At 58.5% G+C, this 48,114-nt stretch carries 36 protein-coding genes and 6 pseudogenes (1 of these 42 cut by a window edge); 22 read left to right on the top strand and 20 right to left on the bottom strand.

What is annotated here, in order from left to right; all coding sequences use genetic code 11:
* Positions 1–1,075: 1,075 nt before the first annotated feature.
* The 5 genes and pseudogenes from IVB50_RS00800 to IVB50_RS00780 all read left to right on the top strand — a co-directional run.
* Positions 1,076–1,216 carry a hypothetical protein gene (locus tag IVB50_RS00800; RefSeq protein WP_247284137.1) on the top strand — a complete coding sequence of 47 codons (141 nt, stop codon included), beginning with the start codon at positions 1,076–1,078 and terminating at the stop codon, positions 1,214–1,216.
* Positions 1,217–1,771: 555 nt separating this feature from the next.
* Complete coding sequence (locus IVB50_RS00795; RefSeq protein WP_247293785.1) at positions 1,772–1,990, top strand: hypothetical protein; 219 nt, start codon at positions 1,772–1,774, stop codon at positions 1,988–1,990.
* A gap of 1,065 nt (positions 1,991–3,055) precedes the next feature.
* Positions 3,056–3,364, top strand: a complete 309-nt coding sequence (locus IVB50_RS00790; protein ID WP_247293783.1) for a hypothetical protein — start codon at positions 3,056–3,058, stop codon at positions 3,362–3,364.
* A gap of 200 nt (positions 3,365–3,564) precedes the next feature.
* Entirely contained in the window at positions 3,565–3,825 is a 261-nt protein-coding gene (locus IVB50_RS00785) for a hypothetical protein (protein ID WP_247293782.1), read from the top strand.
* 384 nt (positions 3,826–4,209) lie between these two features.
* Positions 4,210–4,398, top strand: a pseudogene (locus IVB50_RS00780) (transposase); the annotation flags it as partial.
* Positions 4,399–4,427: 29 nt separating this feature from the next.
* On the opposite strand, the gene IVB50_RS00775 reads toward IVB50_RS00780, so the two are convergent.
* Positions 4,428–4,613: a hypothetical protein gene (locus IVB50_RS00775; RefSeq protein ID WP_247293803.1), complete on the bottom strand. Its 186-nt coding sequence runs from the start codon at positions 4,611–4,613 to the stop codon at positions 4,428–4,430.
* Between the two features lie 3 nt (positions 4,614–4,616).
* On the opposite strand from IVB50_RS00775, the gene tnpB reads away from it, so the two are divergent.
* Both tnpB and IVB50_RS00765 read left to right on the top strand, forming a co-directional pair.
* Entirely contained in the window at positions 4,617–4,964 is a 348-nt protein-coding gene (gene tnpB, locus IVB50_RS00770; RefSeq protein ID WP_247293780.1) for an IS66 family insertion sequence element accessory protein TnpB, read from the top strand.
* A gap of 73 nt (positions 4,965–5,037) precedes the next feature.
* Positions 5,038–6,609 carry an IS66 family transposase gene (locus IVB50_RS00765; RefSeq protein WP_247293778.1) on the top strand — a complete coding sequence of 524 codons (1,572 nt, stop codon included), beginning with the start codon at positions 5,038–5,040 and terminating at the stop codon, positions 6,607–6,609.
* A gap of 26 nt (positions 6,610–6,635) precedes the next feature.
* Here the strand turns inward: IVB50_RS00765 and IVB50_RS00760 are convergent, their stop codons facing one another.
* Genes IVB50_RS00760 through IVB50_RS00750 form a run of 3 tightly spaced genes read right to left on the bottom strand, consistent with a single transcriptional unit; the run spans position 6,636 to position 7,890 of the window.
* Entirely contained in the window at positions 6,636–6,791 is a 156-nt protein-coding gene (locus tag IVB50_RS00760) for a hypothetical protein (RefSeq protein WP_247293768.1), read from the bottom strand.
* 2 nt (positions 6,792–6,793) lie between these two features.
* Entirely contained in the window at positions 6,794–7,657 is an 864-nt protein-coding gene (locus IVB50_RS00755; RefSeq protein ID WP_247293766.1) for a hypothetical protein, read from the bottom strand.
* A gap of 32 nt (positions 7,658–7,689) precedes the next feature.
* The gene (locus IVB50_RS00750; protein WP_247293756.1) at positions 7,690–7,890 is read right to left on the bottom strand and encodes a hypothetical protein; all 201 of its coding nucleotides are present in this window, start codon (positions 7,888–7,890) and stop codon (positions 7,690–7,692) included.
* A gap of 1,291 nt (positions 7,891–9,181) precedes the next feature.
* Here IVB50_RS00750 and IVB50_RS00745 point away from each other — a divergent pair.
* On the top strand, positions 9,182–10,423 hold the full coding sequence (locus IVB50_RS00745; RefSeq protein ID WP_247284194.1) for a cytochrome P450: 1,242 nt from the start codon (positions 9,182–9,184) through the stop codon (positions 10,421–10,423).
* 636 nt (positions 10,424–11,059) lie between these two features.
* Here IVB50_RS00745 and IVB50_RS00740 read toward each other — a convergent pair.
* Entirely contained in the window at positions 11,060–13,528 is a 2,469-nt protein-coding gene (locus tag IVB50_RS00740; RefSeq protein ID WP_247293754.1) for an ATP-binding protein, read from the bottom strand.
* Complete coding sequence (locus IVB50_RS00735) at positions 13,515–13,715, bottom strand: hypothetical protein (RefSeq protein ID WP_247293751.1); 201 nt, start codon at positions 13,713–13,715, stop codon at positions 13,515–13,517. The genes IVB50_RS00740 and IVB50_RS00735 overlap by 14 nt, the downstream gene beginning before the upstream one ends.
* A 772-nt stretch (positions 13,716–14,487) precedes the next feature.
* Here IVB50_RS00735 and IVB50_RS00730 point away from each other — a divergent pair.
* Together IVB50_RS00730 and IVB50_RS00725 are read left to right on the top strand one after the other, a co-directional pair.
* Positions 14,488–14,685 (top strand): hypothetical protein, encoded by a 198-nt coding sequence (locus IVB50_RS00730; RefSeq protein WP_247293749.1) that lies wholly within the window; start codon positions 14,488–14,490, stop codon positions 14,683–14,685.
* A 24-nt stretch (positions 14,686–14,709) separates the two neighbouring features.
* The gene (locus IVB50_RS00725) at positions 14,710–15,303 is read left to right on the top strand and encodes a hypothetical protein (protein ID WP_247293748.1); all 594 of its coding nucleotides are present in this window, start codon (positions 14,710–14,712) and stop codon (positions 15,301–15,303) included.
* 1,680 nt (positions 15,304–16,983) lie between these two features.
* On the opposite strand, the gene IVB50_RS00720 is transcribed toward IVB50_RS00725, so the two are convergent.
* On the bottom strand, positions 16,984–18,396 hold the full coding sequence (locus IVB50_RS00720) for an MATE family efflux transporter (RefSeq protein ID WP_247293746.1): 1,413 nt from the start codon (positions 18,394–18,396) through the stop codon (positions 16,984–16,986).
* A gap of 948 nt (positions 18,397–19,344) precedes the next feature.
* On the opposite strand from IVB50_RS00720, the gene IVB50_RS00715 reads away from it, so the two are divergent.
* Both IVB50_RS00715 and IVB50_RS00710 read left to right on the top strand, forming a co-directional pair.
* Entirely contained in the window at positions 19,345–19,737 is a 393-nt protein-coding gene (locus IVB50_RS00715; protein WP_247293744.1) for a hypothetical protein, read from the top strand.
* A 98-nt stretch (positions 19,738–19,835) separates the two neighbouring features.
* Positions 19,836–20,042: a cold-shock protein gene (locus tag IVB50_RS00710; RefSeq protein ID WP_247293733.1), complete on the top strand. Its 207-nt coding sequence runs from the start codon at positions 19,836–19,838 to the stop codon at positions 20,040–20,042.
* A gap of 169 nt (positions 20,043–20,211) precedes the next feature.
* Here IVB50_RS00710 and IVB50_RS00705 read toward each other — a convergent pair whose 3' ends face one another.
* From IVB50_RS00705 to IVB50_RS00680, 6 genes and pseudogenes are all read right to left on the bottom strand, one after another.
* Entirely contained in the window at positions 20,212–21,300 is a 1,089-nt protein-coding gene (locus IVB50_RS00705; protein ID WP_247293731.1) for a DUF4236 domain-containing protein, read from the bottom strand.
* A 2,043-nt stretch (positions 21,301–23,343) separates the two neighbouring features.
* Positions 23,344–24,181 (bottom strand): annotated as a pseudogene (locus tag IVB50_RS00700) (ABC transporter permease).
* Positions 24,182–24,223: 42 nt separating this feature from the next.
* Positions 24,224–25,156 carry an ABC transporter permease gene (locus tag IVB50_RS00695; protein WP_247293729.1) on the bottom strand — a complete coding sequence of 311 codons (933 nt, stop codon included), beginning with the start codon at positions 25,154–25,156 and terminating at the stop codon, positions 24,224–24,226.
* Positions 25,156–26,154, bottom strand: a complete 999-nt coding sequence (locus IVB50_RS00690) for an oligopeptide/dipeptide ABC transporter ATP-binding protein (protein ID WP_247293727.1) — start codon at positions 26,152–26,154, stop codon at positions 25,156–25,158. The genes IVB50_RS00695 and IVB50_RS00690 overlap by 1 nt, the downstream gene beginning before the upstream one ends.
* Positions 26,151–27,132 (bottom strand): annotated as a pseudogene (locus tag IVB50_RS00685) (ABC transporter ATP-binding protein). Before IVB50_RS00685 ends, IVB50_RS00690 begins: the two are co-directional and overlap by 4 nt.
* A 74-nt stretch (positions 27,133–27,206) precedes the next feature.
* A complete protein-coding gene (locus IVB50_RS00680; protein ID WP_247293725.1) occupies positions 27,207–28,805 on the bottom strand; it encodes an ABC transporter substrate-binding protein in 1,599 nt (532 codons plus the stop codon).
* Positions 28,806–29,171: 366 nt separating this feature from the next.
* Between IVB50_RS00680 and IVB50_RS42245 the strand changes: the two genes are divergently transcribed.
* From IVB50_RS42245 to IVB50_RS00665, 5 genes and pseudogenes are all read left to right on the top strand, one after another.
* Positions 29,172–29,861, top strand: a complete 690-nt coding sequence (locus tag IVB50_RS42245; RefSeq protein ID WP_253076212.1) for an aminotransferase class I/II-fold pyridoxal phosphate-dependent enzyme — start codon at positions 29,172–29,174, stop codon at positions 29,859–29,861.
* Positions 29,822–29,965: pseudogene (locus IVB50_RS42610) on the top strand (aspartate aminotransferase); the annotation flags it as partial. The gene IVB50_RS42245 and the pseudogene IVB50_RS42610, both read left to right, overlap by 40 nt.
* Positions 29,966–29,996: 31 nt before the next feature.
* The gene (locus IVB50_RS42240) at positions 29,997–30,359 is read left to right on the top strand and encodes an aminotransferase class I/II-fold pyridoxal phosphate-dependent enzyme (RefSeq protein WP_253076211.1); all 363 of its coding nucleotides are present in this window, start codon (positions 29,997–29,999) and stop codon (positions 30,357–30,359) included.
* Between the two features lie 127 nt (positions 30,360–30,486).
* Entirely contained in the window at positions 30,487–31,242 is a 756-nt protein-coding gene (locus IVB50_RS00670; protein ID WP_247293722.1) for an isocitrate lyase/phosphoenolpyruvate mutase family protein, read from the top strand.
* 363 nt (positions 31,243–31,605) lie between these two features.
* The gene (locus tag IVB50_RS00665) at positions 31,606–32,514 is read left to right on the top strand and encodes a LysR family transcriptional regulator (protein ID WP_247293801.1); all 909 of its coding nucleotides are present in this window, start codon (positions 31,606–31,608) and stop codon (positions 32,512–32,514) included.
* Positions 32,515–32,738: 224 nt separating this feature from the next.
* On the opposite strand, the gene IVB50_RS00660 is transcribed toward IVB50_RS00665, so the two are convergent.
* Together IVB50_RS00660 and IVB50_RS00655 are read right to left on the bottom strand one after the other, a co-directional pair.
* A complete protein-coding gene (locus tag IVB50_RS00660) occupies positions 32,739–33,278 on the bottom strand; it encodes a DUF2285 domain-containing protein (RefSeq protein ID WP_247293719.1) in 540 nt (179 codons plus the stop codon).
* A gap of 414 nt (positions 33,279–33,692) precedes the next feature.
* Positions 33,693–33,971, bottom strand: a complete 279-nt coding sequence (locus IVB50_RS00655; RefSeq protein ID WP_247293717.1) for a DUF2285 domain-containing protein — start codon at positions 33,969–33,971, stop codon at positions 33,693–33,695.
* Between the two features lie 434 nt (positions 33,972–34,405).
* Here IVB50_RS00655 and IVB50_RS00650 point away from each other — a divergent pair, with 434 nt between their 5' ends.
* A complete protein-coding gene (locus IVB50_RS00650) occupies positions 34,406–34,687 on the top strand; it encodes a helix-turn-helix transcriptional regulator (protein WP_247293715.1) in 282 nt (93 codons plus the stop codon).
* 1,472 nt (positions 34,688–36,159) lie between these two features.
* On the opposite strand, the gene IVB50_RS00645 is transcribed toward IVB50_RS00650, so the two are convergent.
* The 3 genes from IVB50_RS00645 to IVB50_RS00630 all read right to left on the bottom strand — a co-directional run bounded on the left by IVB50_RS00645 (position 36,160) and on the right by IVB50_RS00630 (position 41,362).
* Positions 36,160–36,906 (bottom strand): hypothetical protein, encoded by a 747-nt coding sequence (locus IVB50_RS00645; RefSeq protein WP_247293706.1) that lies wholly within the window; start codon positions 36,904–36,906, stop codon positions 36,160–36,162.
* 2,354 nt (positions 36,907–39,260) lie between these two features.
* On the bottom strand, positions 39,261–39,470 hold the full coding sequence (locus IVB50_RS00640) for a helix-turn-helix transcriptional regulator (protein ID WP_247293705.1): 210 nt from the start codon (positions 39,468–39,470) through the stop codon (positions 39,261–39,263).
* Between the two features lie 1,742 nt (positions 39,471–41,212).
* Positions 41,213–41,362: a hypothetical protein gene (locus IVB50_RS00630; protein WP_247293703.1), complete on the bottom strand. Its 150-nt coding sequence runs from the start codon at positions 41,360–41,362 to the stop codon at positions 41,213–41,215.
* A gap of 424 nt (positions 41,363–41,786) precedes the next feature.
* Here IVB50_RS00630 and IVB50_RS00625 point away from each other — a divergent pair, with 424 nt between their 5' ends.
* The 4 genes and pseudogenes from IVB50_RS00625 to IVB50_RS00610 form a co-directional block, all read left to right on the top strand.
* On the top strand, positions 41,787–42,443 hold the full coding sequence (locus IVB50_RS00625; protein ID WP_247293701.1) for a TOPRIM nucleotidyl transferase/hydrolase domain-containing protein: 657 nt from the start codon (positions 41,787–41,789) through the stop codon (positions 42,441–42,443).
* A 417-nt stretch (positions 42,444–42,860) separates the two neighbouring features.
* Complete coding sequence (locus IVB50_RS00620; RefSeq protein WP_247293699.1) at positions 42,861–43,076, top strand: hypothetical protein; 216 nt, start codon at positions 42,861–42,863, stop codon at positions 43,074–43,076.
* Between the two features lie 167 nt (positions 43,077–43,243).
* Positions 43,244–43,663, top strand: a pseudogene (locus IVB50_RS00615) (ATP-binding protein); the annotation flags it as partial.
* A 363-nt stretch (positions 43,664–44,026) separates the two neighbouring features.
* A pseudogene (locus IVB50_RS00610) lies at positions 44,027–44,297 on the top strand (isocitrate lyase/phosphoenolpyruvate mutase family protein); the annotation flags it as partial.
* Between the two features lie 45 nt (positions 44,298–44,342).
* Here the strand turns inward: IVB50_RS00610 and IVB50_RS00605 are convergent.
* Positions 44,343–46,772, bottom strand: coding sequence for a CoA transferase (locus IVB50_RS00605; RefSeq protein ID WP_256465337.1), 2,430 nt, complete (start codon positions 46,770–46,772; stop codon positions 44,343–44,345).
* Between the two features lie 287 nt (positions 46,773–47,059).
* Positions 47,060–48,114, bottom strand: the 3' portion of a protein-coding gene (locus IVB50_RS00600; RefSeq protein WP_247293687.1) for an aminotransferase class I/II-fold pyridoxal phosphate-dependent enzyme. Its footprint extends 229 nt past the window's final position; 1,055 of the gene's 1,284 nt are visible here — the last part of the coding sequence; the start codon falls outside the window, past its right edge; it ends in the stop codon at positions 47,060–47,062.

Below are 48,114 nucleotides of genomic sequence, written 5' to 3'. Positions count from 1 at the left end.
CAGTCGGGCCGCAGCAGTCGGCCGGCGCTCTGTGCCGCCGCTCTCTGTTCTGTACTGCGACTATGGTTGTATTTTGGCCTACTCTCCCCTGAGGGAGTGAACGCTAGACCTGCCGCCCGTATGGGCAGGTAGCCTCAACTTTCGGCGAACGATGATATTCGCGCCGTGCTAGCTTTCGGCATTCCCGCACGGTTGGCGGAGGAAGCGGACCGGCACCTGACAAAGTGCAAAGTTCAATGCGGCTAAAAATGTGCGCTGTTTCACAAAAGTGCACAGACTGCCGGGCTAAAGTCATACACGCTTACTTTCCCTCGTACGTTGCGCCTGCACCATTTTTTGGCTTTCTTTGTTTTGTGTTGGAGGCATTGATGAAGAGCTCTCGCGGTCTCCTTTTTGCCCAGCGGTTGAACGAACTCAATTCTCGGCTCTCAGAATTGGAAGAACTTCGAGAGCGGATCAAAGAAGCGGAGCGACGCGCCTGCGGTGCACCGTCACTACAATCGACACCAAAACTCCGAAGTCTCGCGAATATCGATATCTGTCCTGACACTCGTAACCGGGCACGCGCCGCTGCTATGCGACGGACTTCCCGAAGGGCGCGACCGGCGCCCTAATGGAGTGGCCGGATTCACCTATGAAAATGCTGGAACTGGAGAGGACTGCGACGCTGCGGCCATTCCAATCGTCCAAGTATTGCGGGTCGCTCCACGGTTTCAGCCGATCAGTCGAACGAGAACACCGTTGTCGCTACGCAGTTGCCGATCGCGGGCAATTGGCGCCTTTTCGAGTGGATTTGGGGAGTGAGCTTTTTCCTCAGCATCATGCTGGCGATGGCGGGATGGCTCTACGTGCTGGGCACGCTTTCCATCAAAGTTGTCTATTGGCTAGCTTCCTAGCAGCTTCGCGCGATGCGCCCATTGCCGTGAAGATTACCATTAAAATTTGACCGAGATTTTAGTACCGTCCTTCAGCGGTCTTCCGGTACGCTGTTTGAGCATTCATCAGTGGAGGCACTCATGAGATATCTACCTGACCATGGCCTGCCCCTTGTTCAACTCAAAGGGCGTCGCCGCGAATGGTCGTGGCGCTGCAGAGCCGCATTGGCCCGATCAGCGATGACGAACTGCAGAAGATTGCAGCCATACAGCAGACCAGCTCAGCTTTCGAGGATGTCATCGCAGATCTCGACACGGAATGCCTTGATCGGGCGGCTTGAGACGAGCCAATCAGGCTTGCGCACGCCCCGGATCTGGATAAGGATCATGCCGCTACCGGCTCGCGTATTGGGTGGCCGCCCCACCTTTTATTAGGACCATTGGCAGGCCGCCGTCATCCCCAGGATGACGGCGGTATGATTCAGGGGCGGCGAGCTAGCCTAGTAGCGCGAGCACTCTCAATGCCGCGCAGCCGATGATTCCCCAAATCGCAAGGCTAATCAGCAGCGCATCGCTCATCGCGTCCATCCTGCGTATCCCCTGGTGCAGAGTGGCGGTGGTTCGAAGAAGTGACCAGAAATTCCCGTCGTGCGCCGCAAGGCCAGCACGTACTCGCCTCCCAACGAGAGAGCCAATACCCTGAGAGAGTGGAAGGACTGCCATCTGCGCGAACCAGATCGCATCGACAGTCGCGCAGATGACGACAATCTTACGCAATAACCTTTACGAACAAACTATGCGTCTACTTACCGAGGAGAGCGAACCGCATGTTGCTAGCCAACATAGATTCAGCCAAAGACTAACACTGGCTGGAGGCAAGGCCGAGGGAACGGCTGATGCCAAGAACTATCCAGGAACAACTGGACCAGGTGGAACGTGATATCAAACTTTACACTGAATTCGATAAAGCCGAAAAAGCTCGCTTCGATCGCGAGTGTTACCTCTGGACCGCGGAAGACCGCATCGAGTGGCAGGAGACGCAGCTTTTCAATGCTCAATATCTTCGCGAACTAAACGACGAGCGCGTTGCGTTGCTTAAGCGGCTAAAGGGGTGAGCGGCTGTTGGCGCAGCGCGGTGCCCTGAAGGGAGTGGACCGCCTGTCCTGAGGGAGTGGACGGTTGGCGAGGGGAGATTTACGCTGCGATTGTCCAGCCGAGAGGAACCCTAAGTAACTTTCTCACGTAAACATTCTAAGATGGCATTTTCGGAGAAGACCCATGGCCAACGCGAACCTCGCAAACCCGTTTGCCAGCTGCTCAATGAAGCTGAAGCGCGCTCATTCCCATACGGAGGCTTTCGCGAGAGAGTTTAAGGCACTCGACGGGACGGATTTTGCTGCAATGTATGTAAATTATAATCGCGCCAGCGGTGATTTCGACCTTAAGTGGGGCGGATCGCAGCCCTTCATTGTCGATCTACAACTCACCGTCGCAGACTCGCTTTACAATCTTACGGTCGGCATTGGACCAAGCAGCATGTGTATGCGCAGAATTAGGCGGCCAAGCTGCAGACGGAACGTACTTCCCCCATGGGAAAGATGCGGCACATTTCGAAAAGACTTTAGAGAAGCAATGTCGCAGGGTACCCCAACATTTCGTGCAGATTATTCGTGAATGCGGGCCATACTGTGGGGGCAAGGGATACCTAATCCGTGCCCTGCACGAGCTAAACATCGTAGACAAGCATCGCCGTCTTATCCAGCAAGATTTCGCGATGCAAGAGGTGCATATCGATCAACAAATCGAATCGACCCCCGAAGGTCTTTCATCCTTCCGCCCGTGCATTGGAGCAGCGAAGCGGCCGCGAAAGATGAAGACACCATTGAAAACTCAAAAGACGGAGTGCGTTTTAGCTGTTCGCTCTCGTTTGGAGAAGTCGAAGTCCTCCGAAGCCGGCCCGTCCGAGTAGTGATGGAAGAAATGGCGGCCTGCGTTCAGCAGATTATCGAAAAGCTAGGAAAATCCGCTCTCTCGCAGCCATGACCATACCGAAATGCCTGCACCTATGTGCTTCGTTTGATGCACCGCCCTGGGAGATTGTTCTCGGAAAGGCACTGTCCAGAAGGGAGTGGACACAGCTTGCTCAGGGCTCGTAGGATCAAGCACTCAGGAGAGGCCAGATGCCTGTTGCAAAGCCCTTTCACCGGAATTTTCGAGGAATCGCAGATGGACCGAACTCGGGTTACAGCAGCTTGGCCTACATCCTCGATCGCGACTACGCGAGAGACGCCGAACATTATGTTCGTGCACTGACACTGATCCAGGACGATCTTCGTTCAATATTCGAATACGTCGAACCAAGCGCCGAGTGCATGAGCGCCTACTCGTTCCGGATCCACTCGCTCTTCATGCGGACCTGCATCGAGATTGAAGCAAATTTCAAGGTGATCCTAGCCGAGAACAATTGCAGCGCAGCGGCCGGCAATTGAATCTGGTCGACTATCGAGCACCTGTCGTCCTACGAAGTCATGTTACCTATTTGGAGCGGTTCGCCGCCGACCTTGCGACCTTTCGAACAGTGGCGACCTCTACGTGGACTTCCGAGTCCCCACGGAAAGGGCGTCCCAATTTCCTGGTACCAAGATTACAACACCAGCAAGCATGATACGATGCTTTCAAGAAGGCTAATTTGAAGAATCTGATCCTGTCCGTCGCCGGTCTGCTGGTGATCGTCACGTCTCAGTTTGGTGCACAAGATTTCGGCGCTGGCACACCAGCAATAGTTTGGTCCAACGGCTATCAGCCGATGCGCGCTTCGATCGGCGAGCTATTCAGAGTCAACTATCCCACCGACTGGGCCGAGGATGAAATCTACGACTTCAACTGGTCGGATATCAAAGATCAACCGAACCGGTTCGGGCGCATCGACTTCGACGCCATACCCGCTTAAGCGACGTGACGCGCGATGGACGATGCACGAATAGTCAAACTAGCTCTTCGATTCAGCTCGCCTCAGGCCAAAGCGCTCAACGAGGCGGCCAGTGTCTCTTGAGCCTGTTGCGTCGTGTAGCTGTCTCGCGTCGTCATGGTTACGATCAGAGCTGCCGCTGCCGCGATAGCTTCTGCTTCACTGACTGGCCCAGCCACCCCCTGCACAGGCCAGGTCGCAACTGGCATATTGCCTGGCAAACTCTGAATTACCGAGAGTTCGCCGCCATCGTAGGGACGACCGCCAAACCAGTACGTTGCCGCATCGCCGATGTCGCCGCTTTGATTGTATCCGTCCGGTGAAGGCCGCCTTGCCGAATGAGGCGTGTTGTTGAGAACTGTCCTTATGGACAGTGATAGGCGCAGTGCCCAAGTCGAACGGCTTGAGGTGGTGGACACGGGCCGGCGGCGGCGCTGGTCCGAGGACGAGAAGCTCAAGATCGTCCTGGAGAGCTTACAGGCGCCGCGCCAAGTCGCGGCAACAGCGCGGCGGTATGGCGTTTCGCGCTCATTGCTACTGCGGTGGCGACGGTCGTTTCGACCTGAGCCGAAGGATGCCGCCCATCAACCTGGCTTCGTACCGGCAATAGTGGTCGCGGAATCAGGTCCGGCGCCCTGTCCAGTCGCGCCGGCCAGCAGCGGCGGGACGATCGAGATCGAGTTTGCTGCCGGGGCTCGGATGCGGATCACGGGTACAGTCGACGCGGCCACGCTGAAGGCCGCGGTGGCGGCGCTGGCAGATGGACGCATACGGTGATTCCTATTTCGTCAGGCGTGCGGGTGTGGATTGCGACCGGCCACACCGATATGCGTCGGGGCATGAACTCGCTGGCCTTGCTGGTGCAGGAAGCGTTCACGCGAGACCCGCACGGCGGCGACCTCTATGTGTTCCGTGGCAGAAGCGGCAAGCTGATCAAGATCCTTTGGCACGATGGACTGGGCATGTCGCTTTATGCCAAGCGGCTGGAGCGCGGCCGCTTCCTGTGGCCATCGCCGGCTGATGGCGTCGTGACAATTACCCCAGCCCAGCTTGGCTACCTGCTGGAGGGCATCGACTGGCGGATGCCGCAACATACCTGGCGACCGCAGGCGGCCGGGTGATCGCTGGGATTTGAATCGGTGGCGCGATCAGCGGTTCGGACAGAGATCGCGTCTTGTGATTCTCTAGTCGGCGATGGGCACTGATGATTCTCTTCCCGACGATGTGACCACGCTGCAGGCGATGCTGCGCGCCGAGCGAGCGGCCCGTTTGGCCGCGGAAGCCGAGGCCCAGGCGGGGACTTTGCTAATCGAGAAGCTCAAACTCACGATCAAGAAGCTGCGGCATGAGCAGTTCGGACAGTCCTCCGAGCGAGGCGCATTGCTGGACCAGCTCGAGCTACAGCTCGCCGACCTGGAGGAGAACGCGGCGCAAGCTGAGACCGCGACGCAGATGGCAGCCGACAAGATTACGGTGCCATCGTTCGAGCGCCGCAAGCCGGCCCGCCGTCCGCTGCCGGCGCATTTGCCGCGGGAGCGCATTGTCTATCCGGTGCCTGCCACCTGCCCATGCTGCGGCGACAGCCGATTGCGCAAAATTGGCGAGGACGTGACCGAGACGCTGGAGCTCGTTCCGCGCCGGTGGAAGGTGATCCAGCATGTGCGCGAGAAGCTCGTCTGCCGGGCCTGCGAAGCGATCACCCAACCGCCGGCTCCTTCGCACCCGATTGCGCGCGGGCGTGCAGGGCCCAAGCTGCTGGCCCATGTCCTGTTCGCCAAGTATGGCCTGCACCTGCCGCTTCATCTTCAGAGCGACGTCTACCAGCGTGAAGGTATCGACCTCGAGGTATCGACGCTCGCGGATTGGGTAGGTGCCTCCGCAGCAAGCCTGATGCCTCTGGTCGATGCGATCCGGAGCCATGTCTTCGCAGCCGAGCGCATCCACGCCGATGACACCACGGTGCCAGTCCTGGCCAAGGGCAAGACCCGGACCGGACGGCTCTGGACTTACGTGCGCGACGACCGGCCGTTTGCCGGCCCAGATCCGCCGGCGGCCGTGTTCTTCTACTCGCCCGATCGTGGCGGTGCGCATCCGGAGCAGCATCTGGCGGGCTATGCCGGACTGATGCAGGCTGACGCCTACGCCGGCTTTGGCAGGCTCTACGAGGCCAATCGGAAGGGCGGCCCGATCATCGAGGCCGCATGCTGGGCTCACGGCAGGCGCAAGTTCTTCGATCTCGCACGGCTGAGCAAGGCACCGATCGCGGCCGAGGCGGTCAAGCGCATCGATGTCCTGTTCGCCATCGAGCGCGAGATCAACAGACTTCCTGCGCAGGAGCGTTTGCGTGTGCGCCAGGAACGTAGCCGCCCTTTGATGATCGAGCTGGAGGTGTGGTTGCGCGAGGAGCGCGCCAAGCTCTCCAGGAACAACGACACGACCAAGGCGATCAATTACTGCCTCAGCCGCTGGGATGCATTTAGCCGCTTCCTTGATGACGGGCGGCTTTGCATGTCGAACAATGCTGCTGAACGTGAGCTACGGGCGGTCGCCATCGGGCGAAAAAATTGGACCTTCGCCGGCTCCGATGACGGCGGCCGGCGTGCTGCTGCCATCTACAGCCTTATCGCCACCGCAAAGCTCAACGACGTCGACCCGCAGGCTTGGCTTGCCGACGTGCTGGCGCGCCTACCTGATCACTCTGCCAAGCGCATTGACGAACTGCTGCCTTGGAATTGGCAGCCCCAAAGCGTCGCTCACGCAGCTTGAGCGCGTTCAGCCTTCCCGAAAGCGGCCTAGCCGGGGCCTTCGCCGGATGCGTACCTTTGATTTGCCGGCTGGCTGACATTCTGCGTGGCGGCCGGATTGTCTCCTACCCAAAGGGCGAGCACGACGTTGATTGCGTTCTTGTTCGCAGCAGAAATAAGAGTGACACCATAGTGAGCGGTCATGATCAGGGGTTCCTTCGCGACATGAGATAGGAGGCCAGGACCGCTGCTTTGGTGGCACTCAGTGGCTTGGTGATAAGAGAGGCCGCTCCGATCCCGGTCCAATAGTTTGACGGAGTGGCGAGCGCGCGAGCAAACAGAGCGACGCGGGCTGCCGCCGTTGCGGGCGTCCCGGGCAAGCTCCCTTCCTGCGCTCCGTCCATGAACAGCACAGTGCCAGCGGAGCTATAGGCCCCTCTGATCACCCGGCGTCCTGAGAATAGCGTGGTGCCGCCGACAGAGACGTTGCCGCCGCCGGTTCCGAAAACCGTTCGGCCGTAGACTGGCGTGGCGATCCTTCCGATCGTGCGAGCGTCGCTTTGCGACGCGTTGGCATAGCCGAACAGATCGAAAAACGTTGCGCCGGCAAGATTGTCGTTCTGCGCCAGCGACCACAATTCGCCGCCCGCGTCCCCTGCCGGCAGGCCGGTGAGCAGCGCGGCGTCTGTGCACACCAGACAGTCGTCGATACCGTCAGACGTTAAACCCGGGGAGCCGTTGAACGAAGTGCTGGAAAACACCGGCTGCGCTGCCCCCGAAGCTTGAACCGCGCTGTATCCAGCGACGATGTCCCGCCAAGAAGAAGCCCCCGTCGCAATCGTCATGCCGCCGTTCGCGCCCCAATAGTGCGCGTCAGCGTCCCACCATGCAAGCAGATCATTGCCGAGCGCCACTACGGGATTGTAGGCGTTCACTCCCCCAAGGAGTGTGTACAGGTCAGTGAAGTTCGCCTGCGTCGCGGCGCGCAACTGATCGCTTGAGAGCCCGGCATTTAGATAGCGCGCGACCGGCAGCAGCAAGCCGCTGGCCACGATCGCATAGGCCGGCACGAAGACAGGAGCTCCGGTGAGCCCCTGCGCCTTCACCGCAGCATAGAGGTCCGCAAAATGGCCCGCGTAAAGTCCAGCACCTGGCTGTCAGAAAGCCCGCTGTTCAGAAGCCGCGGCACCAGGTTGGTACCGTACTCGGAATTCAAAGCGGCATAGAGCTCCACGAAGTCGGCCTGCACTGCCGCCCGGATCTGCTCGCGGGAGAGCCCGATGTTTAAATTTTGCTGCGTCAACTTAAGCGGCCGATCTCAGGATGTCGTTGAGCGACGCAAACCGACACTCCTTCAGCGCGCTGCCTTCAGTCGCGTTGATGACTTCGACGCCGACGGCGCGTGCGGCCTCGTCCCAGCCTGCAAAGCCCGGAACGAATTCGCGCTAATAGATCTCGGAATCGCGGGCCGAGCCCTTGTACTCGTCGTGGCAGTGCTCCCGGTCCTACCCGCGTCGCGCCGAGCGCGATCGCCAGGCCATCCCAGTTCGCCACCTGCTGGCGCCGCGGCTCGTACCAGCCGGAATCCGTGAAGAACAGCACGCTCGCCCAGGGCGCCAGCACGGCCGACAAGTTGATGGCGATCGACCGCCGGCCGCGCACACGCTGGCAGATCTCCGCCATGAGGCTCGGGCCCGACGCCAGGCAAAATCGTCTCGCCCTTGAACAACCAGGCGTAGTTGTCTTTTCCGGTATGCTTCAACCCAGGCATCCGTTTCAAGCGGCCGACCGCCACGATGTGCGAGCACGCTTGCCCAGTCACGTGTTCCAGCAACAGCGCATGCATCACCTCCCCGGTGTAGGGCGGGCTGGCGGGCGGGGGCGTCTTTTCACTTCCGCACGTTCCGATGCCTGTACTGCCGGACAAGCGCAGAGCGTCGCGCCAGAGGCGCCGTGCCTAACTATTGACGAGCTCCTGGCACAGATCGGGAGCCCCGTCACACGCCTGACCACACGAGCGAGCTACGATGCCGTTTATCAAGGAAGTAAAGTGGGAGCACGTTCCTAGCAGCACCACCGGCGAGGATAGTAAATGGTGAAGCCGCCGCGGCCAAGGCCGTGCTTGGATCGGATCAGTTGGTTATTTGACGGCGCGCAAGGCGCCGAAGGAATTGTTGCTTTGGTCTTTGACATGCCGTTGGAACATTGCCCAAGCGCGGTCCAAACATCTCCATCTTCTGTTTGATTGAACGCGCGACCGCGACCACCGCGTCGGTCCCCTGCCCGATCGCGTTGTTCAGATTGAGCATGCCGAAGTCAGGCCTTATTTCGCAGCGGCCACAATTCAAGCGGGCCGCCGCCACTCTTCCGCAATGAGACGTGGCCGACTCATCTGGCGGCGTTCCGCTCGCATAGACAAAGTGGCGGCAATCTCGCTCCTGCCGGAACTGGCAGGGCGCGCCGCTCAGTTTTTTGAGTATTCTTGCCGCTTCGGCGAGAAGCTCTTCCCAGCTGAAGCACTCGGCACGCACTCCATGCGGTTACGACCTGTCGAGATCGGGTTCTTCAAAGAGAAAAGGCCAAAGGACACGGTCATGAAAACGCCCTTTAACGTGCGCGGAGGCGAAGATGTGCGCGGCATCCCGTTGAGAGATCTAGATGTAAGCGAACCTAGACGATTTCAAGATGATAGCTTATGGCCCTGCTTCGAGCGGCTGCGAAGGGAAGATCCCGTTCACCACTGCCAAGACAGCCCATACGGACCATATTGGTCGATAACGAGATACCGCGATATCGTGGCCGTCGATACAAATCATAAAATATTCTCGTCAGAGCAAGGTGTCACGATCCTCGACGTGCCCGAGGAACATTGGACACCGAGTTTTATCAAGGCAGGTCCTCCCAAACATGCCGCGCAGCGCAACACCGTAAGTCCGATACTCGCACCGGACAATTTGGAAAAACTCGAGGGATTAATCCGCAGTCGCGCTAGAACAATCCTTGATGGCCTGCCGCGCAATGAAGCCTTCAACTGGGTCGATATGGTCTCGATCGAGTTGACGACGCAGATGCTGGCCACACTTTTCGACTTTCCGTTCGCGGATCGCCGGCTCCTAACGTACTGGTCGGACGTAGCCGTTGCAGCGCCGACGGTTGGGCAGGCGATCGACAGCTGGGGCAAGCGAAGCGCAATCCTGTCCGAGTGCTTGACATATTTTACTCGGCTTTGGCGGGAGCGGATAAATGCCGAGCCACGACTTGATCTTATTTCGATGATGGCGCACTCGTCCGGGACTCGGCATATGGAGCCACGTGAGTTTCTTGGCAATCTCATTCTACTGATCGTGGGCGGCAACGACACCACGCGCAATTCGATCACCGGTGGCCTGCTGTTCATGAACCAGCACCCCTCCGAGCTACGAAAGCTACGAGATAATCCCGCCTTGGTGTCGAGCGCTGTGTCCGAGATTATTCGGTACCAAACGCCCATCGCACATATGCGCCGCAACGCCACCGCGGACATTATCATGGGAGGCAAACAAATCAGGCGAGGCGACAAGGTTGTAATGTGGTACATCTCTGGCAACCGAGACGATGAGGTCATCGAGGACGCCAACAAATTTACGATCGATCGCAAGAACGTGCACCAACATCTCTCGTTCGGATACGGCATCCATCGTTGCCTTGGTCGACATCTCGCGCGGCTGCAGCTTAAAATCCTCTGGGAGGAGATACTGAATAAGCGCATGGAGGTCGAGGTCGTTGGCGATCCGGAGCGCGTTGCATCGAACTTCGTGCACGGTTATTCCGCACTCCCGGTCCGAATCATAGTCTAGGCTGTGACGCCCTGAAATGATGCGTGAGCTACACGGCAGGACCGTCGTCGGGCTCTCTGATGACCAGTTACGCCATTGCACGCGGACTGGCGCGCGCCGCTGAAGATCGCCATCCCGGCTGGAGCCCGCACCTCTTGACCAACGTGGTCCGCCACTACGCTTCGCGTGACGCATCTCTCAAAGGCATCAAGTCCATGTCCGGGAACTCTGTCACAATCGGGTTCAGACCGGAGCACGGGCGTATAAGATGATAGGTAAGCGGCAACGAGACCCGCAAGCCGGAACTTTGGTCGCAGCGGTCCTCCGGTGCCGGCTTATCGCTTCGAAGACAGCCGGTCCGGCGAATGCACTGTTCGCGATTCAGTGGCCTTCTGCCCGCGCAGAAGCCAGCCGCCAACCGGCGTGCGGCCTGATCCTGAACCCCTGCGGCCATTATCGTCGGCACCAACCACAGGTGCAGCGCCCATCATCTTGGCGGTGTCAGGCCACAATGAATGCGCGATCATCGCGATCCGTCATCGGCGCTGCCGGTCGGGGCGACGAGCGGACCAACTTCACCGCATGATCGGCCTCGAGGGTGCGTGGCCACAGGTTCACATACACGCGTCAGCGACGGTCTGGGCCGGGCGCGGAGCATCAGTTCTTCTTCGGCACGAGGTTGAGACTGACAGCGCTGCAACTGCAGCGGAGCACTTCCTTGTCACCCTTGATAGGCGAAACGCAGAGGAATTCGCCGCAATCGGTGTTGGGGCACTGCATCAGTTGAAGCAATTGTTGAAACGAACTCACGACCGCAGCGAATTCCTTCGATTGCAGGTCCGCCCAGGCGTTGTAGTGAACCGCCTTGTTGATCATCCACTCTTCGGACTTTGTCGCCGCCACCCGCTTTTTGGATTCTATCTGGAGCGCTTCGGCATCCTGAATATTTTTCCCCCACGAGGAGGCGGAGTCGCGCGCCTCTTTGAGACGGGCCTTCCATGCGGCTAACACCCCGGGCCAGAGATCGCCCAGGTCGTATTGTCCGTTTCCATGATATTCGATGCGAGCGCGCAGATTATCCGCAAGGATCGTCGAGGTGAACTCCAGATAGCGTCGCAAAGTCCCTGCCGCCAAAAATACATTGTCATTGGCGAGGTGTTTCTGGATCTGCGTCCAGACGTGACCCTCGTTCCAGACCTGTGGGCCACTGTCGACCGTCCAGCCGCCAAAGCTAAGAGTGCTCTGAACCAGCTTTTCGCTCTGCATGAACTTGAGCCACACGCCGTCGTGAGTGGTCAGGACAAACTGCGTGTTTGGAAATTTCTGCTTCAGGAGCGCGCAAACCTCACGACGATGGCCGGCGTCGACCGACATCAGCACATCGTCGAGGACGGCAAGCGTAAATCCGGCGCCGAGCGTGTGCTTCACCAGTGCAAGATAGAGGCAAAGCCCCATGCCATCCTGATGGCCCTCGCTGTGGTAGGCCCCGGGAGGAAATCTGCCTCGTCCGTAAAAGTCGACATCGAAGGCCAGTTTGCCCAATGATGCAGAGAGCTTGCCCTCGAACTTGGCCTCATCGTCGCGGTTGATGAAACTGTAGTATTCGGTGAAGTCCTTCTGCACCTTGTCGTAGATGCCTTCCAACATTGCGGTGCTGACCGTACCGTAGTGGCTAAACACCGCAGAAGCTGTTTCGGCCTGCTGGGCCGCGATATTGAGGGTCTGCTGCGTCCCGCGGCATTGATCGTATTTCTCTTGGGCGACGATCAAGAATTCCTTGGCTTCTTGCTCCTTTGAAGGGTCGGAGAGCGTTTCGATATAGGCCGCCAGACGATCGGCGGGCTGAAGCAACTCGACCGCGGGCGATGCCCCCAGTCGACCAAGGGCTTGCAGCGCGTGGGCGATCGCTGCCGGGTCCCGGACGACCTTGTCTAGTGTGTCGCGGTCACCGTCGAGGGCCTTTGCGTGGGACCGCAGCGACGTGGCATCTATAGGAGGACTGGCCTTTTCGCACCATTCGGCCACTTTGCCCGCGTCAAGCGCCATCGCCCGCAGGTGAGCCGCGAGGGGGTCGATCGCCAGGGCCAGTTGCTTCAATGCCGTCGAGGCTGCATCTGCCTTTGCGATCTTCTCTTGAAGATGTGTTGCCAGGAGGGCCATCTCCCAGGGACCGTCGCACAGTGGACAAGCGTCTCCTTCGACCAGCTCAAGACCCCGCTCAACCAAAGCGCGCTGCTTGACACCCCTTAACAGGGCCGGATCGTCCGTGAGCTGGGCGAGAGCGGCGACTGCATCCGACTTTGCGCCAGTTATGGTTATTTCCTGCGAGACAGCCAGCCTCTTCAGGAAGCTCGCAAGGTCATTCTTGGCGCCGAGCTTGGAGAATGGCTGCGACGCCTCGTGCTCGGCATCTGGATTGATGCCTACCTTCAAGGCATTTTCCGGCGCGAGGTCCGCCACAGGATCGAGCTTCAGCACAGCTCGACGAGCATTTACAGAAGCAAGCAGATCAGTTTTGTTTGGAGTGGCAATGCCGATATGGTGAAAGAAATCGGACTTGGTCCGCCGATCCTCCACCTCGGCCCTTCCGTGGTCGCGTTTTGCATCGTTGGCGACGCGTTGGAGTGAGACCCGCAGCTTTTCGAGCTGATCAAGGCGCAGCAGCTCTTGGACGTATTGTGATCGTTTGCCTGCAGGAACGAGAATATATTTGATGATTTCTCGACGAGACAGGGCAAACTCAGGATGGGTTTCGAGCTGCGCCAGAAGCGCCATGGTTTCAGCACTGCTCGGCTTGAGTACCGCGGCGCCTGGATTCTTGACGCTCCGCTCGATTATGAAGCTCTTTTTGAGAGCGGGCGCATAGACCTGCAGGCGAACGAGCGCGGTTTCGGGCTTTTTGCTCGCGTCGACATGTGGAGCGTGCGCCTTGACACTCAGCTCCGCCGTGCCCGCACCGCCGAGACGAGTGATGTTTCCGGTGAGGGCAAATTCGATCGCATCCACGATGCCGCTCTTGCCAGTACCGTTCGGCCCCGCAATGCCAAAACTCCTTCGGCCCAACGAGCGCTTGAGATGACGAATTCCACGGAACTCGACAATTTCGATTTCTTCAATCTGGATCATTGCTCGGCTCAGCAGCATTGAAAATGGCCGCCCGTAGGCTCTCGGCGTCCAATTGATGATCCGCCAGTGCCTTTCGCAGCGCCGACAAAGACGCCCGCGAAAGGGTTTTCTGGTCCTCGAGCTTTTTCAAGAAGGCATCGACAACGGATGAGACCGTAGATGAAAAGGGAAGATCGTCAGCGGCCATATGGTTGCTATTCCTGGGCTGGCCACCTGCTTCTGTGCGGCAGCGTCAATCCGAGACGTCTCGACAAACAGCGATTTCGGACGTGGTCCTAGTGGTTGTGCACGATGCGCCACTAATCGCTTACGTTACTAGCCCTGCAAAGCCGCCCAGAACGCCTCGCCAAATGAAATTGAGATTAGAACTGAGCCACCCATCTGGCACAATGAAGCCGACTTGAAAGCGCTGCCTGAAAATCAATCAGGCCGACCGATCGACCATCGGAAAGATCTGCAGTGACCTCGGCTTGAGTTTGACTTGAACTGAGTCAGCGAGCACACCGCGGAGGCCAAGCCGACGCGAACGAAGCAAAGAACGCTGCCCTCTCAAGCTTGACATATTTTCCTGCCCCAGGCCCGTGGCGGGGCTCGTTTTACCCGCCACGGCAGCTGCGAACTAGGCTAGGCGGCCGCAATGTTCGCAGCGCGGCCGCCCTCCGGTGCCGGAGGCGAGATTCTGCCGTTCGATGTTATTGCCCTCGGTACACTTGTCGTTATCGTGATAGACGCTTCGCGCACCAGGCTTCGTTGAATGAAATGGTGAAACTTTCGACATAAATCGGTCCCCGACGGAGATGGGTGCATTTGTTCGTATGTGGTAGCAAACATGGGGGTTTGAATTAGTGCAATGACTCTCGAGCCAGCGCTTAAATTTGGCGCTCCATCGAATTTTTCGACGAATTTCACCATCGGTGGCAGCAGACCGGCGCTTGCGGGACGCAGATCGAGCTTGAGTTATGTCAGTTATTGGGACGCCCCACGACGCCAGCAAAATCAAGATAGACTGCCTCACCGACCTGCACACGACGAAGGTGCTGCCGGTATGCACCGGGAAGCCCGATATTTCCTCGCACGATTGTGGGACTGGCGCGCCAAAGACGATGGCAGCGATCAGCTTTGTCGATCGGCAGTTGCGCCGCGTGCTCGATTGGTAGGAGGCTGAGGGCGCCTCCCTTGGCGTGCACCTGATCGCCGCCTCCGATCATGGACATGTGACGGTGCATGCGCGGGCCGATCTATTTGAGACGCTCGAGGCTGCCGGGCTGCGCTGCGGCCCGGCACCGCGGCCGGCATCGATGCCATCGTCATACTTGGCCAAGTCGGAGCAATTTGCCGCCGAGCCATCGGACGCCGTTATCCGCCGCACAGTAGGATCGATGATCGAGCGGCCCTGGTGTGGTCCGGTGCTTACCGCGGGTGGCGCGGCCTATGGCATTGCAGCGGCCAGCTTTGCCCGCCATTTGGTGTTCGCCGACCATGCCCTATCGGCGGACATTCTGTTCTCGTTCCGGTCGGATGGTCTCGATCCATTTGGCGTTATGGGCCGCACCTTGAGTGCGGATGGGGCGGTCGGCTTCGGAGTGCACGGCGGGTGGCATGCCAACGAGATGTCGTCGGTCGGCATTTTGGCGGGACCGCTGATCGAAAAACGACTTCGTCTCGCAAGTTCCCTCAGGCATTTGCGACATTGCGCCGACAGTGCTCGGTCTTCTGGGCCTTTCGCGACGGGCAACGATGACCGCTCGTGCGCTCGCAGAGATCTTTATCGATGATGGACAGGACGTACCTCGTAAGGTTGAAAAGATATGCGAGACCAGCAGCGGAAGGAGAGGATTGCGACGTCGGGCCGAATTTGAGGCCAGATTACGTCGAGGAACGCTGAAGTCAGGAAGGCTTGAGAGGCAAGATCTGGGTTGCCGGCGGGGGGACGCCGCAGGCGTCGGCGCCAGCAGGGTCTCCACTCGTCTGAGCATCTCGGCGGAGGTCGCGATGCAAGGGAAGTGGCCGGAGAGCGTCACTTGTCCGAGCTTTCGAGCTTTATGGTTCAGCAGGCGCCTTGCCCCCGCCGAGTTGGAAGCGAGGACTGAGAAGGTTCTGCCGTTCGCCGCGAGGATCTCACCAGGTGATGGCACACCGACTAGATGGCCCTTGCTCGCGGCATCAAGGTGCTCGATCAGGCGCGCATCGCTCGTGTCGACAGAGCGCGGTATGGGCGACTGCCTGTCGAGATATTGATCTCAATGATGCCGCGGCGATCAGGCGTCGCGCCAGTGACGAGGCTCGTGAGCGCTATTCGTGTTTCGCTGGGCCGAGACGGTGCGCTGCCTGGCCAGCACAGCACCGCGGCGCTGGAGCCTGACCAGTTTCGGCGTCAATGATGGTTTGACGAGATCGGGTCGAAGCCCATCGAACAGCACGATGAGAACCCGATTCCGGATCGGTCGGTCGAACATGTAAAACTTTCGTCTAACTGGAACGTAGCGGACTGGGAGCGACCAGGACCTGGCTGGCGCAGCCCAGCGCCATCGACTTGGAGCCGAGGCTGATCGCTAGCACGAGCGCAATGCGGGTATGGCGCTCCCAGCCATGCTGACCAAAGCCCGGCCAGCGCGACGGCCGCTCCCGAGCCGGGATTAGCGGCGTGCGAGCGCCAGCAGCTCTCCTCAGCTGTAGATCGGCCCGGCTTGTCTAAAACGGAGGCTGCGGCGTCAGTGGTTTGGTCTGATCATGATCGCCTGATGCACCTCTGCGGGCACAGCGTGAAGACACGGAAATCATCACCAGGCCCCGAGGATCGCCCAATTCCGGCGAGGACGTCAGGTAGGATGTCCAGCAAGCCGTCGATAGCACGGCCCCACAAGCAAGCGTAGCAAATGCCGCGTCCAGGAGAACCTGCTCGCGCCCTAGCCGATCCTGATCTGGTCGACGTCGCTTGAGCCAGCAAGCGTGATCGATGCTGCCGGCAGATCGTTTTGCCTGGCGGCTTGATTCCTGCGAATGCGATGCATCTCGTGTGCTTGGCATTTCACAGCTGTGGCGCTCGCAGACACCGGTGGGCGTCTCGAAAATTGATATGCCCCGACTAAGCGTGATCGTATCGACGCCCGGTGCGCTGGGCTGCTCGATTTTGCCGGCGTTGCTCGCGAAGGGAGGGACCCGTTGAGCCATTCTGGCAGAAGTGACAAGTTGGAAAGCCTGCAAATCGCCAGGGACGCCTTGAGGACTCCTACTCGCACTCGAACGAGCTAACCACACTTTGGCTATCGTTTTTTGAAATGAAATGATCGAAAAATATGATGCTAGTTGAGTTACTATTTCGTTGTTATGTTATCCCTGCAGTCGCGCCGTGACGCGAAACCTTCAATTTTCAGTCCGGGCGTTCGCCCCGGTCACAACCGCACGGGCAAGCACCCGGGCATATCGTCGCCGCTGGCATCAGTGATGCGCGCGCCTCAGAGAGGGCGACTTGCTAAGTGGCGGAACCGCAGCACGAGGATCGCCGCATAGATTGTGAATCCGGTCGACAAGCCAATCCATATACCGACGGCCCCCAAACCGATCTTCAGACTGAGCCAATAGCTGAGGGAAAAGCCGATCGGCCACCAAGCAATAGTCGCAAACAGCAGCGGCACCCGCGTGTCCTTCAGCCCGCGCAGACCGCCTGCCGTAATGCACTGGGCGGCGTCAGTGATAAAGAGGGTTGCGCCGACGATGAGGAGCGTTGCAGCGAGGCTGATCGTTGCCTCCGAATCGCGAGCCGTTCTGCCCAGAAACAGCTCCACGACCTCAAAACGCACGGTGATCAACGTAAGCGTTAGCGTTGTAGCTATGACCATACCGAGCAACATCGCCGCCAGATTCGCCCGCTTGACGCCTGCACGGTCGTCGCGGCCGGCGGCATGGCCAACGCGCATGGCAGCAGCCGTCCCAATGCCGAGATAAATCATAAACAGGGTCGAGGAAACCTGAACAACAATCTGGTGAGCGGCCAGTGCGCTGTTGCTGATCGAGCCCGCAACGAGCGACGTGGCTACAAATAGTCCCGACTCGATCAATGAAGCGATGGAGATCGGCGTCCCAAATGCGATGAGCTGCCGCATTGCGCGCCAATCGAAACGCCAGAGATCCGCAAGCACATGGTACTCACGGAACGGCCGGCGCAGTGCAGCGAACCACAAGCCCGCCAAAAACATGCCGCAGTTGACCAGCGTGGTCGCAAGACCTGCCCCGAACAGTTCCAACCGGGGCAGCCCAAGCTTCCCATAGGCCAGAATATAGACCAACAACGCATTGAGGGGGATGGCGGATAGCGTAATCCAGAAGACTGGCTGTGGCCGATTGACCCCACCCATGAAATTGCGGATAGCCAAAAACGCCAGTGCCGGAGCCGTGCCGAGGGCTAATCCGAAGAGGTATTGCTGGGCGAGCTGCGCCACATCTGGGGTCTGGCCCAAGGCAAGCAGTATTTGCTCTGCTCGCAGCGCCACAGCAATGATCGGGAATGACAGGATCAGGGCCAGCCATAGGCCCATGCGCAGCGAGCGCTGTACCGCGCCTAGATTATTTTCCCCAAACGCCCGCGCCGCCAAAGGCGCAATGGCACTTAGTAGTCCCACGCCGAATGTGACGCTAATGAGATAGAGCCGGCCTGCCAGCGCTGCCGCCGCGAGCGCCTCAGCGCTGATACGCCCGATGAAGGCAAGATCAGTCGTCATCATCGCAACCTGCGCAACCTGCGTCAGCACCATTGGCAACGCGAGCTTCGCGGTTTCGCCGAGCTCGATAGAGAAGCGACGGATAGCTGCCCGTCTCGTCCCTTCTGGTCGCCAGATTAATGCCGGCTTTGTCTTGGCTATCTTGTCCATATCATCAGGCCGCCGTTTGCGTCGGCGAACGAAATACCGCTTCTTTCACGGGAGTATTACGTTCTGACGTGAATTCGCGGTCAGCCTGCGATGCTGCTCGCGGGCAGCCTCGTGCGACCGCACGTTTAGACGCAAAAACGGACCACGGCTTGGCCGCTGGGCTTCGACCAGCGCGGCGCCGATTTTCGCATGCAATAAGCGCCAAGGAGAGGTTGCAAATGCCGCGCCAGAATTGGCCAATCACCGCAATCGTGCAATGGAAACGGCGCGCATCGGGATGGAGCCAGGTCGATCATAGAGGCGATTCATGCGCAGGCCACTGCGTTGATGCCAAAGGTTGGAGGCCCGAAGTCGGACCCGATCCATGCCACGAACTGAAGACTTATCATCCCACAAGCCATCCCTGCACTCCTGAGCAATGGATGGGATCTCGCTCTTCAAAGCCCATTTCACTCTTCAAAGCCCTGCCAACTGCGACGGATTGAATAGATGCTCGCTCTTCTCCAAGCGGACTTGTCGGGAGATCGACAGCACGTCGCAAACAAGACAACCGGCATCGCGTGCTCAGCGGCGAGAGGGCGGCGATGCGCCACATGGCGAGCGTGATTTCATCCGTTAGGAGGACCTAGCGGGATTGACTCGTTTGCTCGACTGCATCACAGATATCGATATGCAATCACATTGATGAGCTGCGTGGCCTCGATCCCAGGCTTGGCACCTTGGAAAATGACGTGCTCTCGACATTGGTGGCACAAGTTAGGAAGCCATAGACGTCGATCGTGACTTCCCCTTCCTGGGCCTTGCACGGGATTGTCCAGGAAAGGCTGCATATGAATGCGGTACTGTGCTGCCTCGTTAGCCTTATTCGGCAAGGTTTTCGTTTGAAAGCGCTGATGTACGCTACCCGGCCGAGGCTAGTGCCGGTATCGTTGGGAGTTCATCGAATCTTTGCGTGCGCATGTGAGCTTTCAGCTATCCATACTGAAAATACTTGCCGGCCAGCCGGGCGGCCGAGCCGCTCTTGAAGTCGTCAAACAGCACTTGGCCATCTTTTACACCAGCGGACCCGAGTGGCCAGCGCGCATGAAGCGCATCGCGAGCCGCGAGCCGAACCTCGATATCTTCGGACAAAGGCTCATCGACCGGGAGGTGGGATACTGGACCATCACTGAGGAGGGATGGAAGGTCCTCGAGGCACTTGAGAAGCTCGATCGATGTGCGGCGCAAGGCCAGCCCGAGGCACAGGCCGATGATCCAGCTGGCGATGAGCGACCGCCATTGCCGGCTGCGCCGCCACGACCCATGGCCCGCAGAAACCGTCCTGGGCGTAAACGGTTGTAGACGCGTGATGGGCGCTCAACGTGAGGGGTCGCGCGAACGTCCCTGTGGTCAGGCAGTTCTTCGATTAGATCGCGGAACTTCAGTTTGGAAATAACGCAATGGCAATGGGGACTGTGAAGTGGTTCAACGCGGCCAAGGGATACGGCTTCATCCAGCCAGAAGACGGGGGAGCTGACGTCTTCGTTCACATCAGCGCGGTCGAGAAGACCGGCTACACCAATCTCGCGGAAGGCGCTCGGGTCAGCTACGAGCTGATGGCTGGTCGTTCGGGCAAGATGAGCGCCGAAAGTCTGCGCATCGGCTGATCGACTTGCCCTGAGGAATCTGCCAAGCTCGTTTCTGAATTAGCTTCTGTCTTGCGCGAGAAGCATCGGGTCAGCAAATCTCCCGGCACCGCCGAGGCCGTTTCCTGTCCGACGACGATCAGCGCTGCGCATCGGAGCGCCGCGCGAGGCGCTTATCGGGATCGCATTCTCAAGCAGATATTGCAGCGAGGGATGCGACAAATCTCTCGGCTGCTTCAACGCGCGAACACTGGATCCGCTGGTTCACTCCGTTGGACGAGCGAAGATCGATTTCACCATATAGGCAGATCGGTAGTTCCCGGTTGTTGTTGAAGCGCCGGTCCGGGCCGCCCTTACGATTCACGTAGCGCCAGGTCTGGTCTACGACAGTCGCGTCGGCGGGCGGCGTCTCTTCCTCGATAAAGCGAGCGCTTCGAAACATGAATTCAACGTCTTCGTAGCCGAACCCGGCAACAGTCTTGCCGGCGGTAACCAGGATCGCGTCAGGTGTCAGATAGAACGTCTCTTTTCCGAGCGGCAACTTCAGGAAATCGACGTTGCTTTTGACCAGCGGTGGCTTGTCCCTGCCTAACGAAATCTGGTGTCTTTGAATCAGCTTCGAGGCGCCCGCGTTGCGTTTCCAGTCCGCTTCTTGTCGCTCAAGAGGGACATTCCATATGCAACCACAACTCGCCAAGTCATGGGATGCGCGGGTCAGGGCCTCAAACCGCACTGACTGCTCCGCTGAGAGCTCGTACACAAGCGACACGGTACTCGTTTCGCGGCCATGGATGGCCAGAGATCCGAGGACAAGAACCACCCCAGCAGTCAGGACAAAGGCTGCAACAGGACGAGCGGCCGAAGCTGAACCCGCGAGCATGAGGGCACTGACCGCGAAGAGCGCCGACAATATCGCGATGAGTATCTTGTATCGGCGCCAGCGGGATCGGCCGATTGCCAAGGTCTGAGCAATCTCGATGGTCGAGTTGGCGACGAGTTCATCGATCGAAGCACTGTCGATGACAGTGCCGATTGGTTCACGGGTTGGGGAATTGGGCGCTTCCGGCAGAGGGGGCGGCGATGCGCCGACCGATGCGTATGGCTGATGGGACGTCCACGAAACCCCCGAGCCTGGCAGGCCGACGGTCGTTCTCGTGCCGTGCGGCCCGATGGTGTAATGCTGTCCGCGCGGGCCAAGCGAGACGCTCGCTCCACTGCCGCTTAGATTTAAGCGGACGCCCGGGATAATCTTAAAACTACGGCGAAATCGGAAGCCCATCTGGAAATCGGTCGCAAGTTGTTTGTTTGCTTCTTATCGCGCATTGATCGAACGCCTTCAAGAGCGCGAGACAGGAGACTACAGATCATTTGAAAGCCGCCCGGACCGGGAAGCGCAAGCCGCTCAGTCCGCAATATAAGGGATCTCCGAGCGCTTGATCGTCAAGCGCATACGATGTGTGGTCAGCAGGGCTTCCACGGCGATTGTTTGCTGTCGCCCCAACGCGGGCCCGATGATGATTTCTTCGATGCCGCAATTATTGGGATGAAGAGCAGCATTGTTGATGACGACTTTGTCGAACAGACAAGCCCGGTAAGGAACGAGTCCGGCTGGTGAGACACGTCTTCAGGTCGCCAGGCCAGGAAGCTCCAACCCAAATCAGGCGCGACTCCCGCTCCTCTTGGAAGTGTTGGTTCTTGAGAACAAGAGCAGTCTTCAACGCATGCGGCCATCAGGTCCTGACTTGCGCGCGGGCGCCCTCCGGCTCATCCGTTCCTTCCACCAGCCGTCCGATGAGCAGCATCACCGCCCTATCAGCCGCCGCCCGCTGTTGCTCTGTGTCATAGAGGACCGGCGTGATATCAAAGTCCTGGGCTGCAGCGTTCTGCAAAAGCCAGTCTGCACTGAAGCCGATTGAGAATCCTTGTCCACGATTGTAGCCTCGCCATTGCGAGAGCAGATCGCCCTCAGATGTCAGAATCCGACGAAGCCATGAATTTCTCTGCTATGTTGACGAAAGAGTGCGACCGTCTCTCAGGCAAGCGATGAGATATCTCTGATCTCGGCGCCACGACGGTCGACCTGGCCACGATGTCATGGAGACCTGCGGCGGTTGTGTAGTGATACAGTATCATTCGTTTCCCTCGATAGTCGAGCAATGGATTTCAAACAAACGCGATGCCGGACGCTTGCGGCCAACTTCGACAGCAGATCGCGAACATCTCAAACGCTGATCTTCATCGAGACTGACCGAAGAAATTCCATTGAGAGCTTGACGGAGCTTTCTGGCTCCTCCTGTTGCGTGTTCGTGATAGCAGCACCTCAGCGGATTGAATGTTGGCACACTGTATCTACAGCTAAAAATCTCAGCCGCCTCTGTCGGGTTTAGCGCGTATGCAGCGCCGAGATGGCTTGGTCAGAGCTAAGGCTGCGTTGGCCGATACTCATTGCGAGTACTATGGGATCCCCACGGAGCTTTACTATTGCCGGTCGCGCTGAATGCCAAAGGAACGACACTTGAAGTTGAGTCCGTTGCCGATCAGGTGAGGCATAGTGAGCGTCGCAGGTGGCGGTCACCGGGAATCGGCCCGCCAAAAACAGGCCGAAAGCGAACCTCGGCTCTTTCTGCCAGCCGACTTCCGGCCTGTATGAGTTTGAGACAGGCAGTGCTCGATCAGATCGCCAAACGCGACCCTTTGGTCATTGAGTAGCCAGGTCTTAAGACGGCCTAGACTCAGTGCAAACTGCACGCGCGAGACTCGATACAAATCACGCCCACCAGCACCGATCGTATGTCGCGTCACAAGCCTGGTCTCCCCGGTTAGGTCGTCTTCCCGATCCCGCGAACAGCGCGATCCCTATCCTCTCTCGTTTTCGGACCAGAGAGATGAAGCTCTGCCATTGTCCCGCCAGCCGCAGATTCTAGATCAAGAATCCGAACGTGATGCTCGCGCGGCAGCGCCGTCGTCAGCTGCCGACATTTCATCCCGAGCTCATCATCAAGGCCTGAAGATTATGGCCTGCTCTGAAGTTTCGCCTTCACGCCAATGATGGTGCGTGTGTACGTCACCACATGATTAGCTCATGCAGCCGATTGGTGAATCGCCACGCTCGCGAATGCTGGCAACACGATCTTGGCGTCGGCGAGCAACATCACATGCCCATCTGGTCCATCAAGCCCAGCCGGTCGCGCCACCCTGGGCATCGTGCCTCCGGTCAATAAAGCGCCCTTCCCTATTCGTGCGGCCGCCGCGAGATCGCTGCAGCTTGTCGAAAGGCATGATGTTGCGGGGCTGAGGGATCGAAAGCAGGGTTCTGGAGGGCTCATGATAATGTCTTATCGATCCGATCGCGTAGCCAATCGCCAACGAGCGAAATCGACAAAGTAGTGAGCGAGATGACCAGCGAAGGGAGCACAAGGATCCAGGGAGCACGGGTCAGATAGTCACGACCGTAGCCGACCATATGGCCAAGCGACGTAAGTGGCGGCTGCACTCCAAGTCCAAGAAAGCTAAGGCCGCTCTCGAGCAAGATGACGTCCGGAAACGCGAGCGTCATGGTGACGATCAAGGTCGACGCGATGTTCGGCATGACGTGGCGCACGTAGACACGCCATGGCCTTGCGCCAAGCTGGCGTACGGCGATCACATAGGCTTGCTCGTTGGAACTCATGGCAAGCGCGCGGGTGACACGCGCGTAGCGTTCCCATCCGTGCAGACCAATGAGCGCCACGAAAAGGAGCAGAGAGTTGCCGAAGAAAGCAAGCACCGCGAGCGCCAAAAAGGAGAAACGGCATACTCGCCTGGAAATCCACACAACCGAGGATGACCTGCTCCACCCAGCCGCGGAAGTGAGCGGCCAAAATGCCAAGCGTGATGCCAAGGACGGCGCCGATCAACGTCGCTCCGAAAGCAATAAGTAAGCTGATGCGGATGGATATAATCAGACGCGCCAGCACGTCCCGGCCGAGTTCGTCCGAACCGAAGGGATGCGCGATGGTTCCGCCGAGACCAAGAGGTGCAGCGAGGCGATGATGAAGGTCGAGGGCTGCATAGTCATAAGGGGCGAGGCGATCAGCGAAGATTGCGACAAGAAGCATAAGGCCTAGCCACGCAACCGCTATTGTGACCCCGCGGTCGCGCCACCGCCACAATCTGCGCATCCTCGAAGTCGGCAGACCTCGATCTGCGGAAATGCTCGACAATTATAGCCTCCCAGGGCGCAACTCACGCATACGTGGATCGAGCACGCCATAGAGCAGATCGATCGTGACATTGGTGGTAATCATGGCGGCGGCTACAACGAGCAGGATGCACTGGACGACAGCCAAATCACGACTCGCAACTGAGACGACCAGCAGGCTGCCAATGCCTGGCCACGAAAAAACGCTTTCGACGAGCACGGCTCCCGCGATGAGATTGCCAACCATGAAGCCGACGATGGTCAGCACCGCTATCGCGCCGTTGGGCAGAGCGTGGCCGGTCACGACTCTCGCCCAAGGCACACCCTTGGCGCTGGCGGCACGGATATAGGGCTGCCCAAGTACCTCGAGCATGGCGCTGCGGCTGAAGCGGGCCAAAACGGCCGCACCACCCAGACCGAGCGTGATGACGGGCAGCATCAAATGCTGCCAAGTGCCTGCACCGCCCGAGGGGAACCAAGAGAGCTCGACTGCGAAAGCCAATACGAACACGAGGCCGAGCACGAAAGATGGCACGGTGAAGCCCACGACCGCTACCATCATCACCAATCGATCCGCGATGCTATCTCGTTTGAGAGCCGCGTAGATGCCAGCCGGAATGCCGATCAACAGATTGAGGATCAGTGCCGGCGCAGTCAGCATCAGCGTGACGGGAATGCGCTCGGCCACGACAGTGATCGCGGAACGCCCGTCACGCATCGATTTGCCAAGATCACCATGAACGACCGCAAAGAGGTATTTGAGGTATTGCACCCAGAGTGGCGCATCGAGCCCCCAGGTCTTTCGAAAGGCCTCGACCGCCTCCGCCGGGGTTTCCGGCGACAATAACGCGCGGGCGGGATCGCCAGCGGCGCGCAGCACCATGAATGCAAATGTGACCACAACTGCGATGGTCAGCAACGCGCGCGCCAAGCGGACCACTATGAAGCGAGCCATCATGCCTCCTTGTCGAGTTCGGCACCATGAGCGCCGATCAGATGGCAGGCGACGCGGCGCCCGTCGGGAACGGATCTGAGCTCAGGGGCGAACCGCGCGCAAAGTGGAAGCGCTACCGGACAGCGAGGATGGAATGCGCAGCCGCCCGGTCGCGCAGCCGGATCGGGCGGATCTCCTTGCAGGATCGTGCGAGACCGATGTCTCCCCGGCCTGGGCACCGCGGAAACGAGCGCCCGCGAATAGGGATGCAAAGGATCCAGAAGAACCGCCTCAGACGATCCTTCCTCGACGATGCTGCCGAGATACATTACAGCAATCCGATTGCTGATCAGCCGGACCACTCGCAAATCATGGCTGATGAAAATCATCGCCATGCGTCGTCGCTCCTGCAGGTCGCGCAGAAGATTGATCACTTGCGCCTGGATCGAGACGTCGAGTGCTGATACTGGCTCGTCGCAGACAAGGAGATCCGGATCTGTGGCCAGCGCACGAGCCAGGACGGCGCGCTGGCGCTGGCCGCCTGAAAGCTCGTGCGGAAAGCAGGCGAGGTGGTCGGTCCTGAGCCCCACATCGGTAAGAAGCGCATTGACCCGCCCCTCTCGTTCCGACTTGCTGCCAAGCCCGTGAATTTCGAGCGGCTCGGCTATTTGCGCGCCGATCGTCAGGCGGGGATCGAGCGCACCTAGCGGATCCTGAAATACCATTTGGATTCGCATCCTGAGCCGGCGCCATCGACTATCGCCGATAGCAGGCAAAGCTTCTCCGCCGAAGGTCACCGAGCCGGCATCTGGTCGGTCCAGGCCGATCAGGAGCCGGCCCGCAGTAGACTTACCACAGCCGGATTCGCCAACCAGTCCGAGAGTTTCGCCGCGAACCAGCTGCAGCGAGAGCCCATTGACCGCGTGGACCATCGCTGGACGCTGGAAAAGGCCCTGTGGCAAGCGATATCGACGGCCAAGCCCATCGGCTTGGAGGATCGGCGGAGCAGTTTCGGTCATGCAGCCACGACTTCGCCCTGGTGCGGTTCGCTCGTGACATGCAAGCAGGCAGCCCTGTGTCCGATCTCGACATCCAGCGAGGCGAGCTCAATCGCCCATTCACTGCAACGTTTGATCCGCCGATCGCAACGGGGGGCAAAAGGACAGCCTGGCGGAAAATCGGCTGCGTTTGGCACGACACCCGGAATGGCGAAGAGGCGTTGCCGCGGCGCATCCAGACTTGGAAGAGCCGCAAGAAGACCTCTGGTATATGGATGAGCAGGTTGGTCAAAGAGACGGTCGGTGGGCAAGTCTTCGACGATGTGCCCCCCGTAAAGGACCAGTACGCGTTCACAGATCTCACTGACGATGCCGAGATCATGCGAGATCAGGACCAGCGCCATGCCCGTCTCGCGCTGGATTTGCCGCAGAAGCTCAAGGATTTGCGCTTGAATTGTGACATCCAGGGCGGTGGTAGGCTCGTTAGCGATCAAGATGTCGGGCTGTCCTGCAAGCGCCATGGCGATCATGACGCGCTGGTTCTGCCCACAATTCGTGCGGATAGGCGCCAAGCCGGCGCGCTGCATCGGGGATGCCGACCTGGTCGAGCAGACGTCGCGCTTCGGCCTGCGCCGTGCGGTGCTCCATGTCACGATGGAGCCTCAAGGCCTCGATAATCTGATCGCCCACCCTGTGCACAGGATTAAGCGCGCTCGCCGGGTCCTGGAAGATCATGGCGATCTGCGCGCCCCGCACCTTCTCGAGGCGAGAGGCTGGTGCATGGAGCAGCTCCTCTCCGGCCAGGCGTACGCTGCCCGTCACTTTAGCGCGCTGCGTCAACAGTCCAAGCGCAGCAAGCCATGTCACCGATTTGCCACAACCGCTTTCACCGACCATGCCCAGCGACTCGCCGCGCGCGAGCGTGAGATTGATTCCGCGCAGCGTCGGCACACCGGCGAACGCGACACGCAAACCTTCGATCTGAAGAAGCGCTTCCATGCGAGGCCCCTGCTCGTCCCTCATCATACAGGCCGCATCCGCTTTAAGCCGATTCAAGGTATGCGTCGTCGCGATCAGGTCCGGATCAGAGCTCTGTTGAATGGGCCGAAATTGAGGTCGAGCGTCAATCCCGGCAGCCATGGCACATCGCGGCGCTTGCCATAGAACTGGCCTGAGACGTGCAAGATCACGCAAGGGGGAACGACCTCGTTGATGATCTCGAGCATGCGACGGATGATCGGCCGGCGCTGTTCGCTCTGCACGGTGTCCAGGAGCTTGGCGCCGAGCGCAAAATATTCCTCGTTCCTCCAGACTCCGATCGACCTTGGCAGAGTGCCGCTCGGCCCGAATTCACGCCAGGGATGGCCGAGATGATCCAGAAACAGCGCAGTATTTGACGTATCGAAGATGGCACGCACCGGCTGGCGCTGAACTTGCGCGAAGTTTTCCATCATCTGGATTTTGACGTTCAGGCCAACCGCGCGCCACATCTCGATCATCGTTTGCGCGCCAGAGACCTGATTGGGGTAGTAATTGTTGAGCAGACGATAGGTGATCTGCTCTCCCTTGTAGCCCGCATCAACCAGCAACTCCTTGGCCTTGCCGGGATCGTAGACAAGCGAGGGGAATTCGTGGATATAGCCTTTCCCGTAGCTCGGCAGCTGGTAGCCGTTCGGAATCGGGACCCGGTTCTCCCACAAGCTTTGCACGATCAGCTTGCGATCGAGCGCAAGGCTCATTGCACGGCGAACACGCGCATCCTTCAGAATGGGATCAGTCTGATCGAGGGCGAGCGAGCGGATATTCTGCACGGCGCCACCCACGATCTCGAGATCAGCACGCTTCTGGATGCCCGCGAACTGGTCGGGCGGAATGTCAGTGGCAATGTCGAGCTCGCTGGCGAGCAGGCCGTTCACGCGCGCGGAAAGCTCGGGAATGATACGGTATTCGATGCCATCGAATGGCGGCCGCCCGCCCCAATACGCATCGTGGGCGCTCAATGAGACACGAATATCAAGCTTGTGATCGACGAGCTTATAGGGACCGCTTCCGACAGGGGCAGTGGTCCAGCGCTCCCACGAGCCCGCCGCCAAAAAGGCGCGCTGGCTCACGATCTCAGATCCCCAAGCAGCCAGACGCTGCTCGAGGAGGGCGTCGCTACCCTTTGCATGCACAATGACGGTGTAAGGATCGATGATTTCGACCTTCTCCAGCCGATCAAGCGACTGAAGCGCCTCGGACATGCCGCTGCGTCCAGGTCCCAGCAGATGGTCAGGACCAAGGCTAAAGGCAACATCTTCAGCCGTCAAAGGCGCCCCATCGTGGAAACCGACTTCCTTGCGCAAGAACAGCCGCAACGACTGCGCGTTGATCCGCTCCCAACGCTCGGCCAAGCCCGGCCGTAGCGTCATGTCGTGAGCATGGTCTACTCTGATCAGCCTATCAAAAAGCTGCGGCACGACCCGACGAATGGCAGTGTCGGTCGCGATATTCGGGTCGAACGATCGCGGAAATCCGGACATGCCGACTTTGAGGCGGCGACGCGGCAATGTCTTAGGCTCACTCTCCACAGCGCCGGCGCCTGTGCTGGCTACCACGCTTGCGGCAAGGCTACCTGCGATGGCTTGCCGTCGCGTCAGGTCGATACGGGTCATCACCGCCTCCGCTTCCATTCCATTGATGCGAATGCCAGACCGCGAATTTTTCGACCGGCACAAACTCTCGATCCCGAAATCGAGCGCTTTTGTTGCTCAATTTCGCGATTGTGTGCGACCTTAAAAGCCTGAACTGCTACGCCAGAATGACACACATCGAAAAAGTCGATGTATGCTTGCAACTATCCGATGATCGGCAGGCCGATGATGAGGAGGAGCTGAGACACAAACGACTCATGCGAGCGCCGAACAGAGCCGCACGAAAAGCGCTACGGTTATCGTAATCTTATGATTTTATCCAAAGCCGCGATCACCTGGCTCGTCTGGTCGTTCGAGTTCGGATAGATCCCCAACCGCTCATTCGAACGCGTAGGATATTGTGTCTTGTCTCTCGTTTCAGAACGGCTCAAACTCGTCCGTCCCTCTCAAACCAAGGTCATGACGGCTCGCGCCGCCGAGCTGCGAGATCAGGGAACCGATGTGATCACGCTCAGCCAAGGCGAGCCGGATTTCGATACGCCGTCCGTTATCTGTGAAGCTGGCATCCGGCCCATCCGTGCCGGGCAGACGAAGTACACGGCGGTCGCCGGAATCAAGCATTGCGGGCAGCAATTGGCGAGAGCCTCCGTCGCGATCATGGCCTCAACTACGGTATCGACCAGATCACGGTGGGCTGCGGCGCCAAGCAGGTTGTGTTCAACGCACTATTTGCCAGCCTCGATCCGGGCGACGATTGTGATCCCGACGCCATGCTGGGTCTCCTACCCCGACATGGTGGCCCTGGCCGGCGGCAAGCCGGTGCTCGTCGCCTGCAGTGAACGCGATGGCTTCAAGCTGCGCCCCGAGGTACTGGACCTGGCGATCACGCCGCGCACCAAATGGCTGATGTTGAATTCGCCATGCAATTCGACCGGTGCGGTCTACAGCCGAAGTGATTTGCTCGCGCTCGCTGCGGTGTTGCGCCGGCATGTCCATGTGCATGTGCTATCCGACGACTCTATGAAAAACTCACCTATGACGCCGACTTTGCAACAATGGCCGCACTCGCGCCGGACCTGTGCGAGCGTACCTTAACGGTCAACGGGGTGTCCAAGGCAGACGCGACGACCGGCTGGCTCGTCGGCTACGGCGCCGGGCCTTTGGCGCTGATCAAGGCCATGAACCTCATCCAGAGCCAGACCTCTTGGCACACCAGCTCGGTTTCTCAATATGCCGCTCGAGGCGCTGTCAGGGAGACGGGACCATATCAAGGAGTTCGCGCGCGCGTTTATGCAGCGACGCGATCTTGTTATCGGCAAGCTGGCCAAGGGGCTTGCTTGCCGTGTGCCGGATGGTGCTTTCTATGTTTTCCCTTCCTGCGCGGGTGTCATTGGCAAGCGCACGCCCGACGGCAAGATGATCGAGACCGACAGTGATTTTGCCATGTATCTGCTCGACGCTTTTGCCGTGGCTGTCGTGCCTGGCAGCGGCTTCATGGCTTCGCCCTATATCCGCATCTCCTATGCTTCCTCGCTCGAGGACCTCACGCGCGCCTGCGACCGGATCATCGCCGCCTGCGCGAGCCTGTCCTGAAGGATTTTCCGATGTCCTCTGCCAAACGCCTCCGTGCCCGCATGGCCGAGACTGGCCTTGTCCATATCATGGCCGCCCACAGCCCATTCTCAGCGATGCTCGCTGAAGAAGCCGGATTCGACGGAGTGTGGGCGTCCGGCTTCGAGCTATCTGCGCTTTATGGCTGCCGGATATGAGCCTGATCTCAATGACACAGCATCTCGACATGCTGCGGGCGATCGCCGGGCGCACGAGGCTTGCGATCGTCGCGGACATTGATACAGGCTATGGCAATGCGATTAACGTCATTCACGCTATCACGGAATATGAGCGCGCCGGCGCCAGTTCCGTTGTCATCGAGGACAAGACTTTTCCAAAACTAACGAGCCTTGCTGCCGAGGGCCGCCAGGACCTATTGCGCATTGAAGAATTCCAGGGGAAGATCGAGGCTGCCATCTCGGCAAGATCAGATCCGGATTTCCTCGTCATCGCCCGCACGGAAGCCTTGATCGCCGGCCTCGGCGAAGTGCAGGCCCTGCATCGGGCACACGCCTATGTAGAGGCTGGCGCGGACATGATCCTGATCCATTCGAAAAGCAAGACTCCTTGCGAGATCGAAAGCTTTGCGCGCGCCTGGACCGGAACGGTGCCGCTGGTCATCGTGCCGAACGCCTACCCTGACCTCGATGCCAAACGGGTCAAAATGCTCGGCAACATCCGCATGATGATTTATGGCAATTACGGCATTCGTGCTGCTGCAACCGCCATGCAGGAGACCTTCCGCCGGATCATCGCGGATGGTGGCGTCCAGAATGTCCACAAGGATATTCTGCCGGTGGATGAGATCTTCAGAATCCAGAAGATGGAAGAGGCCAAGGCGGCTGAAGCTCGCTTCCTTCGCTAAACGCTGAACCGATGCCTGCCAGCGAGATTTTGAGACGGCACTCAGCAGCGAGCTCTGATTCGCACGCAATCCTGAACGCACCTAAGAAGTCTCGGGCCTGTCATCTCGACGGCCCTCGATGTCGATCCCGACATCAGCAGTCATTCCCCTTGCCGGCACCTGGAGATCACCTCTTAGAAAGCCGTCGACAGCAATCGAAGTCGCCGAGCCAGATCGCCCGAATCCTCGAGAAGGCAGATTTTGTGCGCGAGATATCACTTATAAGCGGCAATCCGGCTATAGACATCGAATAATGTGATGGAGCTTCTGGCAATGGCCCGCCGTGACAATCAGCGGAGAGCCCAGAAGCTACCGGAGCAGAAAATGGCTGCCGAACACAATGAAGTGCCCCTCAATGCTATCCGGGTCTTTGTGACCATTGCGCGCGAGGGAAGCGTCACGCGTGCGGCGAGCACATTGGGAACGACACAGAGCTCGGTCAGCCGCTATTTGGCTGTGTTGCAAGACTACTTCGGCACGGATCTCGTTCAACGGCGGGGCCGACGCAGTGAATTGACAGAATTTGGAAGGCTCTTTGCGAACGCCGTGGCCGAACCGCTTGATACAGTGTGCTTCACCGCGAAGAGAATGCGGCGGAGGAACCGAACGGACGCCAATCGAATTGTAGTCCACACCTCTCTTTCCACCTTCGCCTACTCCTTTCTGATTCCAAATCTCCAGGCGTTCTCTGCCGAGATGGGCGGCGTTGTCGTCGACGTGATCAGTTCATTGTCTCCACCGAGATCCTCCGACAATTTCGACATCCTGCTTACTCGCGATCTTTGTGTCGCTGAACCGGCCGACGATTGGGCGATCTACAATGAGATGCTCGTATGCGTAGGCGCTCCAAATCACGTCATGGGAAAAACGCTCTCCACTGCCCGTTCGATGCCAATTCTGAATATCACATCGCGGCCCGACATACTGCCCACCTGGCTCAGAGCTATGAACCTGACCGCGAAGGACATCAAGTCGGGGGCGCGATACGATCATAATTACCTTGCTTTGCCGGCTGTCATAACCGGGAAATGCCTGCTGGTGGCGCCGGAAATCATTGTGAGCGATCTCGTGCGTACAGGGGCGCTCCATGTGATACCGGGATCGCGTACTTCAAGCGGCATGCAGTATCGAGCCTATGCGGTGGACCGAAGTGACAATCTCGAAGTCGCTCGCGCCTTTTGCCGATGGGTCGCGCGGCTCTGTAAGAAGGCCGCGATTCCGGAAGCCGCCTAATCGCGCATTTGCGTGATGGCAGACGTTTGATCAATCTTTGGAATCTTAGCGTGTCCATTTGCAAATGCTGACTGTTCCGATTGCCGGCGAGCTCGCCATTTTGCGAGCACCGCGGCCAGCCCGCAAATAAAGACGTTAACCGCGCCCGCCATAACTCTTTTCGCGTTCAAACCGGCTGACTCTGATCGTCTTGTAAGTACGGGGCCTAGCCGATCAGCCAAAGCTCAGGACGGGTCGTCCTCTCCTTTACGCTTGCGACGGAGCAAGGCGCGATAGCCGCCTCGCACCAGATGCAGCCCAGTCTTGACCAGGCGAAGGGTCCGGCTGCGCAGATCGTGCGTTTTCCAGCCGCGATGGGGAATGCGATGCTTGCCGAACAAGCCTTGCGCGATTTCGCGATAGCTGTGTCCCTCCAACGACCCATCGACCGCACGCAAGGCGAGGATGAGCCGACGGCGGGTCAAGATTGGCAGCGTCAGAGGCGGTGGTCCGATGGCGCGCCGTTCGAGCGCCAGCCAAAAACGATGTGCTGCCAGCAAACGAACCTCGAAACTGCCGTCGAACGGCAGGTCGACGGCAAGCGAGGAGCCGCTCGGTGGAAGTTCTGTTAGCCACAGGCGATGCTTTGCTCCTCCGAGCGCCACGATGGCATGCCATCCATCCGGCGCATGGCGAAGCTCGCTACCCGCCAATTTTCTGAAATCCAGATCGTACAACGCTGCCGAGCGGACAGCCGCGCGCAACGGCAGCACGGTCGCGAGCACCTCGGGCGCCCAGAAAATGGCTTGTTGGTCGAAGGTCTTTTGCGGATCAGCTGCGAAAAGACAGCCCCCACCGCTGCCGGAAATGCTCCGGCATCGCGTCGGATCGTTCGCTCATGGCGAGAGCCAAATAGTCTCGTTGGTACTCGCCGTTGCGGCGTAGCCACTCCCAAGCTATGTCCGCAGCTTCTGCTTTGTTGGCATCGGGATAGGCCTTCTCTGATCTCCAGTCAGCACCTAGCATCGCACCACTTTCCCCGTATGTTGATAACACACATGCAGGGAATTGCAGCCCGACGAATGTGACTATTTCTGGTTGACCCAATGCAGGTCTTCGCGATTGATGCAGTTTGCGCGATATGACGATCTAATTTTGCGATCGGTCATCACCAGAAGGGACGTCCGTTTCGAACGCACTTATTCCTCACTCTTCGGCCAACCGCGCTGCAGGAGCTGCCGAAAGCCATGACGTGCCGCCCACTTGGCGCGAGCCAGATGGCTTTCAAAGATACGTCGGGCGCGATCCGGATCCAGGGTGGGATCAATACCAAGCACAATGCGCGCAACTTCCCGCCAATTAGCGTTATCGGCCTCGGCATCCAGTAGACGCATATACGTGACGGCATGTTGCTCGTCATATGGCGTGAGCTGCGGCGCGTTAGGCGCGAAATCTGCGATCTTGGGATCGGACGGCACGGCCTGAAAGTCCTACCAGATTGAGAAACCTCGATTTTAGGGAAGCTAGCTGTATTCAGAACCTCTTCGTAGAGAGCCGATTGTCGCGGCCTGCAGGAGCATTCTTGCCAAAGTCAATGAATACCTAACACCGCTGACTGCCGTCGTTCCCTTCAATTCGTTCGCTCCGACCATCGTCCGAATGCATTTGATCGCAGTCCGTTCCGCTCGATCAGCAGAACTGTCGTCCAGCCTTTCGAATCAAGAGGCCGAAATGGGACGCAGCTCGTCGTAGCTCGTCAGCACAGGCTGATTCGGCGCGCCATCTGAATTCAGTACCGCTCCTTCATTCGGATTACGCGCGGACTCTGCTCATCTGCATTTTGGGCGAACGTACCGCAATCGTATGGTTATAGCCAGTGGTTTGATGGCCGTCGGAATGGCTGCTTTAGCGCATGAAAGCTCGTGCGCTTGTCGCCTGGAATGTGCGCCGGATCCGCGTAGATCGCGGTGTTTCGCAAGAGCGATTGGCATACGATGCCAGGATCGACCGCTCCTATATGGGCGGTATCGAGCAGCAATCGGAGAACCCGACGATCGATCTTCTCGACCGTATCGCGGAAACGCTTGGAGTTCATTTGTCTGAATTCTTTCTTCAGCCACCCAAAGGGGCGACGGCTCCCAAGCCATTGCGTAAGGGTCGAAAGCCCGTACCCCCACGTAGCAGAAAGAAATAACACTCCTCAGGCACGCGCTTTGTACTTGCCGCCCAAGCCGCTCACGTCAATTTCGCAACTGCCGCAAACCTACCCGGGGGGCGGACAAGGGATCCACCGATGTCACCGCTTGAGGAGTTCAGGTTGTCCTTGTGTATCCTGATGAGCTCCACCAGGTTCTCGCTGCCGTAGTCGGTGAACGCCATGATCTCGTGGTCACCGAGACCGAAGACCAGATGAGGCCGTCCTCGGTGTCCATTCTAAAAGCGGCGTCTGACAGCGGAAGCCTTCCAAGGGCATCTCATCGCATTGAGGGTAGTGTGTATTGGCTACCCGCGTTCCGGTTGCGCGGCAACCTCAGCAACGACAGGGGGTACCGCCGCTGCAAGCGCCACGGCGCTCGCAGTTACAAAAGCCAATTTTTTCATTCGAGAGTCGCTCCCTTAGATTGGCCCCAGCCGCCCTCAACCTATCCTATATGGAGGCCCCACGAGCTGTAAAATGCATAGTTTTGATGGGCTACATCTACGGTATGGATGAATATCGCCGCGCACGGAGCACCCCGGCGGCTGGTTGCAGCCGATTCTGCAACCTCTACCGGAGTGGAGCGAGATGATCTCGCCGAGATGCGGCAGGCGCTTGGGCCTGGAGAGAAGCTGTTCGTCGGCTTCGTGGGCGAGACAAGGTGCCGGTGTTCGACGCCTTGGCTGGCGCGCAGCGGCTGGCCATGTCTTCGTCGCCTGCTGGAGCATCCAACCGCACGTTTGCCGCGGCGCGCTGGTCGCAGGCGGTAGCTGACTGGATTGCGATGCACGTTAATGCTTGGCGGGCGATCGGCGGGCCGACGGCGATCGGCTGGGACGCTCTGAGATCCGCGTAACCGCCATCTGTCGCTATGAGGTCGCCAACCTAACGAGGAGCTGGCCAAGATCACGCCACCTTTATCCTGCCTATGCGTCCGCGCAAGCCGCACGATAAGGCGAAGGTGAAAGGTGGCGGTGCAAATCATCCCGCGGCGGAACTTCACAGATCGCCGACCTCAAAGCCAAGGTGATGCGCAAGCTCGCCGTGAGCCGTAACGAGCCGTTCGCTCACAGATCGCCACGTCAGGCTTAAAACCCTGCCGCTAGAGCATTATCACAACCATCCGGTGACGATTCGCAGCTTCTCGTCATCGACCAGCACCGCCGGCGACCAGTCTCGATCACCTCAAGCGGTTCGAGGTGAGTACTGCGCTTACGGCTCTCCGAGGCGTATCAACCGAGCTAAGCCCTCCGGTGTCGAGAAGCCGAGGTCGATGATCCAAACGATCTCGCGAATAGATATCGAGAGCTGGCTTGCCGGACGTCGGGGTCAATCCGGACGTCGCTTGACAGGGCTGGCTGAAGGCGACCGTCCTGAAGTCTAGAGAAGAACCTGACTCATTCAAGGGAGCAAGTTCCTCGTTCACCGCAGCTTCAGGTTATAGTTCGCATGGTGACAGCCAATCGTCGCTACGCCAGGAGCGGCCAGTTCCCATTTACGGAGCCCACCAGGTCCCCACGTCCGTCCGTAAAGGCGACTTCGACGGCTTGATGAAGAATGAGATGCATCCCGCATTGTCCTTGTAGAGCCACCGATACTGACGCGGGAGGGGGAGTTGCGGTCGCCGCGGTGACTTTGCAGGTGTCCTTGCTGGTCGCATAATCCTTATACTGCCTGGCAAGGGCTGCCGGATCGGGATTGGTCCAGAGATAGTATCGCTCAAGATGAGCGACCTTGTAGCCCGTGGCAAAGCAAATATTGAAGGTCTCAAACGAGACCAGCGCACCTGCATCCGGGATGCTGGCGGTTCTTCGTCGGCTTGCAAAAAAGCCAGCTTGATCCACGGCTGTGAACACAAGGCGGTTGCCCACGGTGATTCCTAGATAAGCGATGGCAACGATCGGAAGCGCCGGACACATGTAATGGGGCCATCCCGAACGCAATCCCCTCAGGATGAGGTCACGTCTATTGAACGCTGAGCTTCGCGCAATATTGAGTGCGCGAAGCGTTGGCGCGACGGCTCTGCGCCAAAGCGCTGTCATTCTGTCATCAAATGCATGAGCGACGCGCTTGCCGATGATGATCAAACCTCCCATGATGCCCGCCAGCAATAGGCACGTCGCGGCATATTGAGCATAGGCGCCTAATGACTGAGACACCCACGATGACACAAAGCAGCTCAGCGCACGAACAACGTCGAAAACATTAAAACGCATTTGCACTTTCCCCAAACGTATCGCGCCTGCCGGTTAAAGGCGACGACACCATGTGGCTGCGAAGCGGCATATTAAGTTCATTTGTTCTTGAGAGGAGGAACAGCCAAGATGTCTCGTGCTGCTTATTGCGCGAGCACTAAAGACTGTACCTGCTAACACTCTGCGTTCGCAGGCGCGTGGAGGTGGACTCGGAGCCGCTGGACGATTGGCTCAGACCGCTGATCAGCAACGCAATCCTGGCTCTGACGACGGAACACTCAGCCATCTTGGCTACAAATAGAATTCAACAACACATTTCCTCCAGTCGTAAGGAGCCATCGCAATGCCGGTCGGCGACTGCAATATCCTCTCGAATTCCCTGTCAAACGCTCTTAGCAGCCGCTGGGCGGGTAGAACGAGCCCGTCAGGCGATCTCAGGACGCCGAGAGTCTTTGAAGATGCACCATGCAGTTGACCGACTCTTGACGATGGGTGCCTTTCAGTTCTGAAAGGCGCCCGATAAGGGAGGGAAAGCCGCCGCCCCGACTGCACCTTCATCACCAGATACGCTCCGATCAACTACCAACCCTGGCAATTGATCTCAAAGCGAACGCTGGTCCATCTACGCCGTTACGCCGTCTCCGGGCGCTCCGACGGCGACTGCGGAGAAGTCAGCATCGGTGATCACTTGCGCGGCGACTTCGGTTGGCGAGGAATTGGCCCAGCCCAGCAATCGAGCCCGGCGCGCACATCAAGCTGGAGCCCTGGTTAAGCGGGGCCGCTCCCTTTAATCAGCGCGGGCCTTTTTGAGCGAGACAGGAGGTGCAGCCCGTCTTGCGTATTGCCGAGCCGAGACCATCACGAAACACATAGTCCGCCGGGATCCGGCCCGTGTTCTGCTAACGGATTCATGCTCACGAGGTGTGCGCGACGTACACTTCCCGGCGTGTTCACGGACGAGGTTTGTAGATAGCACATGAACTTGATCGTATCGCTCCCATTCTGATCACAGACTACTCGCATGAGCTCCAACCTGTGCAATCAGAACTGATAGGAGAACTCCGTTGCCGTTTGAGCGATTCCTCCAGCTTGAGGAATATTTGCCGCCCAGGCAAGGCCAGAGCCGATTGGCGGCCAATAGCCGAAACTTTGGAGTCGCTGATGCTGATTTCTAATTTGCGATGTGAGTAGCACGACAATGGACATCGCTTTCCGATCGCGAGCCGGAGAACGGCGGGATCGCAGTCACTTGAATAGGACTCGAGGACCTGAATCACCATGACGCTTTGCTCAGATAACAGCTCACACTCATATGAAACAACCCATATTGGAGCGATTGTTTTTGTCGGCAGAAATCGGGCCGGCAACTGGGTTGCTCGCGAAACACGCGGCGCGTTTGGCGGCTTTTTATCGACCGCGCTGAAGCTCTGAAATGCGCTCTCTTCAAGAACGGAGGCGATCCAGAGAACATCATCGAAGTGGCGCGTGAGATCGAGTTCGAAATTCCCAGGCCATGAACTGCAGAACACAAAGGATTGACTGCCCTTCTGCATTCGACGACCCGTCGGAGCCGGGCACTCGCAAACGATGTTCTTGAGCGTACGAACTGCAACCTTCAAGGTAAGCGTCTTTAGCCGTCCTACCTCGCTTCGTGCGACAGCCTAAGCCAGGAGAAGAACGCACCATCGACTATCCATCTGGCACGCGTTTCATTAGGGAACCATAGCGCACAATTCAACGAACCGGTCGGTTTCATCTGCATCGATCATCTGAGCTGGAAGGCGTCGCAGGCCTAAGGCCATCTCCTGCGCACAGAGACTCAGAAACGCCCGGAGCGGCGCGTCCGCCGCAAACATGCTCGAACTTATCTATCTGCTATATCATCGGAAGTACGCAACCTTTTGCATTTAAGCCAGCCACGCTCGGTGAGAATCGCCCGCGCTTGGATCAGCGCAGACGCTGGAATGGTGCAAGTTCCACGGACAGCACGCTTTTGGAAATGGATTCGCGGAAGTCCCAGCCGTCTAAACCGGCTTTCCGATGACGACGACTTCAGTAGCGGAGCTGCCACGATCAACTCTCCCAAATTTGTGCACACGCATATGACCGCTGGCATCCGCAGCAGGGGGGACGGACCGATCACTACGTTAACCTAGGCAGCCGACTGGCCGTCAAGCTTTCAAGAGCGTTATGCCCCGGATCTAACCTCGCCTAGTGGTCCACAGCGCGCCGTGACGATCGGCGATGAAAATTGTAGCGCCGTCCATAGCTCGACAGCTGCAGTGCGTAATCCACCTCGCATTCCGCCGGAGCAACCGACAGTTACCCCTTACATTCGCTCGATCTACAGCGGCAACGCCAAAGCGGCCGTTACTTTAGATAAGACCTAAACGCCGCGCCTTGACGACGCACTGCGTCCGGCTGGTCGCTTCCAACTTTCGCATCGCATTCTTGACATGAAAGTTGACGGTGTTCTCGCTCACGTTCAGGATGACTCCGATTGCCCATGATGACTTTCCCTGCTCGATCCATCGCAAACACTGTTTTTCCCGTTCCGACAGCACAACCTCTTGCACATCCGCCATGATTTTCTCCTGGATCGACAGAACAGGAGAGCCATCAGCAAATGCGATGCCACTCAGTAGCCCAGCAAACACGGGGAAGTAGGATGACTTCCTCGACGATTGCCTCAACATTCGCGCGAGGCCGCCATTCCATTGCAGCCTTGTCGACAGGCTTGCGACATATATCGCAAACGTAACATCAGCACTGCGAGAATCGTGGCTGTCGATATTGTGTCCAAATCTACGTGAGCCGGATATCGCCCTTTCACTAAACACCCCTCCTTCCAAGGAGTGGGGAATTCTCCTGGGCCGTAGGACCAGGCTCGCGAACCCAGGTCATCCATTTGCAACCAAGGCCCTTCTTTCCAGCCTTTTGGGGAGTCCCATTCAACCGAAAGCGAAAGCTTTGCCTTCTGCGCCGCCCCCGCAATTACCAAATCTGCGCGTCTCAAAAAACTACCAATGCTGGTCATGATCGGCGCTTCCCCAAAAAGACATGAACTGTGACGTTGGCGCCAATCGAGGATCGGCTTCCAGGATTTAGGCATGCAGCATCAACCACAAGCCGTTGGGCCTACAGCAGGTCGCCAAATGCGCACGGCAGTCGCTTGTCGAAATGCTTCGCACCCGGGCCTGCTCGAATGATGATCTGTCGTTTCTGATGGAAGCGCGTGCTGGCCTGTCTGCCACGATTGCCCAGCGCTCAGGATTCAAGGGGACCTGGGCCTCTGGTTTGTCGATTGCCAGTTCGCGCGGCTATCGTGACGCAATGAAGCTTCATGGACCCAGTTCCTCCAGAGCGTCGAACGCATGGTTGCCTCGACAGAGCCACTTGTGCTCGTTGACGGTGACGGCGGTTCGGCAATTTCCCGACGTACTTTTGAACGCCAATCTCTGCCTATCGAAGCGCGCGTCTCCACAATCGTCTGGAGCAATCAGTCCATGCGAGCTCCGGCAGAAATGCGGGGCGTCTGCATAGCAGCGCAGCTCAAGAGAGCGTTGCGAACATTGAATCTTCCATCGAGCCCCGATCGCTGGTAGTGCTCGAACAGCTCGGTCGAGGACCGTCCCTGCTGTCCTGCGGCACCTTCAGCTCGATCTTATCCGGGTGATCAGCGAGCGGGAATAGTAGCCGGAGCGATAGTCAATCCGCCTCTCGCTTCCCTCCCCTTTCTCCGCAGCCAGCGTCTCCATCATCTCGGCATCGGGAATATCCTGCACGCCCCTGGATCAGCGGCTTCAGGTACTCCTTGTCCGACCTCAAGAACTCTTTGACTGCAGTCACATCGTCCTAATCTTCGTCATGGTCATGGTGGATCCAAGCCACTACGAGCGGTGATCATCGAACCGCTTCAGCCTCTCAGCTTTTTGCAGAACCTCCTGCACACTACCCCCCGAAATAGGAGGCTCTAGCCAAGACGCGGCGTTACGTCCCGGTATCTGATGCTACTCCGCGCGCCTCCCCTGACCAACGCGCAGCGATCAACCAAAACGCCGATTCTATAGTGCCGCACGCGGTTGTCCAGTGCCGGGTTCGCAACACCATGCTTTCTCGAGATCTTCGCCAAGTCTGTGACAAAACCTGTCGCCGCTAACGTGCGCGGCGGCAGCTTTCGGGGGTCCCCTGATCGACGCGAAAACGCCACGGCAGACATCCTGGTCGACAGGATATTCGACGCTTCTGGATTTGCGCGGTCGTGCGTTCCGTGTTGTATGGATTGCCGCGGACTTGCTCTGGCGTCATCGGACGATCATGAGATCGCTCAGCGCTCAAGGCTTTTCTCCAGATCCGCCAATCCTGCCTTACATTCCGCGACAACCGATTGGGCGCGAAGCAGCTTGACCTTGAGCTCGTCTACTTGCCTGAGTATTTTTTTTGGATCCCAATCGCTCTGCATCAGCTCATTGACCATCTGCAAAGCACCTCTTGAAAGCCGTCGCTTAACTTCACGATCCCAGGCTCGGCATCTCGCACATGCCCGCGCTGAGCCACCAGCAAAAATGACGCGGCACCCGCGCCGGCGCACGTTCCAGCCCGAAGACGCCAGGTCGGTAAGAACAACTGTTCGTCGTATTTTTTCCTCCCCGAGGATTTCCTGCGCGGCTCCTCTTAGCAATTCTGCAAGAACTGGCTTCCGTCGAAAGCGCAGCAACAGCGGGTGAGGGCAACGAAAAACCAACCCTTATTCTGGGGTGCGAGGAACCCGAGCTCTACCAGCATCCGCCGCAACCAGAGCACCAGGCGAGGAGTTCGAGGAAATCCGGCTTCTTCGTCGGGACGGCAAAATCCGGCAAGTCGAACATAAAATCTACTGACTTCGATAGGCTGCCCAGCGCATGGCTAAAGCGACGGCTAGGAAGCCGGATAAAAACCCGGTTGCAAGGGCCAAGCTGCTTGCCGCGCTCAGGCCCGAGCGGTCTGAATTGTACTTTAGCCAACGCTTGGTGCTTGTCGAAGGCATTTCCGACCGCGCCTATCTCTCAGCGGCCCTTCATCTGAATGGCCAATGGAACGCAATGCGAAGGGCCGGGCGGCATACTCTGCCGGCCGAAGGAAAGTCGAACATCCTTCAGTTGCTGACGATCGCTCAGGAGCTGGAGATTCCCTCTTTTGTTATATTCGATGCCGATGGCGATGTAACGCATCCCGACCGTCGACGCCGTCAGGAGTTGGATAATCAGGCGTTGCTGACAGCTCTCCAGCTAGGGTGTGCCGCCTTCCCGCCGGAGATCGTATGGGATGACTGCTGTGCGATTTGGCCGAACAACATCGAAGATTCGATTAGGCTATGTTTTGACGCTGCTGATTGGGAGAGGATTACCAACGAGGCTCGGCGGGCCATCGATCCGTCTGCCGGAGGACTTGGGAAAAATCCGGCACTGATCGGAGAGCTGCTTGCCGTGGCGTGGGCCGAGGGTAAAAGGCCTGACGTTTTGATGGAGCTCATGAAGCGGCTCAAGGCATTCGGCCTAAAGCATGAAGCCGCAGCATGATGAGAACACCGGCCCGATCATTTAGATTGGTCTCCGTCGGTCGCCATCTCACAGGCCCCTGAGCCTGTCCGGACGGCGCCCGGCCCTCCAGAGCTCAAGGTAAGTTCTTCGCGAAATTACGTAGAATGACCGCCTTTGTTGCGAGTTTTGATCGCTAACCCCCTCGGGCCGGGCATTCTCGCCAATCTCGCAATTTGCCAGAACTGGTAGGAGACGGTCGCCCGCATTCGGCGTACTGATTGCGAGCTCGGCGCGCGGCACGCGCGTACCGCCATAGCCTGTGTGGACCCTCGCGAAAACGATGCCACTCCAACCTAGTAAGTCGCCTGACGTTCAGCGACTGTTCGTGATGCGAGTTGGCATGCCTCCGCTATGGCCTCCCTCCCGCGAGCCTCAGACGTCGTTCCGCGAGGGGACATGAAGACTTCGCGTGGCTCCGCCACACGGATCGTTCTTGTTGGCAGGAATCGAGCCGGTTACTGGGTCGCCGTTGAACAAGGCGGCTCCTTTGGCGGCCTGTTTGTCAACCGCGCCCAAGCACTGAAATATGCGCTGTTCGAGAATGGGGGCCATCCAGAGAGCATCATTGAGGTCACGCGCGAGATTGAACTGGAGATTCGCACCCGCCTCTGAGCGCCGCAACGCCAGATTTGGCAAAACAGATACCGTTGAAAGGGTGAGCCCGACATTCGCTTAAAGACGGAGAATGGCGTAGGCTACGTGAAGAAGAACGCGATCGCGGGACATTCATTCGTGAGCTGGGAGGCATTCGAAGCGCACCTCGCCGACCGGAGCGCGAACTCGGGCCAGAGGCGATCCTGGCCGGTTACACGGTGCAGTTCACCACGGCGACGACGCTGGTCGCTGGCCTTGCCAAGGTGCATGGCGAGCGGCGCCTGGACGAGAAACTGCTCGCACTGGCGAAGCCAAAGCTGCTGATCGTCGACGAACTCGGCTAGCTGCCGCTGAAGCCGGACGCGGCGCACCTGTTCTTCCAGCTGGTCAGCCGCCGCTACTAAACCGATCCGGTGGTCGCCACCGCGATTCTCGACCGGCCACTGTACCACAGCCACATGCTCACCATCCGCGGCGATACCTACCGGCTCCGCGCCAAGCGAAAGAGCGGCCTCATCAATCCGCCCGCCGCTGGCAGCCTTCCGGTCGGCTCCGCCCACCTCCGTCCCGTCAGCGGCGGAGCCAAGCTTCAATCGACATCATGAACCCGAGGGTCGGGTGAGTTCTTCATGACGCAAAGGGGCACTGCCGCATGGCGTTTGACACTCGTGTCCATGCCGTACGCCAAGACTGGGTTAGACTTCAAGCGGAGCAATCGCCCTTAACTGCCGACTCGCATCCATAGCGAAATGCACCGATCTTTTCTTCCCGTGCCACCTATCAACTCTAGCAATTGATCGAGCTGTTAGAAACATGTCACGTGGCGGGCAATGAACACAGACCGATCGGCGCACCCGGAGACTGCACTCTAAGATCACGCAAATTCTCTCCTCGGCAGTGGACTTAATTCTTCCGTTGCTGATACGCTGCGCAGAGAGGTCTGCTCCAGCACCGAACTTCCCTTCCTGATGGAAGCACATGATGGCCTCTCCGCTGCGATCGCCCAGCGCGCAGGCTTCAAAGGTCTTTGGGCGTCCGGTCTATCGATTGCCTGCACTCTGGGCTATCGTGACGCCAACGAAGCGTCGTGGAGCCAACTTGTTGACGCGGCTGAACGCATCGTAGATTCGAGTCAACTGCCCGTTCTGGTCGATGGCGACGGCGGTTTCGGGAACTTCAACAAATGCTCGGCTGCTGGCTCGTAAACTGCGCGAGCGCGGCGTTGCGGGTATTGCGCTCGTGTTGGGCAACTAACTCGTAAGATCGATTGTCATGTTCCCTGCGCTAATTTTCGACCGGCCCTTCGGAGAGCATCGCCGTTCCGATGATCCTTTCTCTCCGCAATTCAGCAATATTCGCCTCGGAGAGACCGAGTAAGTCTGACAGGATCTCTCCGTTGTGCTGTCCCAGCGTCGGTGCCGGCGTTCGGATCGCATAGGGATGGCCTGCACCTTCGCGAATTGGCATCGACGGCTGCGGCTGCAAGCCCATGAAGGCGCGTTGGATATTTTGGAAAAACGCGCGCGACCTAAGATGCTGATCCTTCAGCAGGTCAACTGGTAGCCGCGCCACGCCGGCAGCAATCTTGACGGATTGCAACTCAAACATCGCTTCGTCCGCATCGCGGGTGAGCGTCCAGGCTGCGATACTTGTCTCAATGACGTCCTCAACAGCCCGACGACCTTCTGCAGACGTCAGCGACGCATCGGTGGCCCAGTCTGACCGGCCAATAAGAAGTGCGAGCCTCCGCCACATGTCGTCATTTGTCGCGGCTACCATGATCCAGTTGTCCACACCCGCACACCGGAAGCACCCGTGCGGCACAAACTGAGGATGTCGGTTGCCGTATCTTATCGGCGGGAGACCGCCGATCGATTGAATCGTGATCCATGGCGCAGCGAGTGGCATCATACATTCGATCTGCGCCAAATCGATGAACTGCCCCTGGCCCCTCGTGCGGGCGTGAATCAACGCGAGCAGAACCGCGGCGCAGCCGTTGAGCCCACCGACCGGGTCTCCGAAGGCGGTGTGGCTCATAGTGGGTGCCCCTCCGGGATTGCCGACTACACTCGGTAATCCCGATCCCTGCTCGAGAGTCGATCCGTAAGCCCGGCAATCGCGATGGACGCTGTTCGAACCAAAGGCTGACATCGACATCATCACGAGGCGCGGATTGACCGCCTTAAGCACGTCATAACCAAGCCCGAACTTTCGCAGGACATCAACAGAAAAATTGTCAACGACAATATCAGCTCGGGCAACCAACTGTTTTGCGAGAGCGACGCCTTGCGGGCGCGCTAGGTCGAGTGTGATACCGCGCTTGTTGCGATTCATGATACAGAAGCGCACCGCCTTTTCATACATTTGACCGCGGACGTAAGCGGCCCGGCTGTCAACGCCGCGCCACCAGTCTGGATGCTGGATGGCCTCGATCTTAATAACATCTGCACCAAGATCGGCGAGCGTGCGAGTACACAATGGGCCCGCCCAGCCCATCGTGAAGTCAATTACGAGAACCCCCGCCAACGGGTGGCGGTTGGGAGCGACGCAGCGAGGCGAAGCCTCCACTGCGAAGGGGGGATTTGTTCGGCCGGTTGCGAGCTCCTGCTGCTCACCGGGAGTCGGAACCTTTCCGCCTCGACGGGGATTCGTCGAGGTCAGCCGCTGCACCGAACCCACGGTTATGCCCTCTTCTTCGCCAATGAACACAGGCACAATCGCGCCACGCGCGCTTTTCTCGGGGTCGAGTAGCAGATCCGATATTTCGGGTACAGGTACGATCGGAATCTTCCGTTGCAATCCCTCTACGAACCACTCCTGCGCCGTCCGAGCTTTAAGCTTTGGCAGAAACTCTCTTTCGATCTGGTCTATGTATGGCAAGCGATCTGCGCTGAGCACCAGACCTGAATCGTCACGTAACTCCGATAGACCGAGCATATCGCAGAATGAGCGCCATTGTGCGGGCGTTAACGTTGTAACTCCAAGCCATCCCTTTTTGGTTTCGTAGATGCCTGCCGGAAACATTGGCCAGAAGCGATTAATGCCGCGCCGACGTGTCATTTCACCCCGAGCATCGGCTTCGAACATATGATTCTCGCTGAGAGCGAGGTTCGCTTCGAAAATGCTGACCGACCACGACCGGCCTGCCCCTCCCTGCGTCCGCGCAAAGATCGAAGATGCCACGGCGATGAAGGCCCAAAGGCCTGCAATAATGCCCGCCTGGAAATCCGGAGCATACAACGGCGGACCCTCAATCGGTCCGACCAGCTTGATGAGCCCGGCCAGAGCACGTACCGTCGAATCAGTTGCCGCGAATCCTGCGTAGGGTCCCCCGCTGCCGAACCAGCTCGCTTCGATGCAGATCAAGCTCGGGCGACGCTGCCGGATCGTCGCGACATCAATGGACCGACAATCTGCGGGATCGATATCGCGGCCGTCAATCAGAATGTCACAGTTTTCGATTAATGCCGTTAACTTCGTCATCGCGTGTTGGTCGTCCGGGTCGATGATGACGCTTGACTTATTGAAGTTCAGGAACGCAAACCACGCGCTTTGGCCCCTCGGTGTCAGTGGCGCGCTGCGACGAAGTGGGTCGCCTAGGGGTGGCTCGACTTTCTGAACATCCGCGCCAAAATCGGCGAGCAATCGTGCGCAATAACTTGTCGTAGCCGAGCTTCCGATCTCAACGACTCGCAGGCCTGACAGTATTCCCATACTGGTTCCAAAGTTCCAACCATGCTGCAGCCACGAATCATCGCCTGTTACGCAATCGGACATTATCGATGCGCGAAGGATGACACGGCTTACAAGTAGCGACACGTGGGTGGTTTGCGTTTCATGCGTCCGAGGACAAACCCTGAGTCGTTCATCTTCGCGCGCCAATGAACGTGGCCTGGAAAGTAATTACCTGCCTCGAAGTTCAAGATCGATCGGGAAGGCAGCGGGGCTTCATCTTGTGCATAGAGCGGGTACGACTATTTCGCACGAGCGTCACCATTTTCTCACGGACCGGGCTGGTCCGTATGGAGGCCCACGGTCATGTCATTGATTCTTTCCAAGACGCAGTCGCATAACCGCTCTATATCGTGAGCCTCATGATCGGCCGTAATACACACTCGTATCCCCGCTCTTCCTTGCTCAACGGTTGGGAAGAACGTCACCGACGTATAGAGCCCGGCATCTAGAAGCTCTCTTGCTACTGCAATGGCCTTGGCTTCTGATCCGGTGGCGATCATTCTGATCGGAAGTGAATTGCCTTGCTCCGCAGTTACCACCCGACGATCAAAGAGTTTTATGCGTTGCGCCAAGCGCCTCTGCCGCTGACCGAGTTCTTCCGAACGGTGAATCTTGCACGAGCCAAGCGCCGCTCCAACTGCCGCTAGGTTGGGAGGCACCGAGAACGCGTAGGGGACGGAATACCGTCGGAACAAAGTCTCCTGGTCGGAAGTCCCGAGCATCAACATGCCGCCTGATGCGCCGAACCCCTTGCCTAGTGAGGCGGCGATGATCGTCCGGTCACCGAGTCCGGACGGAAACTGGGAGCGAGCAAATCCTTCACCGTGCCGTCCAAATAGCGATGTGCCATGTGCATCGTCGATGTAAAGAAAGAGCCCATAGCGTTCCTGAAGTTGACGCAGTTCGTTGATCGGCGAATGGCCTCCCATGGAGTACACTCCATCGCATACATAGGCCACCACCGGCTGTTGGCGACACAGACGTTCGAGAGCGTCGATGTCGTTGTGCGCAACCGTTTCGACCCGTGCTTCATCGGCAACCACGGGCTTGTGATAGGCGAGCGAGGCGTGCGCAAAGCGATCGAATACTACGACCGGTTTCCGTCCGCCCGTTAGTTGACCAGATGCAAGGAGGGGCATTGCGCCTAAATTGGCGAGCATGACGGTGGAATAGGTAAGCACGCGCGCGCGGAACATATCTGACAGAGTTGCTTCAAGTTCCGCCAGGAGGTCGAAATTGAGCCGCGTTCGCGCGCAGGACCAATGCAATGATCGATGCGCCTTTATCGCCTCGATCGCACCAGCGATGACTACGGGATGGT

This window comes from Bradyrhizobium sp. 87, assembly GCF_023073015.1.
Lineage (GTDB): Bacteria > Pseudomonadota > Alphaproteobacteria > Rhizobiales > Xanthobacteraceae > Bradyrhizobium > Bradyrhizobium canariense_D.
Note: the sequence above shows the minus strand (reverse complement) of the source record. Positions and strands in the feature narration are given on the sequence as shown.

What these genes read in the sequence shown, in the direction of transcription:
- IVB50_RS00800 (WP_247284137.1), top strand. Translation starts at nt 1,076, where the DNA reads ATGGTCGTGGCGCTGCAGAGCCGCATTGGCCCGATCAGCGATGACGAA.
- IVB50_RS00795 (WP_247293785.1), top strand. Translation starts at nt 1,772, where the DNA reads ATGCCAAGAACTATCCAGGAACAACTGGACCAGGTGGAACGTGATATC.
- IVB50_RS00790 (WP_247293783.1), top strand. Translation starts at nt 3,056, where the DNA reads ATGCCTGTTGCAAAGCCCTTTCACCGGAATTTTCGAGGAATCGCAGAT.
- IVB50_RS00775 (WP_247293803.1), bottom strand. Translation starts at nt 4,613, where the DNA reads ATGCGTCCATCTGCCAGCGCCGCCACCGCGGCCTTCAGCGTGGCCGCG.
- IVB50_RS00765 (WP_247293778.1), top strand. Translation starts at nt 5,038, where the DNA reads ATGGGCACTGATGATTCTCTTCCCGACGATGTGACCACGCTGCAGGCG.
- IVB50_RS00760 (WP_247293768.1), bottom strand. Translation starts at nt 6,791, where the DNA reads ATGACCGCTCACTATGGTGTCACTCTTATTTCTGCTGCGAACAAGAAC.
- IVB50_RS00745 (WP_247284194.1), top strand. Translation starts at nt 9,182, where the DNA reads ATGAAAACGCCCTTTAACGTGCGCGGAGGCGAAGATGTGCGCGGCATC.
- IVB50_RS00740 (WP_247293754.1), bottom strand. Translation starts at nt 13,528, where the DNA reads ATGATCCAGATTGAAGAAATCGAAATTGTCGAGTTCCGTGGAATTCGT.
- IVB50_RS00735 (WP_247293751.1), bottom strand. Translation starts at nt 13,715, where the DNA reads ATGGCCGCTGACGATCTTCCCTTTTCATCTACGGTCTCATCCGTTGTC.
- IVB50_RS00730 (WP_247293749.1), top strand. Translation starts at nt 14,488, where the DNA reads ATGTCAGTTATTGGGACGCCCCACGACGCCAGCAAAATCAAGATAGAC.
- IVB50_RS00720 (WP_247293746.1), bottom strand. Translation starts at nt 18,396, where the DNA reads ATGGACAAGATAGCCAAGACAAAGCCGGCATTAATCTGGCGACCAGAA.
- IVB50_RS00710 (WP_247293733.1), top strand. Translation starts at nt 19,836, where the DNA reads ATGGCAATGGGGACTGTGAAGTGGTTCAACGCGGCCAAGGGATACGGC.
- IVB50_RS00705 (WP_247293731.1), bottom strand. Translation starts at nt 21,300, where the DNA reads ATGGGCTTCCGATTTCGCCGTAGTTTTAAGATTATCCCGGGCGTCCGC.
- IVB50_RS00695 (WP_247293729.1), bottom strand. Translation starts at nt 25,156, where the DNA reads ATGGCTCGCTTCATAGTGGTCCGCTTGGCGCGCGCGTTGCTGACCATC.
- IVB50_RS00690 (WP_247293727.1), bottom strand. Translation starts at nt 26,154, where the DNA reads ATGACCGAAACTGCTCCGCCGATCCTCCAAGCCGATGGGCTTGGCCGT.
- IVB50_RS00680 (WP_247293725.1), bottom strand. Translation starts at nt 28,805, where the DNA reads ATGGAAGCGGAGGCGGTGATGACCCGTATCGACCTGACGCGACGGCAA.
- IVB50_RS42240 (WP_253076211.1), top strand. Translation starts at nt 29,997, where the DNA reads ATGCCGCTCGAGGCGCTGTCAGGGAGACGGGACCATATCAAGGAGTTC.
- IVB50_RS00665 (WP_247293801.1), top strand. Translation starts at nt 31,606, where the DNA reads ATGGCTGCCGAACACAATGAAGTGCCCCTCAATGCTATCCGGGTCTTT.
- IVB50_RS00650 (WP_247293715.1), top strand. Translation starts at nt 34,406, where the DNA reads ATGAAAGCTCGTGCGCTTGTCGCCTGGAATGTGCGCCGGATCCGCGTA.
- IVB50_RS00645 (WP_247293706.1), bottom strand. Translation starts at nt 36,906, where the DNA reads ATGCGTTTTAATGTTTTCGACGTTGTTCGTGCGCTGAGCTGCTTTGTG.
- IVB50_RS00640 (WP_247293705.1), bottom strand. Translation starts at nt 39,470, where the DNA reads ATGGCGGATGTGCAAGAGGTTGTGCTGTCGGAACGGGAAAAACAGTGT.
- IVB50_RS00630 (WP_247293703.1), bottom strand. Translation starts at nt 41,362, where the DNA reads ATGGTCAATGAGCTGATGCAGAGCGATTGGGATCCAAAAAAAATACTC.
- IVB50_RS00625 (WP_247293701.1), top strand. Translation starts at nt 41,787, where the DNA reads ATGGCTAAAGCGACGGCTAGGAAGCCGGATAAAAACCCGGTTGCAAGG.
- IVB50_RS00620 (WP_247293699.1), top strand. Translation starts at nt 42,861, where the DNA reads ATGAAGACTTCGCGTGGCTCCGCCACACGGATCGTTCTTGTTGGCAGG.
- IVB50_RS00605 (WP_256465337.1), bottom strand. Translation starts at nt 46,772, where the DNA reads ATGGGAATACTGTCAGGCCTGCGAGTCGTTGAGATCGGAAGCTCGGCT.